Raw genomic sequence first — 56,615 nt, 5'->3', positions numbered from 1 at the left:
CTTGCTCAACAATTGGATTCTCCAGTTCTGTTCTGAAGCTTTGCATATGGCGCTGTTATTAAAATTAAAAATACTCCTGTTTAAGAGTTGATGTTGTTTGTAATAATCAAAAAGCTTACACTATTTGACTATCGGGCAATTATTTTACCCCAAAGATATACATAGTATACGGAATTGGTAGAATTTCCGCTCAAAAACTTTGGAGCAAACTAAAAAATGAGATTTGAATGTTAAATTATGAGACTTCCTTCGCGGGCAATTACATCAGCTATACTTGTCTCTGTTAGAATTTTCAAAGTAGCATCTCGTACCTCAATAAATACATCGCGTATACCGCAAGAGGTTTCCTGGTGGCACTCGTCGCAACGGTGATAGAAGTTTAAGCTTGCGCAAGGAACCATGGCAATAGGGCCATCAGTAATACGCATAATGCTTACCAGAAAAATTTCTTTCGGGTCTTTATTCAATGCATAACCACCGCCGGCACCCTTTTTACTGTACAGGAAGCCGGCGTTGCGCATATCCAGTAGTATTTGTTCAAGAAACTTTTTAGGTATTTTTTCTAGTTCTGCTATCTTGGAGATCTGCATTGGCGGCTGATCCATATTTTTACCCAGGATAACTAATGCCTTTATAGCATATTTAGTTTTTTTAGACAGCATTTTTTACAGTTAATGAAGAACAAATATAAGTAAAGAATTGAAAATCAATATAGCCTACCTGCCAACTATATATTAAGCTGATTTGTCGCTGTGGCCCAGGTCTTTGCCCGGATGAACAACATCCCGTACTTTTTGCTTCAACTCCTTAACTTCGGGGAACCGGCCTTCACGTTTCCTGTCAAATAGTATTTCTTCATTAATACTTATGGTATATCGGCCCGATATTTCACTGGGCCTAAGGGTAACGCCTTGCAGGTCATCCTCAAAAGTTGTCAATAACTCTTGCGCCATATAAGCAGCACGTAATAACCAACGGCATTTGGGGCAATATTCTATAGTGATGGTGGGTTTCATAATTATACAATAAAACGTTCTTCGTTATGGGTTGATAATACCTTTAACTCATCTCCAACGGAGATCACACCGCTACCGGTATGAATTAAATTTTGACCAAAGTATATTTTTTTATTCTTTAAACGATACCCAGCCATGGTTTTTGACGGTTCTTTTGCTGCGATGGCAGTATCCTGATCAATGGTTGGAATGTTGCAGCGGGCGCAAAGCTTAACACCATTAAACCTGATATTATTTATAGTAAATTCATTTATAAGATCTTCCTGGTAAGGCTCAGCGCACTTAAAAACTATATTAGGCCTAAACCTATTCATTGGGATGGGCTGGGTAAGCCGGGAGTTAAGATCATTTAGCGATGCCTGGCCTATCATTAAAAAAGGATAAGCATCGGCAAATGATGTGATGTAACCTTCCGGCGTATATTGTGGGTCTGTGTTTCTCAGGCTTTCATCAGGCATATAAACCAGCCTGCAATTCAACCCAAGTACCCCGCTAAACCACTTGTCAATGTCATCGTCAACCAGTTGAGCATTACACGTATCGTCCCAAACTAAAACCGTTATAAATTCTTGTTTAACAGGTGTTAATGGAATTTTAATTGAACTATCTTTATAAGTAACTTCCAGGTAGTGATCGGTTATTCTGCTTTTGATCAGCGCCATAACAGCAATTTCTCTTTGCGATAGGAAACGGTTATTCTCATCCACCAGCATCCATCGGCGGTCATGCTTAAAACCACGATCGGTCACTTCAACAGTATCCAGTTTTATGCCTGCTAATGACTTAATTGGATAAATGTACAATTGGCTGATAGTTAACATGCTTACTTTTAAAAGTTTTAAACTTTATAGCGGAAATTCTTTGCAAAGAAAAACAAATCAGGTAAATAATTAGTAATCTTACTGTATTCTTCTGTACATCACATTTCAACTCAAAAAGATGAAAGTTTTCAACTCGCGCTCATGTATAATTCTTGCAATTGTTGCTTTGTTTATCACCAATTGTTCAAAGAAAAACAAGGACAGTGACCCTGACACTACTCCGGTAGAGCCGGGCAAATATAAAACGGAACTTGCTTTCCCGGCGGTTGCGGGTATTGATAGTCCGGTTGAACTAACCAGCCCCGATGATGGTAGCAACAGGATTTTTGTTGTAAGCCAAAAAGGAATGATCTATCAATTTAACAACAATTCGCAAGTTAACAAAGCTGATTTGTTTTTAGATATCTCATATAAAGTTGGGGTTAGCGAGGAGAGTGGTTTGCTGGGTTTGGCGTTTCATCCTAATTATAAAACAAACGGCTGTTTCTATGTATTCTATTCCGTTTATAACGGAGGACCTCAGACAGTTATATCTAGGTTCAAAGTAAACGCTTCTAACCCAAACGTTGCTGATGCTTCAAGCGAAGAGGTTTTGTTAACTTTTGACAGGACTTATTATAACCATAACGGCGGTAAACTGGCTTTTGGGAATGACGGACTGTTATATATATCTGTTGGTGATGGTGGAAATGTTGCTGATCCGCAAAAAAAAGGGCAGGATAGAAAAACCTTGTTAGGAAAAATGCTGCGTATTGACATTGATAAAACTGAGCCGGGTAAGAAATACGCAATACCTGTCGATAATCCATTTAAATCAAATACCGAAGGTTTTAAGGAAGAGATATACGCTTATGGCCTCCGTAACCCATGGCGCTTTAGTTTTGACCGCTCTACGCGCAAACTTTGGTTAGCCGATGTAGGTCAAAGCAGGCAGGAAGAAATTGATTTGATTGAAAAGGGCGGCAACTACGGTTGGAGTATAATGGAAGGAACGGAATGCCTTGGCGGTGTGGATTGCAATAAAACTGGTTTAAACATGCCATTATACAGCTATGGCAGAACCGATGGCGGAAGCATTACCGGGGGCTACGTAAGCCATGATAAAAACCTGCAGACCTTAACCGGAAGATACATTTACGGCGATTTTGTATCAGGTAAGATTTGGGCGCTTACTTATTCAGGCAATACGGTTGTACGTAATGATCTAGTTGCTTCAGTAAGTCCCGGTACACTATCTTCTTTCGGTCAGGATAGTAACAATGGGCTGTACGTTTTAAATTATAAAGACGGAAAAATTTACAAGTTTGTAGCCGATAAATAAGCACAGCTTTGAGAATAAGAGGGTTTTCTTAACTTTAGGGCATTAACCTTAAATCATGAAAACTAAACCGCTTATCATTGCAGGTTCTGTAGCTGTTATACTTATAGCCGCTATTATATTCATTTTATATGGAAAAAATAAAAGCAACGCTAATGTTGATGGCATTGAAGCCTTTATAGAAAAGTTTACTAATTATGCTGTAAATGGTCAAACCGACTCGTTGTTGAACAGCTTTGCGGTAGAAAGCAGGAATAATGATGGCGTTAAACGTTTAGTTAGTGTACTTGCAGGTAAAAGCACCGTAAACAGTAATGCTGCTCCGTTGGCAAAGTTAGTTTTCAATTTAGATGAGCGCGTTATCGAAACGCTAAGCGACGGCTCAATTTCTGTTACTATTCCGTTGTTTTTATCTAACACAAATACGGAATTAGAACAACGGAGATCCTTGTTCACATTAAAATTAGTAAGGTTCGATAACGGCGACTATAAAATAACCCAAGCAGATGTACGGCAGTTCTTTACAGATTTTGTGGCATACGAGAACTACGTGCGGAGCAAAACACTGAAAGATGTGGATATTTACTCACCGGAAACGTTGGAGGCTTTCGCGGCTGCTGATAAACTCAAAGCCCGTTTTGACAGCGTGATATGGTTTTCGCATGTGAATGGCAAAACTTACTACTACGTAGTATACGGTAAATGGGACCTTTATACCCTGAATTCAGATATTGATTCTCCATTGCCTTATAAGATAGGTTTAGTAGGGCCCGATATGAAGACAATTTTACCAGCCGAATTTGACCTTATACACCATATCGGCGGAACTTTTCCGGATATGATAGAAGTTGAAAAGGGCCATAAAAAAGGTTTTTATAATATTAGCGGCAAAGAGATGCTGCCTGTTAAATACGACCAGATCTTTCCTATATCTGGCGAAGGCGAAAATATTGCCGCGTTGAGGATGGGCGACTACATGTATTGGCTTAAAAGCGATTATACCGTGTCAGAGCCGACTGACATAAAAATGGCTGATATTTTGCCACGCTTAAATAAAACCGGCTCTTTCAGTATGACCAATGGTGGGTATCAAAATCTTACGGAATTTAATTCGCGCGAAGAGCATAACAGTATTTATATACCACCATCTTACATGGTTGACCTCAACCTGTTGCCGGTATTTAAAACGTTTAAAAATCCATTGCGACGAAATGTGGAATACGGCGATGCCAGCGAAAACTACATTGTTACTAAAGATGTAATTCAGAACAACATTGCGGTTGACGGGGATAGCGGTGGATGGCTGCAAACTTTGTTTTACAATATACGCGACTATTATTTAGGTGGAAGAACAGAATTTTATGACAGGAAGAATATTGTACTTGTTGACAACAAACATAACCGCGTTTATACAGCAAGTTTGAGCACAGATTATAGTCCGGATGGTACACAGTCATTGGAGGGGCCATGCAATGTTAGTAGCATTAGAGCCATAACAGACTCATTATTCGAGGTAAAAGTTGGTTCGGTGCTTTACGTTGAATTGTATGACACAACTAAAACCGTTTCCGGCGGTCCGTATTATCACTATCTCGCCATTAAAGGCAATAAGCTGGTAAACTTAACAACAAAAAGGATATTTAGTTTTACAAAGTTTGTTAAGATGGATGATAGTTATCTTGAAGGTTGCTATTTGCTGGATACCTATGATCACGCTGCAAAAAAGAATTCCTCAAAGCGCATGGATCAGTTAACTGATGAAATGCTCAGGTACATAAAAAATGAAATTTACGCTGACTATAGCTATAAGTTTTCAGACAAGCGTTGGGAGCAGGTCTTTTCCTACCAGGATATGTATCACTACAATGAGAACGGAGAAGCTCAGTATGCCCAAAGTGTTACAGACTCATTAACATCAATTGATAAGTATAACATCAACTTTATTGATCAAAAATTGAAAGCGAAGAAAGCTACAACATTAGCTGCTAAATGAAAACGGTAAAGAAACTGCTCTGGTGGCTTGGGTTTTTCTGGATACTAATATTAAGCGGCGGTACCTTTTTTCAATATTATGATTTGCAACATAAAAGCGAATTTCTTCAAATAAAACAACAGGCAGTTAAAACAGGCTGGTATTTGCCTGCTTTTTATTTTCATATCATAGCAAGTAGTGTGCTACTGATAGTTGGCTTTTTCCAGTTTTCAAAAAAGGTCTATAATAACCGCTCTTTACACAAGCTACTTGGAAAAGTATATGTAATTAGCGTGCTTTTTATATCAGCTCCTGGCGCATATGTTATGACGCTGTTTATAAACCGCGGCTCTTGGGTGTCACTATCTTTCTTTGTGCAAAACACCCTCTGGGTTGTATTCACAACAGCCGCGTGGCTTTACATAAAAAAGGGCGATGTAAATAGTCATGTTAAAATGATGAGGAGGAGCTATACCCTTGCTTTTGCTGCGGTTACACTGCGTTTATACATATTTCTTTTTACAGTATTTGGTGATGGCGTTGGTTTTGAAAACAACTACATAATAATTGCTTTTGCAAGTTGGATACCTAACTTACTGCTGGTAGAGGTTATTAATATTAAAAAAGAGCAAAATATATTTGCGGCATAAAAAAAGCCATCCGTTTTAGGGATGGCTTCAACTTATGTTGATTTCATAATATTAATCAAACCCGCCTTTGCGTGTGGCTTTGGTTTGTTTGGGCCAGGTAATACCCGGTGTTTTGGTATTGGTTGTTTTAATAGGATCTTCGCTGGCCATATATGCTAATATGGCCGCTAATATGGCATTGTTGCGCACATCGTCAAATACTATTTTGTCGTATGTATCTCGGTTAGTGTGCCAGGTATAAGTGCTGTAATCCCAACTCAATGAGCTTATTGAAAAGCCTGGAGCTCCTACAGCTACAAATGATGCAAAATCAGAACCACCGCTGCCAGGTTGTCCCGGGAAGCTGGTTTTTATACGATTTTTAATGGTATCAGGTACGGCTGTTAACCAACGAGACAGGTAGTCTTTAGCCTCAACAAAACCCTGTCCCGCCAAACTGGTAACACGTCCGGTTCCATTATCCTGATTGAACAAGGCTTGCAGATTGGCAACAATTTCCGGATGGTCTTCAACAAAAGCACGTGAGCCATTTAAGCCTTGCTCTTCGCTGCCCCAATGCCCAACTAAAATGGTACGTTTAGGGTTAGGATATATTTTCTTTAAAATTCGCATGGCTTCCATCATGGTAAGTGTACCGGTACCATTATCAGTAGCGCCTGTGCCGCCATCCCACGAATCAAAGTGTGCTGATAGCATTACGTATTCGTTGGGTTTTTCTGTACCTTTTATCTCGGCAAGCGTGTTAAAAGTTGGCACTTCACCCAACTCTTTCGATTCGGTGTGTATGTTAAGTGTTGGAGGAGTACCGGCTTCTGTTAAACGGTATACCAGTGTATAATCTTCCAACCCGATATCAACAGTAGGAACTTTTTTGGTATAAGCGCTAAATATCTTATCAACGCCCCAACCTGCGGACCAGTTGTTAGTTAAAATGCCTAAAGCGCCCGCCTGTTCTAACGCGCGAGGTAAAGTACGTGCATTCAAGCCTGTTTTTCTTATTCTGGCCGCCCATTGTTTGGTAACAGTATCGCGCTGGGCGCGTATTTTGGTGTATGATTCCGGCAAAGCAAAAGTTTTCCAGTTTGCGTCATCCCTGCCGGTGGGCTGGCAGGCAGATATCAACACAAATTTTCCCTTTACGTTTGGTAGCCATGCTTTAAAAGCCATTGAGTCGGCCAGATCAGGTAGAATAATGGTTTGTGCTGTAGCGGTTTTTTTACCCATGCCAGGGCTCCATGCAAGTTGTGTTCCTTCCAACGATTTTACACGCGGCGATACCATGTCAATGTGTGAGATACCCCGTTCCCAACCGCGCCATGTTCCCCATTGCTCGTTGCGGGCAGGTATTCCCCAACTGGCATATTTGGCAACCGCCCAGTCATTTGCCTGTTTCATTTGCGGGGTACCAACCAGGCGTGGGCCAATACCATCCATCAATTCGCGCCCTAATTTTTCCAATTGAGAGTTTTGAGTGCCCTCATTCATTATGGCATCAACAATGGCCTTATTGGCCTGTTGTGCAAAAGCCATGCTGCTACATAGCATTGCGCCGGCGGCAAAGGTAGTAGCTTTGCGCCCGACATTTGATCGGAGAATAATATCAGTTAATTTCATGCTCACAAGTTAAAAAAATGCCGGTAGGTTTGCTAATTTTATTGACTGCGTTTATATGCTAAATACACCCAATGATAGGACTACAACTACTTGATGCTTTGTTAACTTTTGCTCATTTGTTAATAGTGGGTTTTAATCTTTTAGGTTGGATGTGGTATAAAACCCGAAAAGCGCATTTTGTGATTGTAATGATAACCGCAGCTTGTTGGTTTATTTTAGGGATATGGTATGGTATAGGCTACTGCCCTGTGACTGATTGGCAATGGCAAATTAAAGAAAGGCTTGGGGAGCACAATCTGCCTAACTCGTTCATTAAATACTGGGCCGATAGAATAACCAACAGTAATGTTAATACGCAATTGATAGATATATTAACGGGAGGTTGCTTTGCTGCCGCTTTTATTCTGACGATTTATTTGAACTTTATAAAGCCTAAACGAAGCGGAAATGCAGAGATCACTTAGTGTTGTGCTTTTATCTCTTCTTCAATCCTCAAGCTTTCTTTGTGAATAGCGTTCATTAACTCGGTTACAAACTCAGCAGAAAGACCTAACTCTTTTCCCAATTTAATATTCTTTTCTAATACCTGCTGAAACCTGGCCGACTGTAAAGCCGGGACATTATTTTTTGCCTTGTATAAGCCAACTTCTTTAACGATCTGTTCTCGTAAGCCGATTATTTTGAGCATTTGATTATCAAGGCTATCAATTTTTTGACGTTGTACTTTTAATGCTGCATCAACAGTAGGAGTAGGGACTGTTTGACTGTAAGCTATTCCGGCACCCTTTAATAAAATTGCCGAAGCAAGCGTAAAAAACCTGGTTTTCATAGCGGGATAAAAGATAAAGGTTCGCATTAAATAGATTGCTCCTAAATATAGAAATTTTATGGCGAAAAAGGCTTCATCACACCAGTAGCAAATTGTTAAATATGATACCGCTCTAATTCTATCGCTATCTTATCAAGTACATCTTGTTTTAAAACACCTCCATCCTTACAGACATGCAGGTTTCTGTGATGATCGGGTTCAAAGCTTCCAATAAATTGATCATTCTCATACACCTCATATTTACACATCTCACAGTCGTGATGCATGTAATCCTTTATTTTAAAATGCCGTATTCCCGACGCAGTTTTAACTGATATTTCGAATTTTTCCATAACTATTGTCAGCGTTAAAAACCGTTAACGTCATGTTTTGTTCAGGCTTAATTACAAAACCTAATCGGCTCGCCATACATTGTTACTCAGATCTGAATCCGGCAGTTGGCCATTGGGGTCAATAACTATGGTTTTTATTGCTTGCTTAGAGGGATACTTAAAGGTCCATACGCCACCGCGCTGCCATATGTTAACAGGAAGGTTCACCGTTTCGGACTTGCCGTTTCTCTGGGTGATTTTTAGCTCAACCGGCATGGCCATTTTTTCTTTGTTTATAATGGTTATCAAGACGCCATTAGCGGGGTCTTCATCATCATATTTTACACTTAGAATAGCCTGGTCTAACTTCCACGTTGTAAAAAACCATTGTTTCCAAAACCAGTTCAGGTCTTCTCCGACAGCATTATTCATTGACCTGAAAAAATCATAGGGCGTGGGATGTTTCAATGCCCAGTTCTTAATATATTGATTAAAGGCGTAATCAAAACGATCTGACCCAATTACCGCATTTCTCAGCATTTTAAGTCCAAGCGCAGTTTTGACATAATATTGTCCATAGTCATTTAAGCCTATAGCCTCAGGCGGGGTCATTAATGGATCTTTGCTGTTTTTATATTGTTGCAAGATGCTTTGCGCGTTTAATTCGCCTTCATCAAAGTATTCGCCTTTATTAAAATCCTTACTCGCGAAGTAGTTAATAAATGTATTAAAGCCCTCATCCTGCCACATATATTTACGTTCGTTAGAGCCCACTATCATCGGGAACCAGTTATGGCCAATCTCATGCGTAACATCTCCCCATAATTTTCCGCGCTTGTAATTACTCAAACAAAAAATAATTCCCGGATACTCCATGCCCAATGCAACTCCAGACACATTAACAGCTGAGTTCCATGGGTATTCAAAATATTTATTGGAGTATATTTCCATACTCTGTTTAAGATATTCTGTAGAACGGCCCCAGGCATCATTCCCGGCGCTTTCTTTGGGATAAGCAGACATGGCAATTCCTTTGCGACCTGAAGGGAAATTTACCCTTGCAGCATCCCATATGAATGCCTTAGATGCTGCCCAGGCAACATCCCGACTGTTTTCCATTTTAAAATGCCAGGTAAGTGTCCCTTTAGCTGGATGAGTTTCGGGATCATCTACCTCTTTTTCTGTGATCAACGCTATAGTTTTATCACTCGTTTTGGCCTCAGCCAATCGTTTTTGTTGAAGTGGCGTTAATACTTCCGAAGCGTTTTGCAGATCGCCGGAGCCTACTACCACCATTTCTGAGGGCGCCGTTATGTAATAATCAAAGTCGCCATAATCACAATAAAACTCTCCAAGGCCCATGTATGGCAGGGTGTTCCAGCCTTCTACATCATCATAAACGCACATTCGGGGATACCATTGCGCAATTTCATACACATAACCCTGTTTAAATTTCTTCCTGCCCATACGGTCTGCTCCATATTCGGGGATAGAAAAGTGATAGGCAATTTTAAGCTGTATTTTGTCTCCTTTTGCACCTAAGGGCTTATTAAGGCGCAACTGCATGCGGGCATCTGTAATTACAGGCGTAACATTGTAGGTCTGCCCCTTATAAGTAATATGCACCGATGCTATATGATAACCGCCACGGTTAAAGCCCTTAACATCAAACCTGTCGCCGGTTATTGGCGTAACAGCTGCGCCGCGCGAATCGGGCTTGAAAAGATTCTGATCTAATTGCAGCCAAAGATATTCCAGTTCATCCGGACTATTATTGGTATAAGTTATAGTAACATCTCCATTTATTGTGGTGTCACGCTGACCTTCATAAAGAGTGGTGCGAATAACATAGTCTGCTTTGTTTTGCCAGTACTTGTCGGATGGTTTGCCGCTTGCAGTGCGAAATTCGCCCGGTGAAGGCCAATTGATCGGGCCAAAGAGTTCTTGATGGTCATAATCAGAATCTCTTTTTGACTGGGCGTAACTTTGAGAAACAACTATAAATAGCAGTGCAAAAAAACAAGCTCGGTAAGCAAACATTCAGTTAACAGATAAAATAAATTGCAAAATAAGAAAAAAATAGCCGATTTGCTACCGTTGATTATGAGTTAGCTAAGGATAGTTGTTCAACTAAACCAGTCGAAAAGATCATTTTGAGTGAGCTTGGTTTTAGCTTCGTCAGCATGGTTTTTAATAATATTTCCTTCGGCCATTTGAATAATGCGGTTGCCGTAAGTAAAAGCATCCTTTAAATTATGGGTAACCAAAATAGTGGTAAGTTGAAAGTCATGCGTTAATTGATTGGCTGTTTTCATAACCACATCAGCAGAGCGTGGATCAAGCGCAGCTGTGGGCTCATCTAACAACAAAACCTTGCAATCATCCATTACGCTCATTAACAACGTAAGCGCCTGCCTTTGCCCGCCAGACAAAGTGCCCATTGCCTGGTCGATTTTATTTTCAAGCCCCATGCCTAAACCGGCAACTTTGTCTTTTACTATATTTTTAAATCTTTGGTCAATCCCAATAGTAAAGCCTTTAGCCTTTGTACGCAATGCCGCCAAACGAAAATTGTCTAAAATGCTCAATTCGGATGCTGTACCGCTTAACGGATTTTGAAAAACCCTGGCTATCCACCTGCTTCGTTCATGATCAGCCAGGTTGGTAACGTCAGTATCGTAAATTTTGATTGTGCCGGCAGTAGGGTAGATGCTGCCCGAAATGAGGTTAAGCAGGGTTGTCTTTCCTGAACCGTTTGACCCTACAATAACAACAAACTCACCGTCTTCAATAGCTAAATTAACATTCTTGACGGCATCAACCTGTGTTGGTTTGCCGTAATTGAAGGTTTTGCTGATGTTGGTGAGGCTTATAGCTGTTTGCATATTGCAATTAAAACAAAAATAGCGATGGATTTAAAAACCCATCGCTATTTTATTGTGTTTATTAGAAAATTATACTTGAACTGCAGCAGCTGTCTTTTTACTACGGCCATTCATATAAAAGATCAAACCGGTAAATGCAACAATCAATATTATTGGAATAATTAATGTTGCATTAAGTACGGCATGTCCGGCTGCAAGTTGGTCGCCGCCTGCACTTTTTTCTATCTTATCGTAATAATCTCCCATAAATAAGGTGAAGATACCTACAGAAAACATACCTGCACCACCCATTAGGTTCAAACCTAATGCACCGGTTTCAGGAATGTGCGTATTTACAAAACCAAGCATAGTTGGCCAGAAGAAGCACACACCCATTCCAAATATAAGAGCGGCCAGATAAAGCATTGGACCTGTTACCGTTGTAAACATGAATAATCCTAGTGTGGCTAAGATTGCAGATACTAATAATAGCAATTGAGGCGTAACTTTTTTAAGAATTGGCTTGGCAAACGCTCTGCCTATAATCATTACTCCGGTCTCTAACGTTAACAGCAATAGCGCGTTGTCAGAAACATTTTTCAATAATACGTCGATCCACTGGCCGGTGAATAGTTCTGTTGTTGCAGTACCAACCATGCAAATTATCATAAAGATGAATAGCGGGTTAAGAACAGCTCTGAACATGCCGCCGTAGCTAACGCCTGCAGCAACGCGCTCAGTTACAGGGAAATCAAGTTTAGAAAACAAGAAGCCATAAATGGCAGTAGGTATAAGCATGGTACCAACCTGAACCTGCCAGCTTGTAATACCGATTTTATTAAGCAAGAACACTACAACCGTTCCAATCACAATGCCACTTGGGAACCACAGGTGAAAATGGTTGAGTTTGGTTGTTTTGTTGTCTGTGTATAAACCTGCAACTAACGGATTACATGCAGCCTCTATTGTGCCGTTTGCAAAACCTACAAGTAGAGTACCAATATACAACTGCGTAAAGCTGGTAGCAAAAATTGTAAGAGCTATACCGGCAAGGTGGAACAAAAAGGCAAAAACAAGCAGACGTTTCATTCCAATAAGGTCTACAATGAATGCGCCCAGCACTATCACCGCTGAAAATGCTGTGAAAGCGGTTGAAGCTATTGATGCCAATTGAGATTTGTCTAGATTAAACTCTGCACCCATAGTATCTAACGTCCCTGCACGTATGCCAAAGGAGAGACCGGTTACCATCAAAGCAAGACAACTTGCTGTAAATAATTGTGGACGATTAATTTGCATTTCTCTTAGTTTAATTTTAGGTTTATAATCGGTTATAATTGAGTTATTTATTAATTTATAATTAGTTGGTCAGAATGATCAGTTGAGTAGCTCTGTTTAAACTACTCACTGACCAGCCAGTATCTGATTAACTAATTCCCAGTACTTTTTTATTAAATTCTTCATCAGAACCGGTACCTGCAAAGTCGTCAAACGCTTTCTCAGTTACGCGGATAATATGATCCTTGATAAAGATAGCGCCTTCTCTTGCACCATCTTCCGGATGTTTCATAGCACATTCCCACTCCATAACAGCCCATCCGCCGAAGTTATATTGTGCCATTTTGCTGAATATTGATTTGAAATCAACCTGACCATCGCCTAACGAACGGAAGCGTCCTGCGCGCTCAACCCAGTTTTGGTAACCGCCGTAAACGCCCTGGCGACCGGTTGGGTTAAACTCAGCATCCTTAACGTGGAACATTTTGATACGCTCATGGTAAATATCAATAAAATCCAGATAATCAAGACATTGTAACACAAAGTGTGATGGATCATACAGTAAGTTAGCACGGCTATGGTTGTTCACTTTCTCCAGGAACATTTCATAGCTGATACCGTCATGCAGGTCTTCACCGGGGTGAATTTCGTAGCAAACATCAACGCCGTTTTCGTCGAATACATCCAATATAGGTTTCCAACGGTTAGCCAACTCGGTAAAACCAGTCTCTACCAAACCGGCAGGGCGCTGAGGCCACGGGTAAACAGTTGGCCACAACAAAGCGCCACTAAAAGTAACGTGAGCGTTTAAGCCTAAGTTGTTAGACGCTTTGGCAGCATACTTTAATTGCTGCACAGCCCATTCCTGACGAGCTTTAGGGTTTTTATGATATTCAGCCGGAGCAAATCCGTCAAACAGATCATCATAAGCCGGGTGTACAGCCACTAACTGGCCTTGCAAGTGGGTGGAAAGTTCGGTTATTTCCAAGCCGTAGCTGGCAACTTTGCCTTTTATCTCATCAGCATAAGTTTTGCTCTCAGCAGCTTTTTGCAAGTCGAAATAGTTACCTGCCCAGGTAGGTATCTGCACACCTTTAAAACCCAGACCAGCAGCCCATTTACAAATATCATCTAAAGTGTCAAAAGGCGGTTTATCACCTAAAAACTGTGCTAAAAATATAGCAGGTCCTTTAATTGTTTTCATAGAATTTTATACAGTAAATTTAGTCCATTTAACATCTGATTTGCCCGAAGCAATAACGTTTTCAATAAACGCCATACCACGTAAACCTTCTTTAACACCAGGGAAATCTTGTGCTTCTTCTGATGCCTCCTTACCTTCTAATCCTGCTTTGATTGTTAAGGCAAAGTTGTGATATAAATTGGCAAAGGCTTCCAGGTAACCTTCCGGGTGGCCGCCCGGAGTGCGCGTGTTGTGTGAGGCAAACGAACTTACATAACCAGCGCCTGTACGCCATATTTCAGTAGGTTTATCAGCATATTTAACTTTAAGGGTATTGGCATCCCATTGTTCCCACTCTAAACCGGCCTTATCGCCGTAAACACGGATCTTAACGTTATTTTCCTCGCCAATAGCTATTTGTGATGCGGTTAGCACTACGCTGGCACCGTTATTCAGCTTCATTAAAACAGAACCATCATCATCTAGCTTACGGCCTTCAACCACAATATTCAGGTCGGCACAAATTTGAGTAGTTTCTAAACCGGTAATGTATTCGCATAAGTTGAAAGCATGTGTGCCTATATCGCCCATACAACCTGCAATACCGCTTTTACCCGGATCTGTACGCCATGAAGCCTGTTTGTTATCGCCACCTTCTAAAAAGCTGCTTAACCAACCTTGCGGATACTCAACATATACTTTACGAATGGTGCCTAATTTTCCGGTACGTACCAACTGACGAGCTTCTTTTACCATTGGGTAGCCGGTGTAAGTATGGGTCAAGCAAAATAACTTATCGCTTGCTGCTACAACTTTTTCCAGTTCTTTAGCTTCTTCCAAAGAAAAGGTCATGGGTTTATCCAATATAACATGAAAACCATTTTCTAAGGCCATTTTAGTAGGGCCAAAGTGCGCGTGATTTGGTGTTACAATGCTGATAACCTGAACACGCTGATCTTCGGGAAGTTGTTTTTCTTTCTCAATCAGTTCTTCATATGAGCCATAAGCTCTGTCCGCTGCAATGCCCAGCGCTATACCGCTTGCTTTTGATTTTTCTGCGTTGCTGCTAAATGCACCGCAAACCAATTCATAATCGTCATCAATACGGGCGGCAATACGATGTACAGCACCAATAAAGGCACCTTGTCCGCCACCAACCATTCCAAGTCTTAGTTTCATTTTAGTTTCAGTATTCGTTTAATTGGTAAAATGTAGTGTTTTCACTTTATGCTCAAAGTGAAGCTTTTTTACAGCTAATGCAAAGTAACAATTATACTATTTTTTTTGATATTCGATAGGAAATAACGGAAACAAAAGATCAGTGTTACTTACAAAAGCAAGGTGCTTTCCGTCTGGCGCGAACGACGGTGTGTTGATGGTACCCTGACCGCCATACAGGTAAGCAATCACCTCCGGCTTACCGCCGTTTACAGGCATGCGCTGTAAATAAACATGGCGATAAAAAGGATGATCTGCAGGGCCGACCTCGTTTTGTAAAAAGGAGATGTAAACTATCCACTTGCCATCAGGAGATATGTGAGGAAACCAGTCATTAAACTCGCTGTGAGTAACCTGTGTTTGTTCAGAACCATCAGGCTTCATGCGCCATATTTGCATATGGCCGGTGCGTGCTGAATTAAAGTAAATGTACTTACCATCGGGCGTGTATTCACATCCGTCGTCGTAAGCGGGATCTGTGGTTAAACGGGTTTCCAAGCCGCCTTCCGGCGACACGCTGTAGATATCTGAGTTTCCATCCCGGGTACTCATAAAAACAATTGCCTTATCATCAGGCGACCAACTATGAATGTATGATGGCGCTATAGTGGTAATACGTTTTGGTTGCCCACCTGTAATGGGCACCACATAACCAATTGATCGCCCATTATCCGGCCCACCCCGCGGGCCAAAGCTGCTTATGGCTAACATTTTTCCGTTGAACGAGATAACATGGTCGTTGTTGTTACGCTTAACGTCGCCAGTGTTGAGCAGGGTTGCCTTATTAGTTGCCAGGTCGTAGGTATATAACAAGTCATCCTGATTATAAAGCAGCTTTTTGCCATCGCGTGTCCAGTTAGGAGCCTGGATAGATTTGTTATATTGGTAGATAACCCTGCGGTTTTTAGTTGCAAGGTCCAGTATTTCAATATTGCTGCCTATATAATCGGTGTAAGGTTTAAATCCCACTTTGGCCGGAACTGTTATCCTAACATTACTAAAAACCACTTTGGCGGCGCCTTTTGTTTTGGCTCCTACGTAGAAAATCCCAACATAACCTTCATCTTCAATATAGTTAATTGTTGTTGAATCTACTGTAAAGGGATCACCTTGCTTAGCTACCCACATTCTGAATACATTTCCTCTGCGTTCCAATTGCATAACATCAGGATTGGATACGTTTGATTTGACCTCGCCGCTTACCGTTGTTTTGTACTGCATAGCGGCAGCTTGCCCACCACGTTTGGCAACATCAATAAATTTAGCATGATCATCAAGCCCCGTCCTGAACATCATACCTATTTTTGTGTATCTGTTAGCAGCTACTGTTGGTATAAATTTAACATTGGCAGTAATTATAAAATCGCCTTTTATTTTACGCCATAAAAAATAAGCTGGATCGTCTTCGACAGATGCGTTGCCACCAGCGCTTGTCAGTGTGTAATTTTGACTCTGTTCTTCATAAACAGCTTTTCCTGTTGTTGCTCCAATTCTGCTTTGTCCTTCAAATATGCCTATTGACTGGGCCAATAAGCCAGATTCTGTGCAACACAAAAGCGCCATCAAATAAAATAGCTTTCGTACCATGATGTTGTTTTAGTAAATAATCGGTTCGATAAAGGTATATAATCTGATTATAAACGGGTTACTAATCAATAAAAAAGGAGGCGTTGTTGTATGCCTCCTTTGTATAAAGTTTTAATGTGATGTTATTGCGCTACATAGCAACGTTCTCCGGCCAACAGGTCCCGGCATTGTTCGTACTCATCAGGCACCTCAATGGCATCAACTTCCTGTTTGTAGCTTTGCTTGATCTCCTTACGGCGCTTGGCCTCAATAAATCTTCGCACCTGATCGCGGGTTTGGAGTATAAGGCCGGGTATCATAACTGGTTTGTTGCTTTCGTCTTTAGCTACCATGGTAAAGTAGCTGGTGTTAGTGTGTTGTACGGTATTGGTTTTAATGTTTTCGGATATAACGCGGATGCCCACCACCAGAGAAGTTTTACCCACATAATTAACTGATGCCATAAGCGAAACCAATTCGCCAACCTCAACCGGCTGTAAAAAATCAACGGTATCAATTGATGCGGTAACACAATAATTGCCTGCGTGCTTTGCTGCGCATACGTAAGCTACCTTGTCCATTAATGATAATAATATACCACCATGTATCTTTCCGCCGAAGTTGGAATAGGAGGGTATCATGAGTTCGGTGATCACGGTTTCTGAAAAACTAACCGGTTTATAAGGCTGAACATCAATTGGGGAAGACATGCTAAAATTTAATTGTGGGTTTTGCGTTTGTGTGATTAGATAATAAAGTTATAATATTGAGAAAAATTAGCGAAGTGGGCAAATATTTTACTTTAATAGTGCTGTTTTGTGGCTTACAGGTTTGTTTTGCCCAAACTGCGGTGGTGCGTAAAAACAAAATAAGCGCTTTTGTAACTGAAAAATACAATACCGTTATTACTGCCGATAAACAAATAAAACAGGGGCAGTATCAGGCGTTTTACAAAAATAAAGTGGTAATTGCTCAGGGTAGCTATAAGGACGATAAAAGAATAGGCTTGTGGCGTTTCTTTAATAAAACCCAACAACTAACGCAGGTTTATAATTACGATGCCGGTAAACTGCTTTTTGAATTGCCGGAAGAAGAGCGTTCCAATTTTAAATATATTATTGATAAAGTTGTTAACGACAGCGTAACTATTACTAAGCCCTACAAAATAGGAGGCAGGTATTTTGGCTATTTGCCTTATCTGAAATTTTTTACTATGCCGGAAGATCTAAGAGGGGAAGCATACGAAAAAATAGCTGTAGAAATGGAGTTATTTATAAGCCCGATGGGGCGGGTGGCTGACTTCAAATTTAGGATCAAAGCACCTTTTTATTCTGCCACAATCAACATTGATCCTAATATCCTTTTAACCGAAGACAAAATATTTACCCCGGCTACTTATAACAAAGAACCCATATCAAGTCGCATTGTTGTAAATTGTTACATAAACAACCGTGGCGAGCCTGATATGGATTGATAAAATCTAATTAAATTACCTTGCACCCGGTGGTTTCGGTGGTGCGGGTGGAGCGCCTCCACCTTTTTTAAATAAATTTAATGGGTTTGGCGGCGGTGGCGGGGCACCTCCCGGACGTGCCGGAGCTCCCGCAGGCGCAGCCGGTGGTGCGGGAGCTTTTCTTCTCTTTTTAAACGGATTGATCTTCTTTAATCCATCGCCTGCCTGTTTTAATACTTTATCTGGCGGTGGTGGTGGCGGTGGCGCACTTTGCGCTAACACCGATGCACTAATGTGCGATAAGCCAAAAGTTAAAGCACCTGCTAAAATATACTTGGTGACTTTTTTAAAGCTTTTTTTATGAGATAAATGCATGGCCGTATTGTTTTAAACGTTAGCAATATAATAATAACAACATAATTGGCAATTTGTTGTACGGAACAGGGAATGGGTAGCCCGTAATCTATACTCCTAACATACGTAAACTCATAAAGCTATTTACCGGCAAGTGTGTATTCTCCCCAAAAATCAGTTGCGGCTACTGCTGTTTTTAGCATAGGCGGTGGCGGCGGTGGTGGTGTTCCACTGCCGTCATATTTCGGCGTTATCGGCCGTGGTTCGTTCACCTTTATTTGGTAGGCAAAGGGTTTGCTTCCTTTGTCAGGCAACAGCAAATATTTTAATGGAACAGCTAACTCGCAGGTGTAATACTCATCAACAAAATTTGCAGCAGCTTGAATGCCTGCATCATTATAAACTGATATTTCAGGTTCATTAACAGAAGAGAAGCCCGCTACAGCAATAAGTTTTGATCTTTCTTTAAACGCTTTGTTCAGGTCATCAACTGTTACTGCTTCAGATTCTCTATTTGATTCAGGATAATTTTTGACGGCCAATAACCCCGTTAATTTTGACATTTCGGGTCCATCTAACCAAGGGTAGGTAACAGACACATGGTTCTCGCTTTTCTTGTTTAACGTCGGGTATACATTTAACGTAATACCACCGCGCATTATCTTATCAATTACATCACGGTATTTAGTTTGTACAATCAGGTACAGATTGTTATTATCGTTACTTAACGTATAAAGTAGTTCGGTTGCGCTGTTTTGGGCCTTAAAATTACTATCCCACTCGGTTGCTTTGCCATCAACTTTTATATTAACGGGTGCAACCACACTTTCTTTTTGAATATTCGGAAGCTTTTGTGAATAGCCGTTTTGCACTCCTAATGAAACTATAAGTGTGCCGATCCGTAAAATATGATTTCGTTTCATCAAATTATGTTTAATTGTTTTCAGGTGCAGATGGTGGCGGCGGGGGAAGTTGATCGTAGAGTTGCATATCCGGAAAAACATAGCCATACTTTTCTTTCAGCAATTTCAGATCGGCTTTTTTAGCAGTGCTTTTATAGTATTCCTTTTGTTCGCCGTCCTTTTCATGTATAATAACTCTGTAGTTTTGCGTTTTTCTAACCAAATAACCAGTTTCTTCATACTGGTAGCCGGTACTGCTGGTTTTTAAGTTGCCTGTTGGTGGCGGCGGAAACTTAACCTGGTCAACCTTTGGCATAGGTTTCATAGGTAATAGTTTTCCGTTTTTGTCTTTTAAAACCGGTGGCGGAAATTTTATCTTTCCAACCTTTTCACGAGGGGCCGGCGGTGGCGGAGGCATGGTTCCATTTGGAAACATGTATCCATATTTGCCTATTAATAAATTGGCGGTAGCAGGTGACATTGGTGCAGAATTGAAACTTGTTTTTTTTCCTCCATCTTCATAAAAAGTAACTGTCGCTCGCTTAACGCCATCTTTTGTATAAATGGTTTCGCTGTACTTATACCCCTTTTTTGTTTTTAGGGTATCAGCATGAAGATTAATTAAATTTCCGTTAGTCTCTGTCTCAACGCGCATTTTGCCAATATGCCAGCCATAAGTTTTACTGAATGCCAGAGTTGAGGCGCAGAGCATACCCGCGCATGCGGGCAATGTGATAAGGTACTTTAGCCTGGCTAAATTACCCGAGCGTTGTTGATTTAACATAATGATTCTCTTTTTTAAAAGGTTATAATTGAAGAAGGAATGTGTGATAGATAAACCGCCTGTGCCATAGGCATTATTGAGCAAAAAGGTTGAGTAAGCAATGGTATCTTCGTCGGCAGCTGCGGCTTTTTCGTCCGCTATATATTCATGTATGGTTTTTAAACTATTTTGTAGCAAGTACACCACCGGATTAAACCAACACATCACTTTGATCAACTCCAAAAACATAATATCGGCAGAATGCCTTTGGCGGATATGTACCATCTCATGCGTTATAATAGTATCGGTTCCTGCAGCTGTTGTTCCTACAAACAGATAGTTAAAAAAGGAAAAGGCAGTTTCTGTATCATCAAGATAAACTACATTATAGTTGCCATAGGTTGCTTTTTTATGGTGGGTGAGTTTGAAAATGCTATACAACTTAACAATTAAAATAACTAATACTATTAGCGCACCTGCTACATAAGCTGCCATCAGGAAGTTATCAAATGTTAAACTGCTTAATATAGGCTTAGCGGGCTCAACCGGCTTTATAATTGCTACCGATTCAGTTGTTGGAAGGGCAGTGTAATCAAATACCTGTACTTTTTGCACAACCGGCGGCTTCAACGCATTGACCTGTACAAGCGGCAAAACAAATGCAGCTAAACAACTAAACAGTAAATAAAACCTGTTAAGTTGATAATGAGTTTCTTTAGAGAAAAAAATGCAGTAGGCCAAATAAAATACACATAAGTATAAGTTAGCTTCTGCCAGGTAATACAGCCAGTTCATTTTTTCTTCTTTTTAAGGTCCTCAATCAGTTGGGTCAATTCGTCCAGTTGGTTTACATCCAGCTTCTTCTCGTTGGCAATAAACGATACTAAACTTTGATAGGAGTTGCTGAAATAATTGTTCATCATCTTATCAAAAGTGAACTTTTTGTATGCCGCCTCCGTTACCAGCGGAAAGTACACATGCGAATTGCCGTACACTTTATGGCTTATAAATCCTTTACCTTCCAGCACTCTTACTACGGTAGAAACGGTATTATAAGCAGGCTTAGGCTCGTCCATTTGTTCCAATATATCTTTTACAATACCTTCACCTAATTGCCAAAGTATCTGCATTATCTGCTCTTCTGCTTTGGTTAGTTCTTTAATTGTCATTTGCAAACTATTTTTATAGTTATGCCAAGGTAAAACTATTTTTGTAGTTCACAAACTATTTTTATAGTTTTTTTTTCAGAGCAGAAATTTTGACAGGAATGCGCGGGTAGGGTATGGCGTATCCAATGTAAATGCTAAAAATATTTGCAAACATCAGCATCTTGGTATATTTTGCAATCATGCAGGTGTGAACACCTACCTGCGCATAAAAAAATCATGTCGCAAGTACATCAAATAGCATTAACATTTTTAAACAATATAGGTCCCGCTTCGGCAAAAGCGCTGATGAGTTATTTTGGCGACGCAGAAACCATATTTACAATTCCGGTTAAAAAATTACTTAAAGTGCCGGGGATAGGCGAGAAGACCGTAGCCGCGCTAAATATTGACGAGGCTTTGAGAAAAGCAGAAGTCGAAATGCGTTTTGTTGAAAAACAAGATATTGAGGTGATATTTTATACAGATGCCAGGTATCCAAAGCGCTTAAAAAACTGTGTAGACAGCCCTGTACTGCTTTATAGTAAGGGTAAAGCAAATTTCAATAATGCGCGCGTGGTTAGCATAGTTGGCACCCGCAACATTACAGAATATGGCAGAGATTTGTGCCGCCAATTGGTAGAAGAATTGCGGCAATATGATGTACTTATTATTAGTGGGCTTGCGCTGGGGGTCGATGTGGCTGCACACAAGGAGTGCCTTAAGCACAATGTGCCCACTATTGGTGTGGTGGGCCATGGGTTAGACAGATTATACCCTGCGGCAAATCGGTCAACTGCTGATAAGATGTTAGAGAATGGCGGTTTGTTGAGCGAATACCCATCCGGAACGAAACCGGATAGAGAGAATTTTCCGCAGCGTAACCGTATAGTTGCAGGCATGGCTGATGCTACTGTTGTTATTGAAGCAGGTATAAAAGGAGGAGCTTTGATAACGGCAGAAATTGCTAACTCCTACAATCGAGATGTTTTTGCCTTTCCGGGTAGAATAGACGATGTATATAGCGAAGGGTGTAATTTTTTAATACGTCACAACAAAGCCGGCTTATTAACCTGCGCTGCCGATCTGGCATTCAGCATGGGATGGGAGCGAACGGAAGATAGCAAGCCGGTAGAACAGTTTATGTTGCCATTTGACCTATCGGCAGATGAGCAAGATATATTTAACCTTTTGCAGCAACATAAAACACCCGTTGCCATTGACGATCTAAGTATTAAAATAAATAAGCCGGTTAGTCAAATAGCAATGAACCTGTTAAATATGGAGATGCAGGGTTATATACGGTCGTTGCCTGGGAAGATGTATAAACTGATTTAGGGTTGAGGGTTAAGACTCAAGAGACAAGAATCAAGAGATAAGAATTACTGTAAATATCTTAATTCTTATCTCTTAATTCTCACTTCTCAAAAGAGCTAAGCCCTGCGGATAACTCCTAAAATTAACGCAATGATAGCTATAACAAGCAATGTATGTATAATACCTCCGGCAGAGTAAACAAAAAATCCAAGTGCCCAGCCAATAACCAGTATTACAGCAATAATGTACAATAAACCTCTCATGTTTTCTAAGTTTTAGATGTGTGAATAATATTCTGCACAACTCCAAAATTGTTCCAAACACGCCTGTCAAATAAAAAAAGCTGCTTAAATTGTATCTAAGCAGCTTTTTCTATATCGAATATGATATTTAATATTCGTCTTCGTTAAAAAAGAAGTCATCTTTTGTAGGGTAATCAGGCCATATTTCTTCAATATTCTCGTAAGGCTCGCCATCATCCTCTAAAGCCTGCAGGTTCTCAATAACCTCTACAGGAGCGCCTGAACGTATAGCGTAGTCAATTAATTCGTCTTTTGTGGCAGGCCATGGTGCATCCTCCAGGTGAGATGCTAATTCAAGTGTCCAGTACATATTCTATCTATATTTTAGTTTATTGATTTAAGTTCAATTTTCGCAAAAGTATAATATTTTTAAATCGTTTATCAATATATTTTTTTATTTTTTTTTGCGCTCGGAATCCATTGATTTTCAGCTATATTTAATTCGCTTGCCAGCTTGCGCCCCAGCACAAACAGGTAGTCACTCAATCTGTTAAGGTAAATAATAATCAATTCGTTAACCTTACTTTCCTCCGCCAAATGGGTAACAATTCGTTCAGCTCTGCGGCAAACGCAACGCGCCAAATGCGTGTATGATACAGTGGTGTTACCTCCCGGCAAAATAAAATGCGTTAACTGTGGCAATTCATTATCCATGCTGTCAATTGTTTCCTCCAGCAGTTGTATATCCGTTGCCGTCAACTCCGGCAACGTCATTTTAGAACGTTCGGGATCTGCAGCTAAATTAGCACCTATTATAAACAGCGTTTCCTGTATTTGTTTTAAAATTTCCTGATGATTTTCTGCTATCTGCTGGTCGGCTATCAGACCTATCCAGGCATTCAGTTCGTCAACAGTACCGTAGCTCTCTATTCTAATGTTATGCTTGGCAACACGTGTGCCTCCTATAAGTGAGGTAAAACCTTTATCGCCCGTTTTGGTATATATCTTCATAGCTTTAAATGATACGGCTAAACTTAATTAATATTTGCTGTAATATTTTATTGGTGTATTAAACAAAGCTATTTTTACGCTTGATTGATTATTATGAAACGCTCCGCATTTTCCCACATATTGCTATCCGCCGTAATTTGTACAGTAACTTTGCTAAGTTTTAAATGCGGAACTACCAAAGGGCAACAAGAAGCAGCAGAAGCTAATAATCCTGTAACACAAAAGCAATTTGATCTGCTAACCGAGCAACAGTTTAATGAGCTATTTCCGCAACGCGATAAGTTTTATACCTATGCCGCATTTATTCAGGCAGTGCGCGAGTTAGGCAACATAAAAGTAAAAGTGTCGCGCAGGGCCTTGTCTGTTTATCAGATCATCAGAACGGATAAGGCGGCGGGTATAAACTCAATAGTGCGACAAGATGTTGACTGGGAGGAGCCGTGGGCCAAAGTAAAACCCGATAGCATTTTTACTGTTGATTACGGCGATTTTTGCACTGCATCTGACCCACTTATTAATAAAAAAGAACTGGCGGCTTTTTTTGCTCATATTGCTCATGAAACCCGCCATGGTGAAAACGGAACTTACACAGATGGTTTAATGCTGCGCCATGAAGACAATACAACTTTAGAGTATTACGGTGAAAGTGACGAATACCCTCCGGTCAAAGGAAAAAAATACTATGGTAGGGGCCCTATGCAATTAAGTTATAACGGAAATTATGGTAAGGCATCTGACTGTATTTTTGGCGATAAACAGATCTTGCTGAATGACCCCGACAAGGTGGAGAATGACGCAGTAGTGGCGTTTAAAGCTGCCATATGGTTTTGGATGATGCCCGAAACACATAAACCATCCGCGCACGATGTGATGATAGGTAAATGGCAGCCTAAACCAATAGATACGGAGAAAGGCCGTACACCAGGCTTTGGCATGACCATTAATATTGTAAACGGTGCCGTTGAGTGTAACAAAGGTGAAAATGAAGGTATGAACGACAGAATAGGTTTTTACCAGCACTTTTTAACCAAAATGGGTTTAACAGACCCTAATTGTGCATGCTCATGTGCTAAGATGCAATTTTATACCTACTAACAAAGATCTGCCAGGCGGTGTACAAATGCTGCCATGTGCTTTGCTTTTTCGGGCAACATGGGATGATGACTGCCTATGATAAGCGTATGGTTAACAATTTCGATCAGGAAGTCATCGTCACGTACGTCCATAACCGCGTTACGGAAGTTTCGGTCTATGCCTGATTGTGCTTTTTGCACATCGCTTACAATAGTATAAAACGTATTACTGAAGGGTTTGTCCTCAGCAAAATCAAGTTCTATAGGGTGAATAAGCTCAATGATCTTATCTCTCAGCGTTTCCCTGCGGATAACAACGTGCCCAAAATCTTTTCTTAAATAAGCAAGGGCCCATGTGTGGTGCAGGTAATAATCTGCAGAATCAGCCTCTTTATCATCAACTGGTTTATGACGTGTTTCTGTAAACAGAAGGTAGGAGTCACTCCGCTCATGCTTTATTACGTAAGAAGCACGTACATTGATCTCAATACAATTTTTAAAAGACTCGAAATCTTCCAGATGGAAATTGATATGCCCGGTAGCATTTAGCGGAAATTGACCTTTAACTGCAATATAGATATCTTGATAATTGGTGATTGTGGCAGGAGTGAGGCCGCTATCATCAAAAGGCAAACTGTCCATACAGTTATTTGGTTAGCTTGGGTTTTGTGGTGATGTCTGCCGTAGCAGCCAATTCTTCATCAATAGTAACCAGTTTGCTTCTGTCAACCTTGTGAGGAGCCGGGTTTATTTCGTCGCGCTCAATTAAACCGTCGCGCATACGCACTATACGGTGCGCGTGCATGGCAATGTCTTCCTCGTGCGTAACCAATATAATGGTGTTGCCTTTGGCGTGAATATCTTCCAGCAGACCCATTATCTCAATAGAAGTTTTAGTATCAAGGTTACCGGTCGGCTCATCTGCTAAAATGATTGACGGATCATTAATAAGCGCCCTTGCAACTGCAACACGCTGACGCTGACCACCCGAAAGCTCATTAGGCTTGTGGTCAACACGGTGACCTAAACCTACATTGGTTAAAGCGGCATGCGCGCGTTTGTTACGGTCGTCTTTGCTAACACCCGCGTAAACCAGCGGAAGTGCCACATTATCTAAAGCCGTATTACGTGGCAATAAGTTGAAGGTTTGAAATACGAAACCAATTTCACTGTTGCGCACTTCGGCAAGTTCATCATCACTCATGTGGCTAACGTTAATGCCATTCAGAATGTATTCACCTTTAGAAGGCGTATCCAAACAACCCAAAATATTCATCAGCGTTGATTTACCCGAACCTGAAGGCCCCATCAAGGCAACAAACTCACCCTTGTTAATAGTTAAAGAAACTGATTTAAGCGCATGGATAACCTCGGCGCCTATTACATATTTCCTGCCTATTTCTTTAATGGTGATGAGTGGCTTCATATAATACTGTTTTATTTGCTTTGACGGTGTTGGGTTGTAAATGTTACGCTATCAAATTTATTTATCCGATAACCTTGGCCACCATAAAGTATTGATCGTTGTGTTTAGGGGCGTTTTCAAGGGCTTGTTCGGTTGTAATGTCATGTTTTACAACATCTTCCCTAAAAACATTCACCTCGTTTGACATATATACCAACGGTTCAACGCCAGATGTATCTACCTCATTTAATTTTGCCATGAAATCCAGAATTCGGTTCATGTCGCCAATCATTTCCTGTTTGTCGTTCTCAGCTAGGTCAAGACGAGCCAGGTGAGCTATCTTGTCAACGGTTTCCCTGTCAATATTCATTTTCTATTTAAAGTTTGTTCAATAATAGCATGCACATTATCTCTAAGTGCATCTGCATCATCCAAAGTTAACTGAGCCGTTTCTATGGGCTCATGCACAAATATATTACAAATACCGGGTTTACTACCATGCTCTAAGCCGGTATCCCACAAAATTTGCCAGGTATTTAATGAAGTTACGGGGATGATGGGCACTTTCAGCTCAATAGCCAGTCTGAATGGCCCGTTTTTAAAATCGTATAACACCGGAGGATATTCATCCGGAATACGTCCTTCAGGAAAAATTATTACAGACGTTCCATTAGACAAAGCCTCCGAAGCTTTTTTAAACGCGCGGTAAGATGATATTTTACTTTCACGGTTAACCGGTATATCAACTGTTTTAAAGAATAGTCTGGTAATAAAGTTATGCAGCAACTCTTCCTTGCCCATAAAGCAATGATGGTTGCTTTTAACCAGTTGCGTCATAGCGCTAATGTCCAAATTGGAAGTATGGTTGGAACAGATAATATAAGTACGGCTCCAGTCTATAGGCTTTTCATACTTAACGCGGTAAAAAATACCCACCAGTGCCGAGCTCACAAAGGCCCAAACACGACGAATCATGTTTACGTATTTATAATTGCGGGGATTGCGCGACAGCGCGTATAATAAAGGAAAGGATAAGGCATAGGTTACACCTACAGAAGCTACATATAAATAGCAGTGCAACTTCCTCAAAAGTATTTTCATCAACACCAAAAATAGAAAAAATACTTACTTTCGCCGCTATGGAAATTGTTGTAAGCGGTATCCGGTCAACCGGAAATCTACATTTAGGAAACTACTACGGCGCTATACAGAACTTTGTAAAAATGCAGCACGAGTACAATTGCTATTTCTTTATTGCAGATCTGCACTCGCTTACCACACACCCAACACCGGCCAATCTGCATAACAACGTTAAAAGCGTATTAATAGAATACCTGGCTGCCGGCATCGACCCTGAAAAAGCTACTATCTATGTACAGTCGGATGTGCCTGAAGTTGCTGAGCTATACCTTTATTTAAATATGAACGCCTATTTAGGCGAGTTGGAGCGCAGTACATCTTTTAAAGATAAAGTGCGTGCACAGCCTGATAACGTTAATGCGGGCTTATTAACCTACCCCGTTTTAATGGCTGCTGATATATTGATTCATCGTGCTACTAAAGTTCCAGTAGGCAAAGACCAGGAGCAGCATTTGGAGATGGCGCGTACCTTTGGTAACCGCTTTAACCGTTTATATAACAACGATTATTTTGCTGAACCACATGCGTTTAACTACAGCAATAATCTGGTAAAAATACCGGGCTTGGACGGCAAAGGCAAAATGGGAAAATCAGAGGGAGAAGGCAATGCTATTTTTCTTGCTGATGCACCTGAAGTGATCCGTAAAAAAGTAATGCGTGCGGTAACTGATAGCGGCCCAACTGTTGAAAACCAGCAAAAGCCCGATGAAATTCAAAACCTTTTTGATTTAATGAAAGTGGTATCAAGCCAGGATACTTACGGTCATTTCAACAACCTGTATAACACTTGTCAGGTGCGTTACGGCGATCTGAAAAAGCAACTGGCGGAGGATATGATCATTGCCACCGCACCAATTCGCGACAGAATAAATGCGATAGCAGGCGATACGGACTATTTAGCTAAAGTAGCCCGCTTAGGCGCCGAAAAAGCACGCGAAAGCGCTTCAAAAACTATAAAAGAAGTGCGTGAGATCATCGGATTCAGAAGTTTTTAGATTAGGAAGACCATAGACGATGGTCCATAGTCCATAGCTATTTTCTACGGTTACTATGGTCTATCGTCAATGGACTATGGACTAATGAATTTTGACAATTAATATTCAAAGTATATCTTAGCGAATATGCATATAGCTATTGTTGGAAATATAGGTGCCGGAAAAACCACGCTCACCGAAATGCTGGCCAAAAATTATGGCTGGGATCCGCTTTTTGAAGCCGTTGATAATAACCCTTACCTGGAGGATTTTTATAGCGACATGAAGCGTTGGAGCTTTAACCTGCAAATATATTTCCTGAACAGCCGCTATCGCCAGATCATTGAGATACAAAAAAGCGGTCGCAACATTCTGCAGGACAGAACCATTTATGAGGATGCCTACATATTTGCGGAAAACCTGCACGATATGGGCCTGATGACCACCCGCGACTACGAAAATTATACATCTATATTCGATAACATTACCGAATACATTAAACCTCCTGATCTGTTGGTTTATCTCAAGGCTTCGGTGCCAACCCTGGTTAACAATATTCAACGCAGAGGCAGGGAATATGAAATAGGCATCCGTATTGATTATTTATCAAAACTCAATGAAAAGTATGATAAATGGATAGCTAATTACAACTTGGGCAAACTTTTGATATTAGATAAAGACAATCTGGATTTTGCCAATAATACCGAAGATATGGCCACTATTGTTGAAGCTATTGAAAGGGAAGTTAACGGGCTGTTTTAGCCTCATCTCTCCTAAAGGAGAAGGCTTTATAAAGTAATTAAAAATTTAAATCTTCTCCCCTTTAAGGGAGACAAGAGAGGGGCATATGAACATTCTCGGCATCATTCCTGCACGCTACGCATCATCCCGTTTTCCCGGTAAACCATTAGTTGATATTGCCGGTAAAAGCATGATTCAGCGCGTATATGAGCAGGCCGGTAAATGTGCCGACCTTACCGATGTTATTGTAGCCACTGATGATGACCGCATATTTGACCACGTTATAAATTTTGGCGGTAAGGCTATCATGACTGCCGATTACCACCAAAGTGGAACAGACCGTTGCGCACAGGTAGCGGCTATACACAAAGACTATGACGTTATTATCAATATACAAGGGGATGAACCTTATATCGAACCTGAGCAAATAAGCAAACTCGCTGCCTGTTTTGAAGCGCCCGACGCGCAAATAGCCACACTCATCAAACGCATTAAAACAGAACACGAACTACACAATCCTAATTCGCCAAAGGTGGTAGTAAACAAACTGAACGAGGCGGTTTATTTTTCGCGTTCGGCATTACCGCATATCAGGGGAGAACAGCCGGAAAACTGGCTGGAATTTTTTGCCTACTATAAGCATATCGGCATTTACGGTTATCGTGCTGATATTTTACAGCAGATCACCAAGTTGGAAGTTTCATCACTTGAAAAGGCCGAAGCGCTTGAACAACTACGATGGATCGAGAACGGGTACCGCATAAAAGTTGCTGAAACAGAATTTGAAACTTATGCGGTAGATACTCCGGGTGATCTGGAGTTGTTACCGTAGTAAGATTGTATTGCTTACAAGTGAGCATCAAAACGCAAAATATTTCCAATGAACTCATCTCGATATTAAAAGAAATGGTTCCGGAATATAATTACGAATCCAACGCGTTTAAAGACGACGGTATTTATTTGTTTATGAATGATTTCGCATCAACTTTAGCGGAAAGCATCAAACAAGATCCAAACTCACACTTTGTAAGCAATTCTTTCAATTATATAAATACAATTGGTGAAAGAAGCGATCCGGACGTTATAAACCTCATCAATGTAGGGATAATAGAGATACTGTACACAGAGCAAAGCTTGAGTAGAGCATTTATTGCAATGAGGTTGAGCGAGAAATTAAGTGTATTATTTCATGCGTGGTCAGAGCACTATCGTTAAAAATAACACTAAGTCGTCATTATCAGGCTGTTCAGTAATAACATTTTTAATCCCTCAAGTCCCGAAAAAAATCTTACTTTTGTACCCCGTACACAAACAAAAAACATGACCAAATACATATTTGTTACGGGCGGTGTAACCTCTTCGTTAGGGAAAGGTATTATATCTGCATCTCTTGCCAAATTACTTCAATCTCGCGGTTACCGCGTAACCATCCAAAAGTTTGACCCCTACATTAACATTGATCCCGGAACGCTGAACCCTTATGAGCACGGTGAATGTTATGTTACCGAAGATGGAGCCGAAACCGATCTGGATCTTGGTCATTACGAGCGCTTTTTAAATACCCCAACATCTCAGGCAAACAACATTACCACCGGTCGTATTTACCAAAACGTCATCAACAAAGAGCGTGAAGGCGCCTTTTTAGGTAAAACGGTTCAGGTTGTACCGCACATTACCGATGAGATAAAAAGAAACATCCGTTTATTGGGTGAGAACGGCGAGTACGATATTGTTATTACTGAATTAGGCGGTACCGTAGGCGATATTGAGTCGTTGCCATACATTGAGGCTGTGCGTCAGTTCAGGTGGGAAGAAGGTTCCAACAATTCGTTAGTTATTCATTTAACGTTAGTACCTTATTTAGCCGCTGCCGGCGAGTTAAAAACCAAGCCAACACAGCACTCCGTTAAAATGTTGCTGGAGTATGGTATACAGCCGGATATATTGGTTTGCCGTACCGAACACCACTTAACTGCCGATCTGAGAAAAAAAATTGCACTTTTTTGTAACGTAAACATCAATGCCGTAATCGAATCAATAGATGCGCCATCAATTTATGACGTGCCTTTACTGATGTTGAAAGAGCAATTAGACAAAACCGTTTTAACAAAACTTAAACTTCCGCATAAAGCAGAACCTAACCTGGAAAGTTGGAAAGACTTTTTGGGTCGCCTGAAAAATCCTACTTCCGACGTTTGCGTTGGACTGGTAGGTAAGTATGTTGAATTACCCGATGCTTATAAATCTATTATCGAGTCGTTCATTCATGCAGGTGCTAAAAATGAGTGTAAAGTGAAAGTTAAGTACATTCCTTCGGAAGAATTAACACCTCAAAACGCGGTTGAAAAACTGCAAGGATTGCACGGTGTGTTGGTTGCTCCGGGTTTTGGAGAGCGTGGTTTTGAAGGCAAAATAGCTGCCATTAAACACGTGCGCGAAAACAATATACCATTCTTTGGCATCTGCCTGGGTATGCAATGCGCGGTTGTTGAATATGGCCGTAATGTATTAGGTTTAGAGGGAGCCAGCAGTACTGAAATGAACTCGCACACGGCGCACCCGGTTATAGCCATGATGGAAGAACAAAAAAAGGTGGTAAACAAAGGTGGAACCATGCGTTTGGGTTCATATCCGTGTGATCTGAAAAAAGGAACCAAAGCACATGCTATATATGGCAAACTGCATATTACCGAACGCCATCGCCATCGTTATGAATTTAATAACGACTACCTGAAACAATACGAAGACGCGGGAATGACGCCATCAGGCTTTAATCCGCAGAATAACCTGGTTGAGATAGTTGAATTAAAGAACCATCCGTTTTTTGTGGGGGCGCAGTTTCACCCCGAATTAAAATCAACAGTTGCTAATCCGCATCCACTTTTTATTAACTTTGTCGCCGCTTCAATGGCTTATGCCCGTAAGAAGTAAGGGTTTAGTACCAGATACGATATAATGGATAGAAATACGTTTACAGGATTATTCCTGATCATGATCATCATAGCGGGGTCGGTTTATTTTTTAAAACCGAGCGATGCCGAGATACAGAAAGAAAAAGACAGAATACACCTGGATTCGCTGAAGAAAGCCGGAAAGGTACCGGCTGCTGCTAAAACAGTTGCCGATACAATCAAAAAACCGGCTATTGATTCGGCGGCTTTGAAAAGTCCGTTTGGCGCTTCATTAGCAGGTAGCGAGCAATTGTTAACTTTAGAAAATAAAGATATCAAACTAAAGGTAAGCACACGTGGTGGCCGCATCTACTCAGCTGAACTTAAAAACTTTAAAACTTATGATAAAAAGCCATTAATATTATTTGATGGTACTGATAATAAGTTTGGTACTACGCTAACTGCAGGTTCAACTATTGTAAATACCAATGAGCGTTACTTTACCCAGGTTACAGGCAACGGTTCAAATGGCATCACATTACGTTTAAGCTACAGCCCAACACAGTACATTGATTACATTTATACGCTACCTGTCGAAGGTTACAAGGTTGATTTTACCGTTAAACCTGTGGGCTTAGATAATGTAGTAGCTAACAGCAATACGTTTAACATTAACTGGCAGACCGCTGTGCGTAAACAGGAAATGGATATGCACCTGGAGCGTCAGTACACTACCGTTTATTATAATGGTTTAGAAGATGGCGTTGATTATTTAAGCGAAACTAAAGATGATGCTAAAGAGATAAACGACCAGAAACTGCAATGGGTATCATTCAAAGCTCACTTCTTTTCAAGTGTATTGATAGCTAAAAAAGGCATCAGCAAAGCTAATTTAGCTGTAAGTACTGATACTGCCGACCATGTGGATATTAAGGACATGAAAGCTACGCTTGCTGTTGAGCGCGATGCAGACGGTTCTTTCCCGATGCAATTTTACTTTGGCCCTAACAAATATGATCTGTTACAAAAACAAGGTTTTGACCTTGAGAAACAGGTTAACCTGGGTTGGGGACCTTTAAAATACATTAATCGTTTCGCGGTGCTACCGGTTTTTCATTTTCTGGAGCAGTTTAACTGGAGCTATGGTTTAATTATATTGGCGCTTACGGTGATATTAAAGCTGGTACTATCTCCGCTTACTTATAAATCATACCTGTCAATGGCTAAAATGCGTGTGCTAAAGCCGGAGATGGATGAGATCAAAGCTAAAGTGGGAGAGGATAACCCAACTTTATTACAACAGGAGTATTTAAAGCTCTATAAAAAGGCCGGGGTAAATCCATTAGGAGGATGTTTGCCGTTGCTGCTGCAAATGCCAATTGTTATTGCTTTCTTCAGGTTTTTCCCAAGTTTGTTTGAGTTAAGAGGTGAAAGCTTTTTGTGGATGCATGACTTATCTACTTATGACGCTTTTATAAAATTTGGTTTTACCATTCCTTTTATAGGCGACCACTTAAGCTTAATGTGTGTGCTGATGACCATATCAACACTTATTTATACTTACTTCAACAACCAAATATCAGGCGTAACCGGTCAGATGAAATATATTGGCTACATTACACCTATTATCTTCCTGGGCGCATTGAACAGCTACCCGGCAGGTTTGAACTATTACTACTTCCTGGCTAACATGTTCACCTTCTTACAGCAATATATTATCCGCTTAATGGTTGATGATAAGAAGATCCACGCGCAGATTCAGGAAAACAAAAAGAAACCTGAAAGCACCAAAAAGAAAACCGGTTTCGCCGCTAAAATGGAAGAAATGATGCGTGCGCAACAACAAGCGCAGGCGAAGAAGAAATAGTGATTGGTGATTAGTTGATCAGAGATCAGTATTTTACTGGGCCGCATTTGCGGCCCTTTTTTGTTATCTCAAGAACAAAGCAAAACCCGGAACAAAGGCCTTTAATGTAAATTTATTTCAGGATTATAGCTGTAAAATCGTTTCACTCGTCTCATTTTCGTTTCACTAATTTTATATAAATCATTAACTATCAATTTTTTATATAAAATATCGTTTCAAATCGTCTCACATATACAGTGAGACGATGGAACAGTAAAAAGCCGCTTAACAACAGCTAAGCGGCTTTGAATTTCTTTATTTAATTGCAGGTAACTACTTTTTAAATAAACGCTGAGCCACGGTAGCCAGGTACAACTTACAATTCATCCATGTATGACCACCGTCAGAAATGAAGGTTTCATATTTTATCTTCTTAGCATCCAATACAGGCAGGTAATCGTTTTTAATGGTATTGTAAGTAATATCATCAGTACCAACGCCTATCCAAAACAGCTTTAATTGTTTGTTAGTATTGGCCGGATTCTCAAATGCACCTGCGTTATTGCGATCTATCTCATTCTTCAACATGCCGGGAGCGAAGCCGATAACATAACTAAACTTGTCCATATTGTTCAAACCAAAATACAGCGAGGTGCCGCCACCGCCAGAGAAGCCAGCTATAGCCCTACTGTCTTTATCGGTTTTGGTTCTGTGGTTCTTCTCAACAAATGGCATAATGTTACCGAAGAAGTCCTTTTTATACTCCTGTAAGTTGGCCCAGTCGCGTAAGCTGCCGGTCTTCTCAATTTTAGGGTAAGCACGGCCATAAGGCATGACTATTATCATGGGTTCGGCTTTGCCTTCGCTGATAAGGTTGTCCAATATAAAGTTGGCACGACCAACCTTAGTCCAGGTTTCTTCCGTATCAGACGACCCGTGCAACAGATACAATACAGGATATTTCTTATTAGGATTGTTCTCATAACCCGGAGGCGTATAAACTAACATTGGACGATTACCCAACTCCGCGGAATGATACGTGTGGTATGAAACAACTCCATGAGGCACATTGCGGATGGCATGCACCAAAGGGGCGCTACCCTGTACGTCCATTATACTGTTTTGAAAACCCTCATTAGGGAAGATGTTGGAGTTATTAGGGTCTGCCACCTGTATGCCGTCTACTACAAATGCGTAGGGGTACATATCAGGTTTAACCGGACCGAAAGTAACTTCCCAAACGCCTTTGTCGTTTTTCTTCATTTGGAGTGGCGTTTTAGCCATTTGAGTACTCACCTTAACATCGTTGGCTTTTGGGGCGTTAAATCTGAGTGTTACCATGTTGTCTTTACTTACTTCGTTAGATGCAAATACAGGCGCGCCAAAGCCGCCTTGCGCCTTAACGGACGATGTACTAATGGTAGAGGCAAACAACAAAGCTGCTAAAATACTTGATGAGCCCGACAAGTATTTGATGGGAGATTTAAAATTCATCATAAATGGTCTATTGAATAGAAAAGGTCTATGATGCTAATATCATAAATGTTCTCAACAAACCGAAATGATATCGAATAGCGAGCGGCGGCTAATTACACAATGCCGATTTCGCTCCTTCAGCAGTGTTGATTGTTAGCATTTTATAAGGTTTTGATACTGATCCAAACTCGCAACGTTTGCATTTTTCTTGGGTCTTGTTTTTGAGGTACTTAATTACTTTGTTATCCACTATGTAGGAGCGGTATTCATTGGTCTTGATGCAACCTTCACAGGCAGGCCCACCCTCAACAAACTCATAGAAAAATATCAACTGGCCGTTATCAAAATAGTAGTCTTCAATTGCATGAGCATCGCCAACCCATCCGTAATCAATGGATACTTTAACAGGTTGCTTATTTTCATACAAATAATCAACCTTTGTTTTCTCATCGCACATAAATTCAAAGTGCTTCTTAGCAAAATTGGATGTGTTGATTCGTTCAACACGTTGTCTGATACTGGCAACAGGGTCTGTAGCTTTGACTACAGGAGTAATAACCTTGGTCGTATTCTGTGTAGTAAATACTGTATCGTGCTTATTGTAATTCTTCCCCGATTTATCATGGCCGCAAGCGGCGAACAAAAGTAATAATGGAATAGCGAGCCTTTTCATGGCTCACATAGAGCAATAACTCTACCAAATACTAAACGCTTGACGACCTCTTCTTGAAATGGTTGCGTACAAACGTCATCACTTCGTTGTACCCGGTTTTGAAGATGCTCCAATAGCTGAATTTGCTGTACTTATTAAGTGCCCAAAAGCCAATAATTGTACCGGTAAGTATCGGGAAAAGCGTGGCCACCGCAATTCCATAAACGCTTCCTGTTAGGTAAATACCCAGGAAGTCGGTGATGATATTAACAGCCAGCATAACCAACACTTTATAGAAGTTAATTTTAGGCTGATGGATCACATCAAGGGTTAGGGCAAAGAACCGGTCGGGAGGGAAGATGATAGCGAAAGCTAAAAACAACCTGAACACATTAGCCGCTTCGGTGCCCACATACTTGCCGCCGCCTATCAGGTAAATAGGCACGTCAGCTAATATGCATCCAATTATAACAATTGGGATCAATACAATACCCAGCATACCAGCATATCGCTTCATTGTATGAATAACCAACTCGCGGTTACCTTGATTGTATGCAGCAGATAACTCCGGCATTCCGGTAGCAGCAAAACTCGCTAAAGGTATTTCAACCAATTGCATCAGTCTTTCGCCAAGCTTGTAAACTGCTAAAGCAGGCGCACCCAACATAAAGTTAATAATAACACTATCAGAAAAATGGAAACCATTGGCGCTTAACGCTGTACCAACGCTATATTTTCCGAAGTGATACATCTCTGAAATTGTTGCTTTTGACCGGTTTTTTAAAGCTGATATCCGTGCCCATCCTTTAATAAAGGCATATAAGCTTGTTAGCAGATTTGATATCAGGTATGCGAAAAGAACATTAGCAAGCTTCATTTCGCCCATAAAGATCAGAACGAAAATGAACAGTAAGAAACTGCCTTGATTGCAAAGTCTCACATATAACAACTTATCAAACTGCTGTTCGCCTTGAATAACGCAGGTTGAAAGAAACGATGGTAACGAAATGATGAAATATATTCCGCCCCACTTAAAAAACATGCGCAAACCTTCATCATTTATAAAGCTTAAAAACGGCAGAGCCAGAAAGCATACACCAGCCATTATTCCGGTGATGATCATGCCAATAAACCATGCTGAGCCTGCAACTTCAGCTGATCTCTCCTTGGTTGAGCCTGCATAAAATTTTATGAATGCCGTAGTCAGAAATCCAGAACGGAAGGTATCAATAAAAGAAAGAAGTGTTAAAAAGAAACCCCATACACCAGCTTCGGCTTTTGAGAGTTCGCGATATATAATAGCGAACGTAACCAAACCCAAACCCGACATGATGATATTGCCCGACAGTGATAAAAAATGTTTATTACGGACAAGATTGTAAACTTTTTTGAGCATCTTTTCGTAAAATTACGCAAAAACAAGGATAGTGATTTTATCCTTTAAACGGCAATCAAAAGATTTTTGTTCACGCATGACGCAGGATAATACCTACTTTCAAGGAGTAACACTATTAGTTACGCATTATAACCGAAGTCGATCGTTAGAGCGTTTGTTAAACGCGTTTAAATCGCTTAATGTTGAATTTGAGGATGTTGTAGTGTCTGACGATGGAAGCAAGCCTGAAAACCTGGAAAGGGTAAAAGCGTTGCAACATAAACTGAACTTTAGGTTGATAACCACGCCGAAAAATGCCGGGCTGGGCAACAATATTAATAAGGGACAGGATGCGATTACTACGCCTTACACGCTATACGTGCAGGAAGATTTTGAGCCGAAACCAACCTTTACCGCACATTTTGCTGATGCACTGGATTTTATGCAAAATGATCCCGGTTTGGATATAGCCCGGTTTTACGCTTACTTTAAATACCCTTATATAAAGCCTTATGCCAAAGGATTTTCAGAAATGAAATTCAGTATATCACCGTTGGCCAATAACCACTTGAAATTTTACGTTTACAGTGATCACCCGCATTTGCGCAGAAGTAGTTTCTTTGAAAAATTCGGACGATATCCTGAGGGCATAAAAGGAGATCTGACAGAATTTGGAATGGCCATATCGTTCATACAAAACAAAGGCAAGGGTATAATTATTAACGATTTTAACGATATGTTCTGGCAAAAAAACTCACCTGATGAGCCAAGCACCATGAGCAGGGCCGGTTGGCGCGAAAGCAGAAATCCGTTGGCGTTGGCGTTGCGTGCAGGGTATCTGCAGTACAGACTGCTTAAAAACACCTATCAGGTATTGTTTACTAAACCGGTTAAAAAGTAATATGGCAACCGACGATCAATTCCACTCCATAACGCTTTTAGTTACGCATTACAATCGTAGCCAATCGTTAGAACGCTTATTAAAGGCCTTCAAAACACAGCATATTACGTTCGGAGAAATTGTGGTATCTGATGATGGCAGCAAGCCCGAGCATCTGGATTATTTGAAAACGCTGAGTAACCAATATTATTTCAGGCTGATAACAACCTCTAAAAACGCAGGATTAGGCAACAACATTAATAAGGGACAGGACGCTGTAAAAACGCCTTATACACTTTATGTTCAGGAGGATTTTGATCCGTTCCCGGGATATAAACTCCATCTGACCAATGCGTTGCAAATAATGCATGACCGGCCGGATGTGGACTTGATAAGATTCTACGCTTACTTTAAGTATCCATATTTAAAGCCTTACAAGTATGGGTTTTCTGAAATGGATTTTAAGATATGGTATCCTGGTTATCGTAAGTTTCATGTTTATAGCGATCATCCACATTTGCGTAGAAGCACTTTCTTTCAAAAATTTGGGCGCTATCCGGAAGGTATAAAAGGCGATAAAACAGAGTTTACCATGGCTATGTCTTTCCTTAAAAATAAAGGCAAGGCAATGATCCATGAAAATATTAAAGGCATATTTGATCAGATCAATTCAAGCGATGAGCCAAGTACCATGAAACGTAGCGATCTGCGGCAAAGTGATAATTTCTTTATCAGTATGGCCAGAACTGTATATCGTAACGTTAAACATACTGCAGATTATATCATGTTAAAAAAATACCAGCCATGAACAGAAGAACCCTTATAAAAAGTTTGGCGGCTGTGGTAACACTTGGCGGCGCAGGTACGGCTGTTTACAATTTTCTTACTCCGGGTGAAGGTATACCATTAGCCGATCTTCCAAAAAACAAGGCGCTTGTAGCGGAGCTTGTTGAGACCATTATCCCGCGAACTACTACTCCCGGGGCTAAAGATGCAGGTGTTGAAAACTTCATTATCAAAATAATAACAGAAAATACCGACGTCAAAATGCAGCAATCATTTTTAGCCGGACTAAAATCTGTTGATGCCTATGCTGAAAACAAATATGGTAAGTCATTCGTCAAATGTTCTCCGACGAATAAAAATGCTATAATGAAGCATTTTGAAGACAAAGCGACATATTCAATTGGTATACTAAATAAGGTGCAACGCAAGTTTTTAGGTGCGCCCTTCTTTTATCAGTTACGTGATCTTACAGTTGAAGGCTATTGCACCTCACAAATTGGAGCAACACAAGGCATGGCTTATGATTACGTGCCGGTAACCTTTGAAGCATGCGTACCATTGCAACCCAATCAACTTTCATGGGCAACTAAATAACATGGCATTACAAAACAGCAATACATTTGACGCAATAGTAGTTGGCTCTGGCATCAGCGGTGGATGGGCAGCCATGGAACTTTGCAAAAAGGGACTGAAAACCTTGTTGCTTGAACGAGGCCGAAATGTTGAACATCTTAAAGACTATCCAACAGCTAATCTGAACCCATGGGATTTTGAATATGGATTAAATAATACGCCGCAATTTAAAGCTGATAGCCCTATACAGTCAACAGGGAGCAACGCTGGTAACGCGCTTTTTTACGTGAACGATAAAGATCACCCCTATATTCAGGATAAGCCTTTTATGTGGTACAGAGGCTACCAGGTAGGGGGGCGCTCTTTAACATGGGGCAGGCAATGCTACAGGTTAAGTGATCTTGATTTTGAGGCTAACTTGAAAGACGGTGTGGGAGTTGACTGGCCCATCCGCTATAAAGATATTGCTCCATGGTACAGCTATGTTGAAAAATACATAGGTGTTAGTGGAAACAAGGAGAATTTGAACCAATTACCCGATGGCGATTTTTTGCCGCCAATGGAATTGAATTGCATAGAGCATCATCTAAATAACTCCATTCGTAAACAAACTCCCGACAGATTATTAACTATTGCCCGCGTAGCCAATCTTACAAAAGGTTGGGACAGCCGGGGACCGTGTATGAATAGAAATTTGTGTTCAAGGGGGTGCCCTTTTGGCGGTTACTTCAGCAGCAATAGCTCAACTATTCCGGCGGCAATGCAGACAGGTAATTTAACGCTCAGGCCATTCTCTATAGTAGCCGAAGTTTTATATGATGATACTAAACAGCGTGCTACGGGAGTGCGTGTTATAGATACTGAAACCAGGCAAAGTTATGAGTACCATGCACGTGTTATCTTTCTGAACGCATCCACCATAGCAACTGCGGGCATTTTACTTAATTCAAAATCGAAACGTTTTCCTAAAGGTATGGGGAATGATAGCGGCGAGCTGGGCCACAATCTGATGGATCACCATTCATCTGCAGGTGCTTCAGGCAAGCATAATGACTTTAAAGATAAATATTACAAAGGCCGCAGACCATGTGGTTTCCTGATACCGCGTTATAGAAATTTAAAAGGTGATGAAGGGCTGGGATACAAACGTGGATTTAATATACAAGGCCACGGCGAACGATCTGAATGGCCAGATATGATGAATTTTGGCAGTTTTGGTGCTGACTTTAAAAAGGGTTTGACCACGCCAGGCCCATGGACTGTTTGGATGGCTGGCTGGGGCGAATGCCTTCCATATCATGATAATCAAATATCACTCAATTCCACTCAAAAAGATAAATGGGGATTACCGCTTATTAATGTTGATTTTTCCTTCAGGGAAAATGAAGAAAAAATGATGGATGACATCCGCAATTCATGTGGAGAAATGCTGGAATCAGCAGGCTTTACAGACGTCAACACTTTCAATTATAAAAAGCCGGGTGGAAGCACTGTGCATGAAATGGGAACAGCGCGCATGGGGCGAGACCCTAAAACATCGGTATTGAATGGCAACAATCAATTACACGCGGTAAAAAATGTATTTGTAACAGATGGAAGCTGCATGACTTCATCAGCCAGTCAGAACCCATCGTTAACCTATATGGCGCTTACTGCGCGGGCTTGCAATTTCGCCGTCAATGAAATGAAGAAAGGCAATCTGTAAACTATTTTGTTTGGTTGATAGCTTTATAAATTTCTTTTACGTTATTTTCCCAGGTGTGAGTGGTTGCAAAGGCTATGCGTTGCTGTTGTTTTTCGGGGTTATCCTCCCACAAAGCCTTCTCAATCAAAGTCACATATTCGTCTTTAGTTGTACCTAAATACGTGTGCTCCTCAAAAACGCTCATGGCTTCAGTCCGGGTGGCTACGGTTGGTTTGCCCATTGCCAGGTATTCATCAATTTTGCGCGGGTAGTTGCCTATGGTAACCTGGTTGATCAGTTGCGGATTAAGACACACATCAAAGGAGTTAATATAGGCCGGAAGGGTAGAAGGGTCCTTACTTCCAAGGAAATGTATGTTCGGTATATTATGCAGGCTACTAACTTTAAATTGTTCATCTTCAGGCCCTACTAACACAATACTCCAATCTGACCGCGTTGTGGCAATAAACGCCAGCAACTCAATATCTAAACGAATACTTTGTAGTGCTCCAACATACCCAATTACCGGCTTGTTTATGGTGGCTACATCACCGGGAATGGCTAACTGCTGGTTGGATGTGAAAATCTCCAGATCACACCCTTGCCCAACGTAATGAGAGTTTGGATTATATTTTTTACAGTACGAAGCCAGATAGGTAGAATTAGCTACACACAAATCGCTTTTGGCAATCAACTCAGGTTCCATGGTTTTACCATGTACTTTCCAGTAGTCAACAAACAACAGGTAATCCCGAGAGTAATAGATGCTGATGGCTGGTTTAAGTAATTCTTTAAGATAAAAACATCTGAAAATGTCGTTGTCATTAAAAAGTATATAGTCTTTAAACCCTAATTTCCTGGCCGCCTTATCAATACTACGCGCGAAGCGTTTATTGTTTAACTTATTAAAAAACGTGTAAATAAAATTATGGTTCATCCAGTTAATAGATTCAATGATCTCATCCGGATAAAGGTTCCATAAGTTCTCTTTTATTGGTACAACACTGTCAGTACGGCCATTAACAACATCTATCCTTATTTTAACTTTAGGGTCTGTAGCGTTTTTTAGCTTGGTTATGCGGTCAAGCGGAGAGTTTACATAAAGTACGCGGTTATGCTTACTAAACTCAAGCGCAATGTTTTTGCAGTTGCTGCCAATTTCAACATCCCATGGTTGTTGCCCAACCACTATAATGTCCCGGTTTTTAATAATGTCGCCGTTTAACATGTTGCCGTTTACGTTGCCTGTTGTAGTTGTGTTGCTTGTTGTTGCCGTTTTTGTTTATCAAGTCGATATAAAACTGTTATCAAAGCCATATCCAAAGAAAAATAAACATTTGATGGAAATTGTACCAGTGCTTCCTGAGGAAAGTTGGCAATATTGTACGCAAAGACCACCAACAGTACGCCAAGGCTATACATTTTGAGTTCAGGATCTCTGATGCGGTAATAGTTGTTTATACCTGTCCTCATCACTACAAACATTAGTGTGCAAAATATCAACAGTCCTACCGGACCTAATTCTACCGCCACACGCACATAACCGCTGTCTGGCTGAAATTGAGAAACTACAGAGCCGTTACCAAAGCGCTTACCCCAGCCACCCGTAGCACCCAAACCAAAACCAATTGGGTGACTGTAAATGTAGGGTTTGATGCGCTCCTGGTTAAACTTACGTAGCTTGTAAGAAGGATCTTCATTAGGCCTGAATGCTGTTTGAAAACGTAATAAATTAGGATCACCAGTTGGAATGTTGATCAAAACTATTAAACCCAGCACGCCAAGGCAGCTTAACAGCAATATTTGTTTGTTGTAACGAATAATAGCGAATAAAAACATAGCAGCCGGAACCAATACATTGGCTGCGCGCGTACCCGAGAAAAGCATAGATACAAGAAAGGTACCTGTAAATATTACCAATATAACTTTCTTCCATAATGGCAGTTTACCTGCTATTAATGCCACACAAAATATAGCCGCCATGTTCATATTGTAAGCAAAGGCAACAGGATCGGAAAAGATGGAGAACTTACGCCAGTGCCCTGCTATAAAAAGTAAGCCAGCTATTTCGGGATCTGAATGCAGCCATGCTTCTTCACTTGCCGAAAAACCAATAAACTCTTGCTTCATTCCGTACAAGGCGCTGAAAAAACTTAGCGCCAACCATAGTTTAAAAATAAACCTCACCAGGTTAATAGAGCGTATGTTGTAAAGGAACACAAAGTAGCTTAGCATAACTATGGCTATGCCACGTACCGTATATACCCACGCTTCGCGAGATATGGCGCTTGGATTAGCAACCTGTAAAAAGTTATACGCTATCCAAATCAGTATCATGGTTGACACCGGCCCTTTTAAAAACTCCCAGTCGTTATGACGCCGCAGCCGCACCAGAGTTCCCAACATAAGCGACCCTTGTAACAGATCGGCAACAACGCCCATTGGCCCGGGTATGCCTAAACGCCCTAATAAAAACAGTACATAAGCTAAAATCAGCAAAATTATTATACCAAAACGCGGATAAGCCACAACACAATAAATGGCAGGTAAACCTACAAACGCAACAACCACAAGTCCGCCAAAAACAACACCAAATTTGGCTATACCAACGGCAATAATGGCCGCTATCACAGCGAGAATACCTATGCCGAGTGGGTTACTCAGTTTTTCAATAATTGCTGAGTTGCGCACGCGTTCGCTCAGAGAAGGCCGTTCTGATTTATTTAAGTGTAAAATAGGATGTACAATTGCCTGTTCATCTTTCATCATAAAAACAAAATTTTAATAATGAAAAAATAGGTACTTAAAAATGCAACCACCAATGCCACAATTCGGGTAATACGGTCAACCTTTTTTTGATAAGCCGCCTTTACTTCCGTGCCTCTAACAACGTCATCATCCGGGTTAACTCTCATCACTTTTAGTTATTGGGTCAACACTGCTGGTGTAAGTATGCTTGGTTGCTACCGACCTTTTATTGGCTGTACGTGCATTGATCAATGATATTACCTGAAAGAAAATGAATTTAGGTATATTAATTAGCGAGCGGTAAATGCGTGCATCTGTCTCAGAACGCGCTAAAGCTAAATAAAAGCCAGCTATGAATATAGCGAAAGCGAGCATCCATATAAATGCTGCTGTTATGCTTATAAATATATTAATAAACATAAACACCAACGACAATAGCAGGAAGATGAACAGGGGAGGTCTTAACAGTATCAAGCCAAAAAGGAACTGATTCCAGCTTGGGGTGGTGATGCCTTTTCCAAGCATTGTAAAGCCAAATTTGAAGTACTTGAACCAGGTATTGATCCAACGTGACCGTTGATTAACTAATTGATCGGAGTGGGTTGTTTTCTCATCGTATACCTTTGCACGGTCTGTAAAAGCTATGCGCACGTCGCGTCCAACTATTTGCGATTGCAGAACCTTATCAAACCCGGCACCTATAATATCTAAATGCTCCAAACAATCACGATATAATGCAGTTGTAAAAGCCATACCCGAACCGGCTAAAGTTGCTGATGAGCCTACTTTGAACAATAACTTACCATCATAAAAATGATAATAAATATCTCGTGCAGCATCAAGGCAAGCATAAGTAGTATTCAAATTTTTTGCTTCCCGGATGCCTTGTACCGCAATGTAGCCTTTATAAAAGTAGCGGTCTAACTCATTTAAATACTCCGGATGAACCAGGTTGTCGCTGTCAATAATGGTTAGCCTGTCATGTGGCCGTCTGAAGTTGTTGATAGCATAAAAGTGCGAACGTGTATTACTGGCCAAAGTATTTTCAGGGCGAAGCACAACAACGCGGTCATCATTGAAAATTAAACTGCTTACATCACATTTATCGGCTACAATGTATACGATGTAATTGCTGTGGTTTAGCCTTAGCAATGATTCTACAACAGCAGGAATGTTGGTAACCTGCTCATAAGCAGTTACAATTATACCGTAATCTCCTTCAACAGAAGCCTCAACAGGAGTGTTGGAATTTTTGAAAAACGACAAAACATAAATGCATACCGGCAATACCAGGTTATATCCGATTAAAACCTGAACTAATATCCAAATAATGCCAATGAGTGTCATTTAAATAGATGATTTTACCAGTTATTCACTTACCAGTTGGTCGTTATTTACCAAGTTAATAACCCAGCCAATGAATTTACCTTTTTGATTTCTTAAGTAATCTATCTGGTGCTTACCCGCCTGAGATATGGTTTGGTTAGCTTCAAAAACCGTAATTATTTTTTCTGCAAACTCTGATAATTCTTTTGACCTGTTTAACGCATCTAAAGCAGGAGCCTCAATTATAATAACATCAAACAAAGGTTTAAAAGATCGAAGCAATTCATTTATGCGTTCTTTGCTGCTCAGTTCAAGTATAGAGGTATCGCCACCCTTATTACCAATAAATGTTATTTTTTGATCGGAAAGTGGCAAACTGGTTCTTTGATTTAACAGGTCTTCAATAAACAAATTAGTTTTAGTTGAACTTGTTATAGACGGGTTGTCAAAGTTAGCATCAATAACCAGCACCTTTTGATTGATCTGAACATACGCATATGCCAGGTTAAGAGCAAAAAAAGTTTTACCCTCTCCGGATGACAAGCTATTTACAAGCAGTATATTACTATCCTTCAGCTCGTTGCTTGCCTCAAACCGTGTTGACCGCATTAAATTTTTGAACTTTTTAAGTTCCACGGTAGTATTGTTATTTTCCCAGATCGCACGTAGATCAATGGATCTTTCAGACAACTTGTTTAAGTTGCCCAGTACAGGAGCTTTACTGCGATTAGCTAATTCGCGGGCGTTTTTTACTGTATTGTCGAAGAAGAAAAGTAAAAACAACACCGCAATGCATGCTATAAAGCTGGCTATACCAGCCATTATTACCAGCAACATCTTTTTTGAAGGCTGCGCCTGTCCTGGCTCCGCTACCTCAAGTAATCTCAATTTGGTAGTGAAGCTCGATTCTAAACTTGCCTGGTTATATTTTTGCAGTATCTCTAAATACTCCTGTCCGGCAATATCAATGGCACGTTCTAACGCTTGTACGGCAGCTTCGTGCGGTACAAGTTCATCAAATTTGGTATTCAGTCTAACCAGCTCTTTGTTAATACTGCCAGTGCTGTTTTTTGCAATATCATTTTGCATCTGAAGGCTCATGCGCTGATCAACCAGATCCTGCTTGGTTGAAAGCGGGCTGGTAACATACTTGTCGGATAACGAGCCGAGATTTCTACTTACAACGTTCTTTAGTGAATCTGCCTTACGTTGATAGATAGGATTAAATCCGCTTTGTACATAAGCATCATTAGCTGCATGTAATTGCGATTGCGCGGAGATAACATCTTGTGTAACGCCCAACTTATTGCTTTCGCTGTAACGCCTGAACCTCGGATCAAAATTACCGTCTATGCTATCCATTGTTGCCTTTGTAGCACGTATATTTCTTTCGGCTTCTTCTCTGCGGGTTTCAAAATCGGCCATCTGCCCGTATAAGCTTTTGGCCTTTTCATTAAGATTTAATACGTGATTGCGGGTTTTATAATTTTTTAAAGCCAACATATGCGCGTCCAACGTGTCGCGCTTAATCTGTAGTAGTTTAAACAAAAAATCAACGGATCTTTGTTGATTGGTTTTTACCAGTTCACCATAGTAACTGATAAATTCAGTACACAAAGTATTGACAACAATGGCGGAAAGTTCAGGGTTTTCCGAATCAAACTGAACGCTTATGTAATCACTGTTTTGTAGCCGATAAACCTGTATTTTATCCAATAACGATTTATCGTCATACTTCATGGACGACATTAGCTTGATCAAGCCGTCCTGATCAGGATTAAATGAAGATAGCGCTTGTCTTTTTTTATACATTTCGGTATAAACCTCAACAGCATGCTTCTTAGCATCGTTATTTAGGGTTTCTACAAGCTTACTTTGTTGTCTGAAAGGACTGGCATTAGTAAGGTCGTGTATCATTAGTTTGTACCCAACCTGATCAAGCATACGCTTGGAACGCATCATCTCTATTAAATTGGCAAACTCCTGGTTGATCTCAGACTCTTGCATCCCCACAAAATCACCCAGACCTTTTTGTGTTTGGTCAACTATACCTGTTGCAATTTTGGCTTGCGATAAATAGGAATCGGCCTGGTTGCGTACAAGAAAATAAGTGATAATTACGGCAATAACCGGAACGATCACAATAGTGAATTTATGCTTTCGTAATACCCGTAAAAAGCTCTTGAGATCCATCTATTTTATAACGTTTTCCAGATTTGTACCAATTAATTCTTCCACGTCGGCTTTGGCAATAAATACATTTGCCTCCGCTTGTACTTTTGTTTGCTGATGCTCTGTAAATTGTATAAGCACTTTGCTGTAACTATCAAAAGTTTCTTCGCCCTTTTCAAATTTATATTTTACGTCTTTTAACTGTGCCTCGGTGTCCTCTGCGGCTCTTATTTGCAATTTTAACTCGCCGACGCGTTGGATATACATGTAGTAACGCCTTCTAACCTCTGCGCTAAGCGTTATAATATACTCCTCCTGCTCTGTTTGTTGTACTAAAACTTCTCGTTTAGCTTGCTTTACTGCCCATGGTTTAGCCACAAGCGTACCAACATTTAAAAATACACCTGCCTGTAACCCTTTAAAATAAGTACTTGTTGGATTTACCGGATTGATAGTTGGATCAGACGGTTGATAAACATAGGAGAGGGTTAACGCATCCAGCCATGAGGCTTTTACTTTTGATACGTTAGCAGAGGCCACACTTACCCTGTTTTGAAAATAACGAACGCGTGGATAGTTCTTTATTGCAGTATCAACAAGGCGCTGCAGATTATCTGCTTTAGATAACTCTGGTAATATAGTGGCTTGCGTTGAGATTGTTTGTGCCCCAACTTTGCTGTAAAGAAATATGATCAGTATTAACGGTAGTATAATTTTTTTCCGCAAAGTCATTAATAGTGTTGTTTCGAAATCTATCAGATAACGATGTAAAGTCTTATAAACGTTTTTTAAGCCTTGGGGGTTTCAATTATGCATCAAAAACCTGCTTTTACATCACATAATTATTTTAGCGTAAATTAACTATTTAACAAGCGATAATAAAAGGGCATTTTATTCACATTACAAAAATCTTGCAGATACCCTGAGTTCCTTTGATTTTTCTGAATAATCATAAAAGCCAAGTCCGGATTTTATGCCCATGTTCCCGGCAGCAACCATATCAACTAAAAGCGGACAAGGAGCGTACTTAGCAGCATTAAAACCATCATACAAAACATTCATTATAGCTAAACAAACATCAAGCCCTATAAAATCTGCCAGTTGCAGCGGCCCCATAGGGTGCGACATGCCTAACTTCATTACCAGGTCAATTTCTGTTACGCCTGAAACCCCCTCCGCTAAGGTATAAATAGCTTCATTGATCATTGGCATCAATATTCGGTTAGCTACAAAGCCAGGAGCATCATTAACTTCCACGGGCACTTTCTCTAATGCGCGAGCAATATCCATTACTTTAGTAGTAACGCAATCAGAGGTTCCTTTTCCGCGTATAACTTCAACAAGTTTCATCAGCGGAACGGGATTCATAAAGTGCATTCCCACAACGCGTTGGGCATTTTGGGTTATAGCCGCTATTTCGGTTATGGAGATAGATGATGTGTTAGAAGCAAGTATAATGTCACTTGAGCAGATATGATCTAACTGCTTAAAAATGTTAAGCTTGATATCTTTATTTTCAGTGGCGGCTTCAATAACTAATCCTGTTTCTTCAGTAATGTCCGTTAATAAAGTTGAAGTTTTGATACGTTGTAATGCTGCATTTTTTTCATCTGCTGTTAGAGAACCTTTGCTTATTTGCCGGTCCATATTGGAAGCGATATTTTTCAACGCCCGTTCAAGGGCCTGGCTGTTGGTATCAATCAACAAAACTTCGTACCCATGCTGAGCAAATGTGTGTGCAATGCCACTACCCATTGTTCCCGAACCAATAACCGCTACGTTTTTCATTTTAGCTTCTAAAATACAATTTTTTGAGCTGCTATTGTTGACTTGTCAAACACGCTAAGTTGAGGAATACGAATAATAGTTTCTCCTTTAGTATGAGCTTTTATGACATTTTCCGAGTACTCGTCGGTATCGCCATTAAATATGATGGCCTTTATCGTAATATTTTTTGAGTATAGTAGTGAAAGTGATAACAATGTATGATTAATGCTGCCCAAATAATGTTGTACAACCATTATTACTTCTGCATCCAGTTGTTTTATCAGATCAACCATCAGATCTTTGTTATTTAACGGAACCATCAAACCGCCAGCGCCCTCAACAATAAGCGTATTATCAGTTTGAGGCAGTTTAAAGCTACTTAAATTTATAGTCACGCCATCAATATCCGCAGATTTATGAGGCGAATACGGTTGCGTTAAACGGTAGCGCTCAGGGTGAAATACAGTTTTTTTGTTAGATACAAGACTTTGTACCTTCATGGTGTCACTATTATCCAAATCGCCTGATTGTACGGGTTTCCAGTAGTCAGCTTTAAGAGATTCTGTTAAAATAGCAGCTACAATAGTTTTACCAACACCTGTGCCTATACCGGTAATAAATAACGGACGCTTACTCATGATATAATTTATTTATAGTTTTAGCTAAGTTGATAATGTCTTCTTCGTTATTGAATGAATGCAAGCAAATGCGTATGCGCTCTTTGCCTATTGGCACTGTGGGGCTAAAAATAGGTCTTACGTCAAAACCGGCACCTTGGAGGGCGTTAGCTATAGTCCTGGCCTTGTCGTTGTTATTTAACAAAATACATTGAATAGCGCTATTACTATGCGGCATGCTTCCGGCCGGCAAATTTAGATGCGTTTTAAATAACTGTATATTGTTCTTTAACGCTCCAGTGATGTTTTCAGATCGTTCTAATAAGGCCATAGCAACCTTAATGGTCGCTATCTGATGAAAAGGTGCTGCCGTTGTGTAAACGAATGATCGTGCAAAATTAATCAGATATTGGCGTAACACAGCGCTGCCCACAACCACAGCCCCGTGACAGCCTAACGCCTTTCCAAACGTAACAATCCGTGCAAAAACATGCTCTTCAAGACCAAGTTCTGCAACTAAACCTTTTTTGAAAAGACCAAAAGCATGGGCTTCATCAACTATTAAATGTGCGTTGTACTTTTGGGTTAGGTTAATTAACTCCATAAGGGGAGGGGTATCACCGTCCATTGAATAAACGCTCTCAATAACCACATAGCACAAACCTTTAGCATTTTTAAGTTTGCTTTCAAGGCTATCTAAATTGTTATGCTCAAAAGTATATCGGTTGGCATTGCTTAGGCGTACGCCGTCAATTGCCGAAGCATGAATCAACTCATCACAAATAACTGTGTCACCGCGTTGAGGCAAGCAGGAGAGGAGCCCAATGTTCGCATCATAGCCAGAGTTGAACAGTAACGCGGCTTCTGCCTCCACACTGACAGCAATACTTGATTCAAGTTCTTCTGTATATTTTAGATTGCCGGATATTAATCTTGACCCCGTTGATCCGTTTAATACACCGTTGGTATTGCACTCTTGTTCGATTAATCGTTTAAGTTCTGTTGAGCGGGCAAATCCCAGGTAATCATTTGAGCAAAAGTCTATAAGGTTACCTTCCGGTTTTAAAGCTCTTAAATTACCTGCCTGCTGCCTTTCAGACAGTCTGTTCTGCATAAATCTTTCTGCTGCGCTCAATACAATAAATTTTGGCTAAAATAAAAAAAGCCCCGGTAAACCCGAGGCTTTTAAATGTATGCAAGTGCTTATTAGTTACCGCCCATTTGTTTAAAACGCTCATTCATAGCGTCTACCTGTTTTTGAAAAGCAGGTTGTTGTTCGGGTGTTAATATTGCTTTGATCTTAGTGTTTGTGCTTTCCATGATTTTTACAAACTTAGGCATAGCTGACTGAAAATCACCGTTTGCACTGCTCATAAGGCTATCCATGCTTTTGCCTTGTGCATCATAAATAACTTTTGCTTTGGCAACTTGTGCATCATTCAATGACAAAGAAGTCTTTAAAGCTGCAACACGCTCTTCTGGAGTAGGGGGTCCTTGTGCAAGGCTCACTACACTAAAGCCCAATACAAAAGCTCCAACTAATAATAATTTTTTCATTTTTAATCAATTGTTTAGTTGCCCATTCTTTGACGCATCTGAGCAGCTTGCTCATCAACTTGTTTTTGGAAAGCAGTTGCTTGCTCAGGAGTTAATACAGCTTTTATTTTAGCGTTGGCAGTTTCACGCATTTTCATGAAAGTAGCCATGTTAGCCTGCATATCACCACCAGCTTGCATTAAGCTATCACGGCTTTTAGCTTGTGTTTCATAAACAACTTTGATCTTAGCTGCCTGGGCATCAGTTATACCTGCAATTTGTGTTTTTAAACGCTCAACCTGCTGGTCTGGTGTACCTCCCATTCTGCCTTGCGCAAAGCTTACCGCGCTAACGCCTAAAACAAAGGCGCTTACTAATAATAATTTTTTCATCTTTTTCGGTTTATTAATGTAATTGTAATACTAAAGGTAAGTGCTATTAGTTTTACATACAACATGTAACTTAAATGTTGCTAATTATTAGATGAGTGACATTTACTAAATTTATGTAATGTCTATGTAAATAGTAGATTTTTTTTGTTAGCACTGTTGTTTATTCCATCAATCGCCGTAACTTTATTTTGATTTTAAACACAACATCTAAATAAATATAATTATGAGCTTAAGATTAGGCGATAAAGCCCCCAACTTTCGGGCACAAACTTCAATAGGAGAGATTGACTTATATGAATACCTTGGCGATGGCTGGGGAGTATTGTTTTCGCACCCTGCCGATTATACACCGGTTTGTACAACAGAACTGGGAGCTACGGCTGCATTGAAGGAGGAGTTTGCTAAACGCAATGTTAAAGTTTTGGCATTGAGCGTAGATTCGGTTGAATCTCATCATGGCTGGATTAAGGATATTAATGAAACACAAGGCGTAGAGGTTGATTTTCCAATTGTAGCTGATGAAGACCGTAAGATTTCAGAAGCATATGATATGATCCATCCCAATGCGTCTGTAAATGCAACCGTACGGTCGTTATTTATCATTGGGCCAGATAAAGCCATTAAATTGATAATCACTTATCCTGCATCAACAGGCAGAAATTTCCAGGAGATTTTAAGGGTGATTGACTCTCTTCAATTAACTGCCTACTATAGCGTAGCAACACCAGCCAACTGGAAAGAAGGCGAAGATGTAGTAGTGGTACCGGCTATTAAAACCGAAGATATTCCGGCTAAGTTTCCTAAAGGTTTCCGTGAGGTAAAACCATACCTGCGCTTAACTCCTCAGCCTAATAAATAATTTATTTGCTTAAATAAATTATTTATTATATTTGGAAAAAGCAGAGTATAGTTATTCCACTGATTATTAATACCATTTGTAATTCAGTTTGGCTTATTATATATCTTAAAAGTTAATTTTTAATACAATACTAAATTATGAAAACTGGAAAAGTAAAATGGTTTAACACACAAAAAGGTTTCGGTTTTATTATCACCGAAGAAGGTAAAGACCTTTTTGTTCACTTTAAGGATGTACAAGGCGGCGTAAATGCTATCAAAGATAACGACAGCGTACAATACGATGTGGAAGAAGGAAGAAAAGGATTGCAGGCTGTAAACGTAAAAAAAATATAGTTTACCGTACTTATCAAAAAACCTCTGTGTTAACGCAGAGGTTTTTTTTTTGCCTTTTAAATAAAAAAAATACAAATTAAACTACTTTAGCGCACCAATTATAGCGACCACTTATGGCCACAACAGCTGCCCGCGCAGGCAACCGAAACGTTATTTTTTTAGTGATTGTAGCTGCATTAGGCTACTTTGTTGACATTTATGACCTTCTTATTTTTTCAATTGTAAGGGTTGAAAGTTTGAAAGGCATTGGTATTACTAACCCTGCTGACATTACCAGTAGCGGTACATTCATTATCAATGTGCAGATGTTTGGCTTGCTTTTAGGCGGTATAGTTTGGGGTATAGTTGGTGATAAAATGGGCCGTATAAAAGTACTTTTTGGTTCAATTTTGCTTTATTCCATTGCCAATTTTGCCAATGGTTTTGTGCAGGATGTTAATACCTATGCTGCTGTTCGCTTTTTTGCGGGCATAGGTTTGGCCGGTGAGTTAGGTGCAGGGATTACCCTGGTAAGTGAAACCATGAGTAAGGAGAACCGGGGTTACGGCACCATGATAGTGGCCGTGGTAGGGCTTTTTGGCGCCGTGCTAGCCAACATAGTTGCTAAAAATTTCGGTTGGCAAAACGCCTATTTTGTTGGCGGTGGTCTCGGTTTATTATTACTATTACTTCGCGCGGGAACATTTGAATCGGGCATGTTTAAGGATGCAGAGAAGAGCGACGTATCAAGAGGGAATTTTTTGAGCTTATTTACAGATCGTAAACGCTTCTTAAAATATGTATACTGCATATTTTTAGGAGCGCCGTTATGGTTTGTGGTAGGAATATTGGTAACACTATCGCCTGAATTTGGAATAGCTTTAAAAGCTAAAGATGTACTTAGTGCCGGCGACGGCGTGTTGTATACTTACATAGGAATTTCTGTTGGCGACTTAGCAGCTGGTTTGCTGGCACAAGCTACACGCTCAAGGCGTTTAACTATGCTGGTGTTTTTACTTATTTCGGTAGTAAGCGTGGCAATTTACCTCACATCAACAGGTATGGACAGCACCAAATTTTTGTGGATATGCTTTTTTATGGGATGCACGGTTGGCTATTGGGCCACATTTGTAACCATTGCATCAGAACAGTTTGGTACTAATCTGCGCGCAACCGTAACTACAACCGTGCCCAATTTTGTACGTGGCGCACTAATTCCTATAACATGGGCGTTTCTTTACTTTAAAGGTGAGTTTGGAATGATCAATGCGGGATTTATTATGATGGGTATACTTACCGCAATTTCCCTTTTTTCGTTAAGTCAGCTAAAGGAAACTTTCGGAAAAGATCTGAACTATATTGACGAGTTTATATAGAAACTATTTATAATTAGCTAAGCCAACTTTTACACACAACTGAGCTGAGATTTTGCGTCTGTTATAAATAAAACGCATTTTTGCGACAATGATCAACAAAGAACAGATAGCGGCAGATTATAAGGCTATACAAGACGAGATCTGTCTGGCGCTCGAAAACCTGGATGGCAAAAGCAAATTTGAAGAAGAACTTTGGGAACGCGAGGGTGGAGGTGGAGGCCGCACAAGGGTTATCCAAAACGGCAATATTCTTGAAAAAGGCGGTGTAAATTTCTCAGCTGTTCATGGTAAACTACCGGAAGTAATGAAGAAGGCGCTAAAAGTGGATAGCGATGATTTTTTCGCTACAGGCGTATCTATTGTAATTCATCCTAACCATCCGCTGGTACCTATAATTCATATGAATATACGGTACTTTGAAATGCTTAATACTCCGGAAGGGCAAGAGCCTGTGCGTTGGTTTGGTGGCGGGATTGACCTTACGCCTCATTATGTTATTGAAGAAGACGCGCGCTTTTTTCATGGTCAGCTCAAAGTAGTTTGCGACAGGTTCAACGCTGATTTTTATGCTAAATTCAAAGCATGGGCCGATAGTTATTTCTACATAAAACACCGCGACGAAACCCGCGGTATTGGTGGTATATTTTACGACAGGCTTACCGCTAATGACAATTTAAGCTGGGAGGAGGTGTTTGAGTTTTCTAAAGCCTTAGGTCGCATATTTGCGCCTACCTATATCGAGCTGGTTAATCGCCATCGTAACGAAGTATTCACTGAGCAACAACAATTATGGCAGTACCAACGCAGAAGCCGTTATGTAGAGTTCAATTTAGTTTATGATGCAGGCACAAAATTTGGCTTGGAAACCAACGGGCGTATCGAGTCTATTTTAATGAGTTTGCCGCCTACAGCAAAGTGGGAATACAACTACGAGGCCGAGCCAGGTAGTGAAGAAGAAAAAACGCTTTCATTGCTAAAAAAGGATATTAACTGGATTTAAGGCATGCGTAAAAGTTTATCTGTGATAATCACCGTTTTGGTGTTATCATCATTTGTTAAGATATCATCGCTAAAGGGAACCTGGCAGTACGCAGGCGGAATGAGTGGCGGTAAATTCTATTCGGCACCCAAAGATTACTCACAGCAGCGCGTATACACTAAAGATAAGTTCGAAGCCTTTTTGTTAGAGAAAGGAGAGAAGCCCTTAAAATACGAATCGGGTGATTATTCGCTAACAGCCGATTCATGCTTTGAAACTCAGACTTACAGCTTGCAACCATCTTTTTTAACCGGAAAACTCATACACTATAGCTACACTATTAAAAACGATACACTTTTTTTAAAAGGCAAATTACCCAACGGAATTGAGGTTGAAGACTTTTGGAAAAAAGTAAAGTAAAATTCAGTTCAAACACTCCGCTGTACACCTAATTTGTTACCAAATAGAATAGGAGAAATCAACTAAATTCTTAACTTCGCAGGTCGCATAAACAAGTGTGCTGCGCATCCTAAATTGTAGAAGAAACTTGCTAAAAGAATAAAATGGCTGAAGGAATAGAGAACGATAATACCAATAACGAAGACAAAATAATTTCGATAAATATTGATGAGGAAATGCGATCGGCCTACATTGATTATTCAATGTCGGTTATCGTATCAAGAGCACTGCCTGATGTTCGTGACGGCTTAAAACCTGTTCACAGACGTGTGCTTTTTGGCATGTTAGATCTTGGACTTAACAACAATAAACCCTACAAAAAATCAGCCCGTATTGTGGGTGAGGTAATGGGTAAGTACCACCCTCATGGTGACTCGTCGGTATATGACACTATGGTACGTATGGCTCAGGATTTCAGCTTACGCTACCCGTTGGTTGAAGGCCAGGGTAACTATGGTACCATTGATGGTGACAACCCGGCGGCTATGCGTTATACCGAGGCCCGTTTAGAAAAAATGGCCGAAGAGTTGTTGGCTGATATCAACAAAGATACCATTGACTTCCAATTGAACTTTGACGATTCGTTAGAAGAGCCAACGGTATTGCCTTCGAAATTCCCAAACCTGCTGGTTAATGGTGCATCGGGTATTGCTGTAGGTATGGCCACTAATATGGCACCGCACAACTTATCAGAAGTTATTGATGCTACAATTGCCTTAATTGACAACCGTGATATTGAGATAAGTG

General features: G+C 40.4%; 62 protein-coding genes (2 of these 62 cut by a window edge). 23 read left to right on the top strand and 39 right to left on the bottom strand.

Features of this window, described 5'->3' with window-relative positions; translation table 11 throughout:
* The 4 genes from CLV57_RS11090 to CLV57_RS11075 all read right to left on the bottom strand — a co-directional run.
* On the bottom strand, nt 1-46 hold the 5' portion of the coding sequence (locus tag CLV57_RS11090; RefSeq protein ID WP_100341480.1) for a HEPN domain-containing protein. It extends 2,048 nt beyond the left edge of the window; the window shows 46 of its 2,094 coding nt (coding positions 1-46); the start codon lies at nt 44-46; the stop codon falls past the left edge of the window.
* A gap of 184 nt (nt 47-230) precedes the next feature.
* Complete coding sequence (locus CLV57_RS11085; protein WP_100341479.1) at nt 231-662, bottom strand: RrF2 family transcriptional regulator; 432 nt, start codon at nt 660-662, stop codon at nt 231-233.
* A 72-nt stretch (nt 663-734) separates the two neighbouring features.
* On the bottom strand, nt 735-1,016 hold the full coding sequence (locus CLV57_RS11080; protein ID WP_100341478.1) for a SelT/SelW/SelH family protein: 282 nt from the start codon (nt 1,014-1,016) through the stop codon (nt 735-737).
* Nucleotides 1,017-1,018: 2 nt separating this feature from the next.
* Nucleotides 1,019-1,837: an MOSC domain-containing protein gene (locus tag CLV57_RS11075; protein ID WP_100341477.1), complete on the bottom strand. Its 819-nt coding sequence runs from the start codon at nt 1,835-1,837 to the stop codon at nt 1,019-1,021.
* A 118-nt stretch (nt 1,838-1,955) separates the two neighbouring features.
* On the opposite strand from CLV57_RS11075, the gene CLV57_RS11070 reads away from it, so the two are divergent.
* The 3 genes from CLV57_RS11070 to CLV57_RS11060 are packed head-to-tail and all read left to right on the top strand — an operon-like array spanning nt 1,956 to nt 5,777.
* Nucleotides 1,956-3,158: a PQQ-dependent sugar dehydrogenase gene (locus CLV57_RS11070; protein ID WP_100341476.1), complete on the top strand. Its 1,203-nt coding sequence runs from the start codon at nt 1,956-1,958 to the stop codon at nt 3,156-3,158.
* A 55-nt stretch (nt 3,159-3,213) separates the two neighbouring features.
* Entirely contained in the window at nt 3,214-5,148 is a 1,935-nt protein-coding gene (locus CLV57_RS11065) for a YARHG domain-containing protein (protein WP_100341475.1), read from the top strand.
* Entirely contained in the window at nt 5,145-5,777 is a 633-nt protein-coding gene (locus CLV57_RS11060; protein ID WP_100341474.1) for a DUF2306 domain-containing protein, read from the top strand. The genes CLV57_RS11065 and CLV57_RS11060 overlap by 4 nt, the downstream gene beginning before the upstream one ends.
* A 51-nt stretch (nt 5,778-5,828) precedes the next feature.
* Here CLV57_RS11060 and CLV57_RS11055 read toward each other — a convergent pair whose 3' ends face one another.
* The gene (locus CLV57_RS11055) at nt 5,829-7,391 is read right to left on the bottom strand and encodes a M20/M25/M40 family metallo-hydrolase (protein WP_245856989.1); all 1,563 of its coding nucleotides are present in this window, start codon (nt 7,389-7,391) and stop codon (nt 5,829-5,831) included.
* Nucleotides 7,392-7,462: 71 nt separating this feature from the next.
* Between CLV57_RS11055 and CLV57_RS11050 the strand changes: the two genes are divergently transcribed.
* Entirely contained in the window at nt 7,463-7,855 is a 393-nt protein-coding gene (locus CLV57_RS11050; RefSeq protein WP_100341472.1) for a DUF2784 domain-containing protein, read from the top strand.
* Here the strand turns inward: CLV57_RS11050 and CLV57_RS11045 are convergent.
* The 9 genes from CLV57_RS11045 to CLV57_RS11005 form a co-directional block, all read right to left on the bottom strand.
* Entirely contained in the window at nt 7,852-8,220 is a 369-nt protein-coding gene (locus CLV57_RS11045) for a chorismate mutase (RefSeq protein WP_157799134.1), read from the bottom strand. The two genes, CLV57_RS11050 and CLV57_RS11045, sit on opposite strands and share 4 nt — an antisense overlap.
* A 95-nt stretch (nt 8,221-8,315) precedes the next feature.
* Nucleotides 8,316-8,552 (bottom strand): hypothetical protein, encoded by a 237-nt coding sequence (locus tag CLV57_RS11040; RefSeq protein ID WP_100341470.1) that lies wholly within the window; start codon nt 8,550-8,552, stop codon nt 8,316-8,318.
* A 60-nt stretch (nt 8,553-8,612) separates the two neighbouring features.
* Nucleotides 8,613-10,571 (bottom strand): M1 family metallopeptidase, encoded by a 1,959-nt coding sequence (locus tag CLV57_RS11035; protein WP_100341469.1) that lies wholly within the window; start codon nt 10,569-10,571, stop codon nt 8,613-8,615.
* Between the two features lie 86 nt (nt 10,572-10,657).
* Nucleotides 10,658-11,416, bottom strand: coding sequence for an ABC transporter ATP-binding protein (locus CLV57_RS11030; protein WP_100341468.1), 759 nt, complete (start codon nt 11,414-11,416; stop codon nt 10,658-10,660).
* Between the two features lie 69 nt (nt 11,417-11,485).
* A complete protein-coding gene (locus CLV57_RS11025; RefSeq protein ID WP_100341467.1) occupies nt 11,486-12,694 on the bottom strand; it encodes an MFS transporter in 1,209 nt (402 codons plus the stop codon).
* Nucleotides 12,695-12,821: 127 nt separating this feature from the next.
* Entirely contained in the window at nt 12,822-13,877 is a 1,056-nt protein-coding gene (locus CLV57_RS11020; RefSeq protein WP_100341466.1) for a sugar phosphate isomerase/epimerase family protein, read from the bottom strand.
* A gap of 6 nt (nt 13,878-13,883) precedes the next feature.
* On the bottom strand, nt 13,884-15,035 hold the full coding sequence (locus CLV57_RS11015; protein ID WP_245856986.1) for a Gfo/Idh/MocA family protein: 1,152 nt from the start codon (nt 15,033-15,035) through the stop codon (nt 13,884-13,886).
* A gap of 96 nt (nt 15,036-15,131) precedes the next feature.
* Nucleotides 15,132-16,661, bottom strand: coding sequence for a TolB family protein (locus CLV57_RS11010; protein ID WP_100341465.1), 1,530 nt, complete (start codon nt 16,659-16,661; stop codon nt 15,132-15,134).
* A 122-nt stretch (nt 16,662-16,783) separates the two neighbouring features.
* On the bottom strand, nt 16,784-17,350 hold the full coding sequence (locus CLV57_RS11005) for an acyl-CoA thioesterase (protein ID WP_100341464.1): 567 nt from the start codon (nt 17,348-17,350) through the stop codon (nt 16,784-16,786).
* A 56-nt stretch (nt 17,351-17,406) separates the two neighbouring features.
* Between CLV57_RS11005 and CLV57_RS11000 the strand changes: the two genes are divergently transcribed.
* Nucleotides 17,407-18,114, top strand: a complete 708-nt coding sequence (locus tag CLV57_RS11000) for a toxin-antitoxin system YwqK family antitoxin (RefSeq protein ID WP_100341463.1) — start codon at nt 17,407-17,409, stop codon at nt 18,112-18,114.
* A gap of 15 nt (nt 18,115-18,129) precedes the next feature.
* On the opposite strand, the gene CLV57_RS10995 is transcribed toward CLV57_RS11000, so the two are convergent.
* The 4 genes from CLV57_RS10995 to CLV57_RS10980 form a co-directional block, all read right to left on the bottom strand.
* Nucleotides 18,130-18,468: a hypothetical protein gene (locus CLV57_RS10995; protein WP_100341462.1), complete on the bottom strand. Its 339-nt coding sequence runs from the start codon at nt 18,466-18,468 to the stop codon at nt 18,130-18,132.
* 119 nt (nt 18,469-18,587) lie between these two features.
* The gene (locus CLV57_RS10990; RefSeq protein ID WP_157799133.1) at nt 18,588-19,370 is read right to left on the bottom strand and encodes a hypothetical protein; all 783 of its coding nucleotides are present in this window, start codon (nt 19,368-19,370) and stop codon (nt 18,588-18,590) included.
* 10 nt (nt 19,371-19,380) lie between these two features.
* The gene (locus tag CLV57_RS10985) at nt 19,381-20,907 is read right to left on the bottom strand and encodes a M56 family metallopeptidase (RefSeq protein ID WP_100341460.1); all 1,527 of its coding nucleotides are present in this window, start codon (nt 20,905-20,907) and stop codon (nt 19,381-19,383) included.
* Nucleotides 20,904-21,281 (bottom strand): BlaI/MecI/CopY family transcriptional regulator, encoded by a 378-nt coding sequence (locus tag CLV57_RS10980; protein WP_100341459.1) that lies wholly within the window; start codon nt 21,279-21,281, stop codon nt 20,904-20,906. Before CLV57_RS10980 ends, CLV57_RS10985 begins: the two co-directional genes overlap by 4 nt.
* Before the next feature lie 216 nt (nt 21,282-21,497).
* On the opposite strand from CLV57_RS10980, the gene dprA reads away from it, so the two are divergent.
* A complete protein-coding gene (dprA, locus tag CLV57_RS10975) occupies nt 21,498-22,595 on the top strand; it encodes a DNA-processing protein DprA (RefSeq protein WP_100341458.1) in 1,098 nt (365 codons plus the stop codon).
* A gap of 95 nt (nt 22,596-22,690) precedes the next feature.
* Here the strand turns inward: dprA and CLV57_RS18390 are convergent, their stop codons facing one another.
* The 3 genes from CLV57_RS18390 to CLV57_RS10965 form a co-directional block, all read right to left on the bottom strand.
* A complete protein-coding gene (locus tag CLV57_RS18390; protein ID WP_157799132.1) occupies nt 22,691-22,837 on the bottom strand; it encodes a lmo0937 family membrane protein in 147 nt (48 codons plus the stop codon).
* Nucleotides 22,838-22,964: 127 nt separating this feature from the next.
* Entirely contained in the window at nt 22,965-23,186 is a 222-nt protein-coding gene (locus CLV57_RS10970; protein WP_002996718.1) for a DUF2795 domain-containing protein, read from the bottom strand.
* A gap of 71 nt (nt 23,187-23,257) precedes the next feature.
* On the bottom strand, nt 23,258-23,827 hold the full coding sequence (locus CLV57_RS10965; protein WP_100341457.1) for a cob(I)yrinic acid a,c-diamide adenosyltransferase: 570 nt from the start codon (nt 23,825-23,827) through the stop codon (nt 23,258-23,260).
* A gap of 93 nt (nt 23,828-23,920) precedes the next feature.
* On the opposite strand from CLV57_RS10965, the gene CLV57_RS10960 reads away from it, so the two are divergent.
* Nucleotides 23,921-24,922 carry a chitinase gene (locus CLV57_RS10960; RefSeq protein ID WP_100341456.1) on the top strand — a complete coding sequence of 334 codons (1,002 nt, stop codon included), beginning with the start codon at nt 23,921-23,923 and terminating at the stop codon, nt 24,920-24,922.
* Here the strand turns inward: CLV57_RS10960 and CLV57_RS10955 are convergent.
* The 4 genes from CLV57_RS10955 to CLV57_RS10940 all read right to left on the bottom strand — a co-directional run bounded on the left by CLV57_RS10955 (nt 24,919) and on the right by CLV57_RS10940 (nt 27,406).
* Nucleotides 24,919-25,542: a hypothetical protein gene (locus CLV57_RS10955; RefSeq protein WP_100341455.1), complete on the bottom strand. Its 624-nt coding sequence runs from the start codon at nt 25,540-25,542 to the stop codon at nt 24,919-24,921. The two genes, CLV57_RS10960 and CLV57_RS10955, sit on opposite strands and share 4 nt — an antisense overlap.
* 4 nt (nt 25,543-25,546) lie before the next feature.
* Nucleotides 25,547-26,326 (bottom strand): ABC transporter ATP-binding protein, encoded by a 780-nt coding sequence (locus tag CLV57_RS10950; protein ID WP_100341454.1) that lies wholly within the window; start codon nt 26,324-26,326, stop codon nt 25,547-25,549.
* Between the two features lie 61 nt (nt 26,327-26,387).
* Nucleotides 26,388-26,675, bottom strand: coding sequence for an Asp-tRNA(Asn)/Glu-tRNA(Gln) amidotransferase subunit GatC (gatC, locus tag CLV57_RS10945; RefSeq protein ID WP_100341453.1), 288 nt, complete (start codon nt 26,673-26,675; stop codon nt 26,388-26,390).
* On the bottom strand, nt 26,672-27,406 hold the full coding sequence (locus tag CLV57_RS10940) for a lysophospholipid acyltransferase family protein (protein WP_100341452.1): 735 nt from the start codon (nt 27,404-27,406) through the stop codon (nt 26,672-26,674). Before CLV57_RS10940 ends, gatC begins: the two co-directional genes overlap by 4 nt.
* A 38-nt stretch (nt 27,407-27,444) precedes the next feature.
* Between CLV57_RS10940 and trpS the strand changes: the two genes are divergently transcribed.
* The 6 genes from trpS (at nt 27,445) to yidC (ending at nt 33,918) form a co-directional block, all read left to right on the top strand.
* Entirely contained in the window at nt 27,445-28,440 is a 996-nt protein-coding gene (gene trpS / locus CLV57_RS10935) for a tryptophan--tRNA ligase (RefSeq protein WP_100341451.1), read from the top strand.
* 126 nt (nt 28,441-28,566) lie between these two features.
* Nucleotides 28,567-29,181, top strand: coding sequence for a deoxynucleoside kinase (locus CLV57_RS10930; protein ID WP_100341450.1), 615 nt, complete (start codon nt 28,567-28,569; stop codon nt 29,179-29,181).
* Between the two features lie 85 nt (nt 29,182-29,266).
* Nucleotides 29,267-29,992 carry a 3-deoxy-manno-octulosonate cytidylyltransferase gene (kdsB, locus tag CLV57_RS10925; protein ID WP_100341449.1) on the top strand — a complete coding sequence of 242 codons (726 nt, stop codon included), beginning with the start codon at nt 29,267-29,269 and terminating at the stop codon, nt 29,990-29,992.
* A 20-nt stretch (nt 29,993-30,012) separates the two neighbouring features.
* Nucleotides 30,013-30,375 carry a DUF7674 family protein gene (locus CLV57_RS10920; protein WP_100341448.1) on the top strand — a complete coding sequence of 121 codons (363 nt, stop codon included), beginning with the start codon at nt 30,013-30,015 and terminating at the stop codon, nt 30,373-30,375.
* Nucleotides 30,376-30,480: 105 nt separating this feature from the next.
* Nucleotides 30,481-32,091, top strand: a complete 1,611-nt coding sequence (locus CLV57_RS10915) for a CTP synthase (RefSeq protein WP_100341447.1) — start codon at nt 30,481-30,483, stop codon at nt 32,089-32,091.
* A 24-nt stretch (nt 32,092-32,115) separates the two neighbouring features.
* Nucleotides 32,116-33,918 (top strand): membrane protein insertase YidC, encoded by a 1,803-nt coding sequence (yidC, locus tag CLV57_RS10910; protein ID WP_100341446.1) that lies wholly within the window; start codon nt 32,116-32,118, stop codon nt 33,916-33,918.
* Nucleotides 33,919-34,230: 312 nt separating this feature from the next.
* Here the strand turns inward: yidC and CLV57_RS10905 are convergent, their stop codons facing one another.
* The 3 genes from CLV57_RS10905 to CLV57_RS10895 all read right to left on the bottom strand — a co-directional run bounded on the left by CLV57_RS10905 (nt 34,231) and on the right by CLV57_RS10895 (nt 37,421).
* Nucleotides 34,231-35,394, bottom strand: coding sequence for an esterase (locus CLV57_RS10905; RefSeq protein ID WP_211290069.1), 1,164 nt, complete (start codon nt 35,392-35,394; stop codon nt 34,231-34,233).
* A gap of 88 nt (nt 35,395-35,482) precedes the next feature.
* Nucleotides 35,483-36,046, bottom strand: a complete 564-nt coding sequence (locus tag CLV57_RS10900) for a hypothetical protein (protein ID WP_100341445.1) — start codon at nt 36,044-36,046, stop codon at nt 35,483-35,485.
* A 31-nt stretch (nt 36,047-36,077) separates the two neighbouring features.
* Nucleotides 36,078-37,421, bottom strand: a complete 1,344-nt coding sequence (locus CLV57_RS10895; protein ID WP_100341444.1) for an oligosaccharide flippase family protein — start codon at nt 37,419-37,421, stop codon at nt 36,078-36,080.
* Between the two features lie 76 nt (nt 37,422-37,497).
* Here CLV57_RS10895 and CLV57_RS10890 point away from each other — a divergent pair, with 76 nt between their 5' ends.
* Genes CLV57_RS10890 through CLV57_RS10875 form a run of 4 tightly spaced genes read left to right on the top strand, consistent with a single transcriptional unit; the run spans nt 37,498 to nt 41,344 of the window.
* Complete coding sequence (locus tag CLV57_RS10890; RefSeq protein WP_100341443.1) at nt 37,498-38,301, top strand: glycosyltransferase; 804 nt, start codon at nt 37,498-37,500, stop codon at nt 38,299-38,301.
* 1 nt (nt 38,302) lies between these two features.
* Nucleotides 38,303-39,088, top strand: a complete 786-nt coding sequence (locus CLV57_RS10885) for a glycosyltransferase (RefSeq protein WP_100341442.1) — start codon at nt 38,303-38,305, stop codon at nt 39,086-39,088.
* The gene (locus CLV57_RS10880) at nt 39,085-39,660 is read left to right on the top strand and encodes a gluconate 2-dehydrogenase subunit 3 family protein (protein WP_100341441.1); all 576 of its coding nucleotides are present in this window, start codon (nt 39,085-39,087) and stop codon (nt 39,658-39,660) included. The genes CLV57_RS10885 and CLV57_RS10880 overlap by 4 nt, the downstream gene beginning before the upstream one ends.
* Before the next feature lies 1 nt (nt 39,661).
* Nucleotides 39,662-41,344 (top strand): GMC oxidoreductase, encoded by a 1,683-nt coding sequence (locus CLV57_RS10875; protein ID WP_100341440.1) that lies wholly within the window; start codon nt 39,662-39,664, stop codon nt 41,342-41,344.
* Between the two features lies 1 nt (nt 41,345).
* On the opposite strand, the gene CLV57_RS10870 is transcribed toward CLV57_RS10875, so the two are convergent.
* The 11 genes from CLV57_RS10870 to CLV57_RS10825 form a co-directional block, all read right to left on the bottom strand.
* Nucleotides 41,346-42,551 carry a glycosyltransferase gene (locus tag CLV57_RS10870; RefSeq protein WP_100341439.1) on the bottom strand — a complete coding sequence of 402 codons (1,206 nt, stop codon included), beginning with the start codon at nt 42,549-42,551 and terminating at the stop codon, nt 41,346-41,348.
* A gap of 8 nt (nt 42,552-42,559) precedes the next feature.
* The gene (locus CLV57_RS10865; RefSeq protein WP_211290068.1) at nt 42,560-44,092 is read right to left on the bottom strand and encodes an O-antigen ligase family protein; all 1,533 of its coding nucleotides are present in this window, start codon (nt 44,090-44,092) and stop codon (nt 42,560-42,562) included.
* Nucleotides 44,089-44,238, bottom strand: a complete 150-nt coding sequence (locus CLV57_RS18385) for a hypothetical protein (RefSeq protein ID WP_157799131.1) — start codon at nt 44,236-44,238, stop codon at nt 44,089-44,091. Before CLV57_RS18385 ends, CLV57_RS10865 begins: the two co-directional genes overlap by 4 nt.
* Nucleotides 44,228-45,418, bottom strand: coding sequence for a glycosyltransferase (locus CLV57_RS10860; RefSeq protein WP_100341438.1), 1,191 nt, complete (start codon nt 45,416-45,418; stop codon nt 44,228-44,230). Before CLV57_RS10860 ends, CLV57_RS18385 begins: the two co-directional genes overlap by 11 nt.
* 21 nt (nt 45,419-45,439) lie before the next feature.
* Nucleotides 45,440-47,590 (bottom strand): GumC family protein, encoded by a 2,151-nt coding sequence (locus CLV57_RS10855; protein WP_100341437.1) that lies wholly within the window; start codon nt 47,588-47,590, stop codon nt 45,440-45,442.
* Nucleotides 47,591-48,301, bottom strand: a complete 711-nt coding sequence (locus CLV57_RS10850) for a TolC family protein (RefSeq protein WP_100341436.1) — start codon at nt 48,299-48,301, stop codon at nt 47,591-47,593.
* A 168-nt stretch (nt 48,302-48,469) separates the two neighbouring features.
* Nucleotides 48,470-49,357 carry a 3-hydroxybutyryl-CoA dehydrogenase gene (locus CLV57_RS10845; RefSeq protein WP_100341435.1) on the bottom strand — a complete coding sequence of 296 codons (888 nt, stop codon included), beginning with the start codon at nt 49,355-49,357 and terminating at the stop codon, nt 48,470-48,472.
* An 8-nt stretch (nt 49,358-49,365) separates the two neighbouring features.
* Nucleotides 49,366-49,974, bottom strand: coding sequence for a dethiobiotin synthase (bioD, locus tag CLV57_RS10840; protein WP_100341434.1), 609 nt, complete (start codon nt 49,972-49,974; stop codon nt 49,366-49,368).
* Nucleotides 49,967-51,067: an aminotransferase class I/II-fold pyridoxal phosphate-dependent enzyme gene (locus CLV57_RS10835; RefSeq protein ID WP_169927081.1), complete on the bottom strand. Its 1,101-nt coding sequence runs from the start codon at nt 51,065-51,067 to the stop codon at nt 49,967-49,969. Before CLV57_RS10835 ends, bioD begins: the two co-directional genes overlap by 8 nt.
* A gap of 92 nt (nt 51,068-51,159) precedes the next feature.
* Nucleotides 51,160-51,510 (bottom strand): hypothetical protein, encoded by a 351-nt coding sequence (locus CLV57_RS10830; RefSeq protein WP_100341432.1) that lies wholly within the window; start codon nt 51,508-51,510, stop codon nt 51,160-51,162.
* Between the two features lie 14 nt (nt 51,511-51,524).
* Entirely contained in the window at nt 51,525-51,881 is a 357-nt protein-coding gene (locus CLV57_RS10825; protein WP_100341431.1) for a hypothetical protein, read from the bottom strand.
* 223 nt (nt 51,882-52,104) lie between these two features.
* Between CLV57_RS10825 and CLV57_RS10820 the strand changes: the two genes are divergently transcribed.
* The 6 genes from CLV57_RS10820 to gyrA all read left to right on the top strand — a co-directional run.
* The gene (locus tag CLV57_RS10820; protein ID WP_100341430.1) at nt 52,105-52,740 is read left to right on the top strand and encodes a peroxiredoxin; all 636 of its coding nucleotides are present in this window, start codon (nt 52,105-52,107) and stop codon (nt 52,738-52,740) included.
* A 137-nt stretch (nt 52,741-52,877) separates the two neighbouring features.
* The gene (locus CLV57_RS10815; RefSeq protein ID WP_100341429.1) at nt 52,878-53,075 is read left to right on the top strand and encodes a cold-shock protein; all 198 of its coding nucleotides are present in this window, start codon (nt 52,878-52,880) and stop codon (nt 53,073-53,075) included.
* Between the two features lie 113 nt (nt 53,076-53,188).
* The gene (locus CLV57_RS10810) at nt 53,189-54,430 is read left to right on the top strand and encodes an MFS transporter (protein WP_100341428.1); all 1,242 of its coding nucleotides are present in this window, start codon (nt 53,189-53,191) and stop codon (nt 54,428-54,430) included.
* A gap of 88 nt (nt 54,431-54,518) precedes the next feature.
* Nucleotides 54,519-55,430 (top strand): oxygen-dependent coproporphyrinogen oxidase, encoded by a 912-nt coding sequence (hemF, locus tag CLV57_RS10805; RefSeq protein ID WP_100341427.1) that lies wholly within the window; start codon nt 54,519-54,521, stop codon nt 55,428-55,430.
* 3 nt (nt 55,431-55,433) lie between these two features.
* Entirely contained in the window at nt 55,434-55,829 is a 396-nt protein-coding gene (locus CLV57_RS10800; protein WP_100341426.1) for a hypothetical protein, read from the top strand.
* A gap of 143 nt (nt 55,830-55,972) precedes the next feature.
* Nucleotides 55,973-56,615, top strand: partial view of a DNA gyrase subunit A gene (gyrA, locus tag CLV57_RS10795; protein WP_100341425.1) — the 5' portion only. It continues 1,904 nt past the right edge of the window; the window shows 643 of its 2,547 coding nt (coding positions 1-643); it begins with the start codon at nt 55,973-55,975; its stop codon lies beyond the right edge, outside the window.

Source organism: Mucilaginibacter auburnensis (assembly GCF_002797815.1).
Lineage (GTDB): Bacteria > Bacteroidota > Bacteroidia > Sphingobacteriales > Sphingobacteriaceae > Mucilaginibacter > Mucilaginibacter auburnensis.
The sequence above is the reverse complement of the archived record's forward strand: the minus strand, read 5'-3'. Positions and strand labels throughout refer to the sequence as shown.

What these genes read in the sequence shown, in the direction of transcription:
- CLV57_RS10950 (WP_100341454.1), bottom strand. Translation starts at nt 26,326, where the DNA reads ATGAAGCCACTCATCACCATTAAAGAAATAGGCAGGAAATATGTAATA.
- CLV57_RS10890 (WP_100341443.1), top strand. Translation starts at nt 37,498, where the DNA reads ATGACGCAGGATAATACCTACTTTCAAGGAGTAACACTATTAGTTACG.
- CLV57_RS10990 (WP_157799133.1), bottom strand. Translation starts at nt 19,370, where the DNA reads ATGAAACGAAATCATATTTTACGGATCGGCACACTTATAGTTTCATTA.
- yidC (WP_100341446.1), top strand. Translation starts at nt 32,116, where the DNA reads ATGGATAGAAATACGTTTACAGGATTATTCCTGATCATGATCATCATA.
- CLV57_RS11010 (WP_100341465.1), bottom strand. Translation starts at nt 16,661, where the DNA reads ATGGTACGAAAGCTATTTTATTTGATGGCGCTTTTGTGTTGCACAGAA.
- CLV57_RS10860 (WP_100341438.1), bottom strand. Translation starts at nt 45,418, where the DNA reads ATGACACTCATTGGCATTATTTGGATATTAGTTCAGGTTTTAATCGGA.
- trpS (WP_100341451.1), top strand. Translation starts at nt 27,445, where the DNA reads ATGGAAATTGTTGTAAGCGGTATCCGGTCAACCGGAAATCTACATTTA.
- gatC (WP_100341453.1), bottom strand. Translation starts at nt 26,675, where the DNA reads ATGAATATTGACAGGGAAACCGTTGACAAGATAGCTCACCTGGCTCGT.
- CLV57_RS10995 (WP_100341462.1), bottom strand. Translation starts at nt 18,468, where the DNA reads ATGCATTTATCTCATAAAAAAAGCTTTAAAAAAGTCACCAAGTATATT.
- CLV57_RS10845 (WP_100341435.1), bottom strand. Translation starts at nt 49,357, where the DNA reads ATGAAAAACGTAGCGGTTATTGGTTCGGGAACAATGGGTAGTGGCATT.
- CLV57_RS11070 (WP_100341476.1), top strand. Translation starts at nt 1,956, where the DNA reads ATGAAAGTTTTCAACTCGCGCTCATGTATAATTCTTGCAATTGTTGCT.
- CLV57_RS10885 (WP_100341442.1), top strand. Translation starts at nt 38,303, where the DNA reads ATGGCAACCGACGATCAATTCCACTCCATAACGCTTTTAGTTACGCAT.
- CLV57_RS11030 (WP_100341468.1), bottom strand. Translation starts at nt 11,416, where the DNA reads ATGCAAACAGCTATAAGCCTCACCAACATCAGCAAAACCTTCAATTAC.
- CLV57_RS10965 (WP_100341457.1), bottom strand. Translation starts at nt 23,827, where the DNA reads ATGAAGATATATACCAAAACGGGCGATAAAGGTTTTACCTCACTTATA.
- CLV57_RS11035 (WP_100341469.1), bottom strand. Translation starts at nt 10,571, where the DNA reads ATGTTTGCTTACCGAGCTTGTTTTTTTGCACTGCTATTTATAGTTGTT.
- CLV57_RS10830 (WP_100341432.1), bottom strand. Translation starts at nt 51,510, where the DNA reads ATGAAAAAATTATTATTAGTTGGAGCTTTTGTATTGGGCTTTAGTGTA.
- CLV57_RS10865 (WP_211290068.1), bottom strand. Translation starts at nt 44,092, where the DNA reads ATGATGAAAGATGAACAGGCAATTGTACATCCTATTTTACACTTAAAT.
- CLV57_RS10815 (WP_100341429.1), top strand. Translation starts at nt 52,878, where the DNA reads ATGAAAACTGGAAAAGTAAAATGGTTTAACACACAAAAAGGTTTCGGT.
- CLV57_RS11075 (WP_100341477.1), bottom strand. Translation starts at nt 1,837, where the DNA reads ATGTTAACTATCAGCCAATTGTACATTTATCCAATTAAGTCATTAGCA.
- CLV57_RS18385 (WP_157799131.1), bottom strand. Translation starts at nt 44,238, where the DNA reads ATGAGAGTTAACCCGGATGATGACGTTGTTAGAGGCACGGAAGTAAAG.
- CLV57_RS10875 (WP_100341440.1), top strand. Translation starts at nt 39,662, where the DNA reads ATGGCATTACAAAACAGCAATACATTTGACGCAATAGTAGTTGGCTCT.
- CLV57_RS10825 (WP_100341431.1), bottom strand. Translation starts at nt 51,881, where the DNA reads ATGAAAAAATTATTATTAGTAAGCGCCTTTGTTTTAGGCGTTAGCGCG.
- CLV57_RS11060 (WP_100341474.1), top strand. Translation starts at nt 5,145, where the DNA reads ATGAAAACGGTAAAGAAACTGCTCTGGTGGCTTGGGTTTTTCTGGATA.
- CLV57_RS10930 (WP_100341450.1), top strand. Translation starts at nt 28,567, where the DNA reads ATGCATATAGCTATTGTTGGAAATATAGGTGCCGGAAAAACCACGCTC.
- CLV57_RS10970 (WP_002996718.1), bottom strand. Translation starts at nt 23,186, where the DNA reads ATGTACTGGACACTTGAATTAGCATCTCACCTGGAGGATGCACCATGG.
- hemF (WP_100341427.1), top strand. Translation starts at nt 54,519, where the DNA reads ATGATCAACAAAGAACAGATAGCGGCAGATTATAAGGCTATACAAGAC.
- CLV57_RS10800 (WP_100341426.1), top strand. Translation starts at nt 55,434, where the DNA reads ATGCGTAAAAGTTTATCTGTGATAATCACCGTTTTGGTGTTATCATCA.
- CLV57_RS10905 (WP_211290069.1), bottom strand. Translation starts at nt 35,394, where the DNA reads ATGATGAATTTTAAATCTCCCATCAAATACTTGTCGGGCTCATCAAGT.
- CLV57_RS10895 (WP_100341444.1), bottom strand. Translation starts at nt 37,421, where the DNA reads ATGCTCAAAAAAGTTTACAATCTTGTCCGTAATAAACATTTTTTATCA.
- CLV57_RS10870 (WP_100341439.1), bottom strand. Translation starts at nt 42,551, where the DNA reads ATGTTAAACGGCGACATTATTAAAAACCGGGACATTATAGTGGTTGGG.
- CLV57_RS10810 (WP_100341428.1), top strand. Translation starts at nt 53,189, where the DNA reads ATGGCCACAACAGCTGCCCGCGCAGGCAACCGAAACGTTATTTTTTTA.
- CLV57_RS11055 (WP_245856989.1), bottom strand. Translation starts at nt 7,391, where the DNA reads ATGAAATTAACTGATATTATTCTCCGATCAAATGTCGGGCGCAAAGCT.
- CLV57_RS18390 (WP_157799132.1), bottom strand. Translation starts at nt 22,837, where the DNA reads ATGAGAGGTTTATTGTACATTATTGCTGTAATACTGGTTATTGGCTGG.
- CLV57_RS10850 (WP_100341436.1), bottom strand. Translation starts at nt 48,301, where the DNA reads ATGACTTTGCGGAAAAAAATTATACTACCGTTAATACTGATCATATTT.
- CLV57_RS10820 (WP_100341430.1), top strand. Translation starts at nt 52,105, where the DNA reads ATGAGCTTAAGATTAGGCGATAAAGCCCCCAACTTTCGGGCACAAACT.
- CLV57_RS10955 (WP_100341455.1), bottom strand. Translation starts at nt 25,542, where the DNA reads ATGGACAGTTTGCCTTTTGATGATAGCGGCCTCACTCCTGCCACAATC.
- CLV57_RS11020 (WP_100341466.1), bottom strand. Translation starts at nt 13,877, where the DNA reads ATGAAAACAATTAAAGGACCTGCTATATTTTTAGCACAGTTTTTAGGT.
- dprA (WP_100341458.1), top strand. Translation starts at nt 21,498, where the DNA reads ATGTCGCAAGTACATCAAATAGCATTAACATTTTTAAACAATATAGGT.
- CLV57_RS11050 (WP_100341472.1), top strand. Translation starts at nt 7,463, where the DNA reads ATGATAGGACTACAACTACTTGATGCTTTGTTAACTTTTGCTCATTTG.
- CLV57_RS11085 (WP_100341479.1), bottom strand. Translation starts at nt 662, where the DNA reads ATGCTGTCTAAAAAAACTAAATATGCTATAAAGGCATTAGTTATCCTG.
- CLV57_RS11065 (WP_100341475.1), top strand. Translation starts at nt 3,214, where the DNA reads ATGAAAACTAAACCGCTTATCATTGCAGGTTCTGTAGCTGTTATACTT.
- CLV57_RS11080 (WP_100341478.1), bottom strand. Translation starts at nt 1,016, where the DNA reads ATGAAACCCACCATCACTATAGAATATTGCCCCAAATGCCGTTGGTTA.
- CLV57_RS10835 (WP_169927081.1), bottom strand. Translation starts at nt 51,067, where the DNA reads ATGCAGAACAGACTGTCTGAAAGGCAGCAGGCAGGTAATTTAAGAGCT.
- CLV57_RS10960 (WP_100341456.1), top strand. Translation starts at nt 23,921, where the DNA reads ATGAAACGCTCCGCATTTTCCCACATATTGCTATCCGCCGTAATTTGT.
- CLV57_RS11045 (WP_157799134.1), bottom strand. Translation starts at nt 8,220, where the DNA reads ATGAAAACCAGGTTTTTTACGCTTGCTTCGGCAATTTTATTAAAGGGT.
- bioD (WP_100341434.1), bottom strand. Translation starts at nt 49,974, where the DNA reads ATGAGTAAGCGTCCGTTATTTATTACCGGTATAGGCACAGGTGTTGGT.
- CLV57_RS11040 (WP_100341470.1), bottom strand. Translation starts at nt 8,552, where the DNA reads ATGGAAAAATTCGAAATATCAGTTAAAACTGCGTCGGGAATACGGCAT.
- CLV57_RS10900 (WP_100341445.1), bottom strand. Translation starts at nt 36,046, where the DNA reads ATGAAAAGGCTCGCTATTCCATTATTACTTTTGTTCGCCGCTTGCGGC.
- CLV57_RS11025 (WP_100341467.1), bottom strand. Translation starts at nt 12,694, where the DNA reads ATGCAAATTAATCGTCCACAATTATTTACAGCAAGTTGTCTTGCTTTG.
- CLV57_RS10880 (WP_100341441.1), top strand. Translation starts at nt 39,085, where the DNA reads ATGAACAGAAGAACCCTTATAAAAAGTTTGGCGGCTGTGGTAACACTT.
- CLV57_RS11015 (WP_245856986.1), bottom strand. Translation starts at nt 15,035, where the DNA reads ATGAAACTAAGACTTGGAATGGTTGGTGGCGGACAAGGTGCCTTTATT.
- CLV57_RS10985 (WP_100341460.1), bottom strand. Translation starts at nt 20,907, where the DNA reads ATGAACTGGCTGTATTACCTGGCAGAAGCTAACTTATACTTATGTGTA.
- kdsB (WP_100341449.1), top strand. Translation starts at nt 29,267, where the DNA reads ATGAACATTCTCGGCATCATTCCTGCACGCTACGCATCATCCCGTTTT.
- CLV57_RS10980 (WP_100341459.1), bottom strand. Translation starts at nt 21,281, where the DNA reads ATGACAATTAAAGAACTAACCAAAGCAGAAGAGCAGATAATGCAGATA.
- CLV57_RS10915 (WP_100341447.1), top strand. Translation starts at nt 30,481, where the DNA reads ATGACCAAATACATATTTGTTACGGGCGGTGTAACCTCTTCGTTAGGG.
- CLV57_RS10855 (WP_100341437.1), bottom strand. Translation starts at nt 47,590, where the DNA reads ATGGATCTCAAGAGCTTTTTACGGGTATTACGAAAGCATAAATTCACT.
- CLV57_RS11005 (WP_100341464.1), bottom strand. Translation starts at nt 17,350, where the DNA reads ATGTCTTCCCCAATTGATGTTCAGCCTTATAAACCGGTTAGTTTTTCA.
- CLV57_RS10940 (WP_100341452.1), bottom strand. Translation starts at nt 27,406, where the DNA reads ATGAAAATACTTTTGAGGAAGTTGCACTGCTATTTATATGTAGCTTCT.